Origin of the sequence: Arthrobacter sp. K5, assembly GCF_040448525.1 — a bacterium.
GTDB lineage: Bacteria > Actinomycetota > Actinomycetes > Actinomycetales > Micrococcaceae > Arthrobacter > Arthrobacter globiformis.
The window spans coordinates 2,973,186-3,028,413 of record NZ_CP159279.1 but is presented as its reverse complement, the minus strand read 5'-3'; the positions used below and the strand labels follow the sequence as shown (position 1 = coordinate 3,028,413).

59 protein-coding genes and 1 pseudogene (2 of these 60 only partly in view) are annotated in these 55,228 nt (G+C 66.4%); 34 read left to right on the top strand and 26 right to left on the bottom strand.

The window, feature by feature from the left end:
• On the bottom strand, window positions 1-1,614 hold the 5' portion of the coding sequence (gene murJ, locus ABRP34_RS13695) for a murein biosynthesis integral membrane protein MurJ (protein ID WP_353710594.1). Its footprint begins 501 nt before the window's first position; 1,614 of the gene's 2,115 nt are visible here — the first part of the coding sequence; it begins with the start codon at window positions 1,612-1,614; its stop codon lies off the left edge, out of view.
• A 72-nt stretch (window positions 1,615-1,686) separates the two neighbouring features.
• Window positions 1,687-2,187, bottom strand: a complete 501-nt coding sequence (locus ABRP34_RS13690; RefSeq protein WP_003800186.1) for an NUDIX hydrolase — start codon at window positions 2,185-2,187, stop codon at window positions 1,687-1,689.
• Between the two features lie 195 nt (window positions 2,188-2,382).
• On the opposite strand from ABRP34_RS13690, the gene ABRP34_RS13685 reads away from it, so the two are divergent.
• The 16 genes from ABRP34_RS13685 to ABRP34_RS13610 all read left to right on the top strand — a co-directional run bounded on the left by ABRP34_RS13685 (window position 2,383) and on the right by ABRP34_RS13610 (window position 22,994).
• Entirely contained in the window at window positions 2,383-3,903 is a 1,521-nt protein-coding gene (locus ABRP34_RS13685) for a CCA tRNA nucleotidyltransferase (RefSeq protein WP_003800184.1), read from the top strand.
• Window positions 3,900-4,481, top strand: coding sequence for a histidine phosphatase family protein (locus ABRP34_RS13680; RefSeq protein WP_003800182.1), 582 nt, complete (start codon window positions 3,900-3,902; stop codon window positions 4,479-4,481). The genes ABRP34_RS13685 and ABRP34_RS13680 overlap by 4 nt, the downstream gene beginning before the upstream one ends.
• Window positions 4,482-5,075: 594 nt before the next feature.
• Window positions 5,076-5,249, top strand: a complete 174-nt coding sequence (locus ABRP34_RS13675; RefSeq protein ID WP_353710593.1) for a hypothetical protein — start codon at window positions 5,076-5,078, stop codon at window positions 5,247-5,249.
• A 51-nt stretch (window positions 5,250-5,300) separates the two neighbouring features.
• A complete protein-coding gene (locus ABRP34_RS13670) occupies window positions 5,301-6,770 on the top strand; it encodes a glycosyltransferase 87 family protein (RefSeq protein ID WP_353710592.1) in 1,470 nt (489 codons plus the stop codon).
• Complete coding sequence (locus ABRP34_RS13665; RefSeq protein WP_353710591.1) at window positions 6,763-8,202, top strand: NAD(P)/FAD-dependent oxidoreductase; 1,440 nt, start codon at window positions 6,763-6,765, stop codon at window positions 8,200-8,202. Before ABRP34_RS13670 ends, ABRP34_RS13665 begins: the two co-directional genes overlap by 8 nt.
• Before the next feature lie 82 nt (window positions 8,203-8,284).
• The gene (locus ABRP34_RS13660) at window positions 8,285-10,273 is read left to right on the top strand and encodes a penicillin-binding transpeptidase domain-containing protein (RefSeq protein ID WP_353710590.1); all 1,989 of its coding nucleotides are present in this window, start codon (window positions 8,285-8,287) and stop codon (window positions 10,271-10,273) included.
• 124 nt (window positions 10,274-10,397) lie between these two features.
• Entirely contained in the window at window positions 10,398-12,080 is a 1,683-nt protein-coding gene (locus ABRP34_RS13655; protein WP_307098416.1) for an ATP-binding cassette domain-containing protein, read from the top strand.
• 42 nt (window positions 12,081-12,122) lie between these two features.
• Window positions 12,123-13,319, top strand: coding sequence for an MFS transporter (locus ABRP34_RS13650; RefSeq protein ID WP_353710589.1), 1,197 nt, complete (start codon window positions 12,123-12,125; stop codon window positions 13,317-13,319).
• Between the two features lie 56 nt (window positions 13,320-13,375).
• Window positions 13,376-14,878: a phosphatase PAP2 family protein gene (locus ABRP34_RS13645; RefSeq protein WP_353710588.1), complete on the top strand. Its 1,503-nt coding sequence runs from the start codon at window positions 13,376-13,378 to the stop codon at window positions 14,876-14,878.
• 146 nt (window positions 14,879-15,024) lie between these two features.
• Window positions 15,025-15,969: an ATP-binding cassette domain-containing protein gene (locus ABRP34_RS13640; RefSeq protein WP_353710587.1), complete on the top strand. Its 945-nt coding sequence runs from the start codon at window positions 15,025-15,027 to the stop codon at window positions 15,967-15,969.
• A 4-nt stretch (window positions 15,970-15,973) separates the two neighbouring features.
• On the top strand, window positions 15,974-16,852 hold the full coding sequence (locus ABRP34_RS13635) for an ABC transporter permease (protein ID WP_353710586.1): 879 nt from the start codon (window positions 15,974-15,976) through the stop codon (window positions 16,850-16,852).
• Between the two features lie 19 nt (window positions 16,853-16,871).
• Window positions 16,872-18,164: a sensor histidine kinase gene (locus tag ABRP34_RS13630; protein WP_353710585.1), complete on the top strand. Its 1,293-nt coding sequence runs from the start codon at window positions 16,872-16,874 to the stop codon at window positions 18,162-18,164.
• Window positions 18,165-18,214: 50 nt separating this feature from the next.
• A complete protein-coding gene (locus ABRP34_RS13625; protein WP_353710584.1) occupies window positions 18,215-18,943 on the top strand; it encodes a response regulator transcription factor in 729 nt (242 codons plus the stop codon).
• 84 nt (window positions 18,944-19,027) lie between these two features.
• Window positions 19,028-19,954 (top strand): intradiol ring-cleavage dioxygenase, encoded by a 927-nt coding sequence (locus ABRP34_RS13620; protein ID WP_353710583.1) that lies wholly within the window; start codon window positions 19,028-19,030, stop codon window positions 19,952-19,954.
• Between the two features lie 21 nt (window positions 19,955-19,975).
• The gene (locus ABRP34_RS13615) at window positions 19,976-21,325 is read left to right on the top strand and encodes a M18 family aminopeptidase (RefSeq protein ID WP_353710582.1); all 1,350 of its coding nucleotides are present in this window, start codon (window positions 19,976-19,978) and stop codon (window positions 21,323-21,325) included.
• 238 nt (window positions 21,326-21,563) lie between these two features.
• A complete protein-coding gene (locus ABRP34_RS13610; RefSeq protein WP_353710581.1) occupies window positions 21,564-22,994 on the top strand; it encodes an amino acid permease in 1,431 nt (476 codons plus the stop codon).
• An 88-nt stretch (window positions 22,995-23,082) separates the two neighbouring features.
• Here the strand turns inward: ABRP34_RS13610 and ABRP34_RS13605 are convergent, their stop codons facing one another.
• Window positions 23,083-23,418 carry a YnfA family protein gene (locus ABRP34_RS13605; RefSeq protein WP_003800150.1) on the bottom strand — a complete coding sequence of 112 codons (336 nt, stop codon included), beginning with the start codon at window positions 23,416-23,418 and terminating at the stop codon, window positions 23,083-23,085.
• Window positions 23,419-23,726: 308 nt separating this feature from the next.
• Here ABRP34_RS13605 and rpsF point away from each other — a divergent pair, with 308 nt between their 5' ends.
• The 4 genes from rpsF to rplI all read left to right on the top strand — a co-directional run bounded on the left by rpsF (window position 23,727) and on the right by rplI (window position 25,509).
• Window positions 23,727-24,032, top strand: a complete 306-nt coding sequence (gene rpsF, locus ABRP34_RS13600) for a 30S ribosomal protein S6 (protein ID WP_003800148.1) — start codon at window positions 23,727-23,729, stop codon at window positions 24,030-24,032.
• A gap of 55 nt (window positions 24,033-24,087) precedes the next feature.
• The gene (locus tag ABRP34_RS13595; RefSeq protein ID WP_003800146.1) at window positions 24,088-24,669 is read left to right on the top strand and encodes a single-stranded DNA-binding protein; all 582 of its coding nucleotides are present in this window, start codon (window positions 24,088-24,090) and stop codon (window positions 24,667-24,669) included.
• Window positions 24,670-24,798: 129 nt separating this feature from the next.
• Window positions 24,799-25,038 (top strand): 30S ribosomal protein S18, encoded by a 240-nt coding sequence (gene rpsR / locus ABRP34_RS13590; protein WP_003800144.1) that lies wholly within the window; start codon window positions 24,799-24,801, stop codon window positions 25,036-25,038.
• A gap of 18 nt (window positions 25,039-25,056) precedes the next feature.
• Entirely contained in the window at window positions 25,057-25,509 is a 453-nt protein-coding gene (rplI, locus tag ABRP34_RS13585; protein WP_003800120.1) for a 50S ribosomal protein L9, read from the top strand.
• A gap of 120 nt (window positions 25,510-25,629) precedes the next feature.
• On the opposite strand, the gene ABRP34_RS13580 is transcribed toward rplI, so the two are convergent.
• Window positions 25,630-26,052, bottom strand: coding sequence for a DUF1801 domain-containing protein (locus ABRP34_RS13580; protein WP_353710580.1), 423 nt, complete (start codon window positions 26,050-26,052; stop codon window positions 25,630-25,632).
• Between the two features lie 108 nt (window positions 26,053-26,160).
• Between ABRP34_RS13580 and ABRP34_RS13575 the strand changes: the two genes are divergently transcribed.
• The gene (locus tag ABRP34_RS13575; protein ID WP_353710579.1) at window positions 26,161-26,796 is read left to right on the top strand and encodes an FMN reductase; all 636 of its coding nucleotides are present in this window, start codon (window positions 26,161-26,163) and stop codon (window positions 26,794-26,796) included.
• A 60-nt stretch (window positions 26,797-26,856) separates the two neighbouring features.
• Window positions 26,857-27,171 carry a zf-TFIIB domain-containing protein gene (locus ABRP34_RS13570; RefSeq protein ID WP_353710578.1) on the top strand — a complete coding sequence of 105 codons (315 nt, stop codon included), beginning with the start codon at window positions 26,857-26,859 and terminating at the stop codon, window positions 27,169-27,171.
• Window positions 27,172-27,209: 38 nt separating this feature from the next.
• Here ABRP34_RS13570 and ABRP34_RS13565 read toward each other — a convergent pair whose 3' ends face one another.
• Both ABRP34_RS13565 and ABRP34_RS13560 read right to left on the bottom strand, forming a co-directional pair.
• The gene (locus ABRP34_RS13565) at window positions 27,210-27,776 is read right to left on the bottom strand and encodes a hypothetical protein (protein ID WP_353710577.1); all 567 of its coding nucleotides are present in this window, start codon (window positions 27,774-27,776) and stop codon (window positions 27,210-27,212) included.
• 2 nt (window positions 27,777-27,778) lie between these two features.
• Complete coding sequence (locus ABRP34_RS13560) at window positions 27,779-28,165, bottom strand: hypothetical protein (RefSeq protein ID WP_353710576.1); 387 nt, start codon at window positions 28,163-28,165, stop codon at window positions 27,779-27,781.
• 801 nt (window positions 28,166-28,966) lie between these two features.
• Between ABRP34_RS13560 and dnaB the strand changes: the two genes are divergently transcribed.
• Entirely contained in the window at window positions 28,967-30,352 is a 1,386-nt protein-coding gene (gene dnaB / locus ABRP34_RS13555) for a replicative DNA helicase (RefSeq protein WP_003800110.1), read from the top strand.
• A gap of 97 nt (window positions 30,353-30,449) precedes the next feature.
• Here dnaB and ABRP34_RS13550 read toward each other — a convergent pair whose 3' ends face one another.
• Complete coding sequence (locus ABRP34_RS13550) at window positions 30,450-31,424, bottom strand: acyl-CoA thioesterase (protein WP_003800107.1); 975 nt, start codon at window positions 31,422-31,424, stop codon at window positions 30,450-30,452.
• Window positions 31,425-31,723: 299 nt separating this feature from the next.
• On the opposite strand from ABRP34_RS13550, the gene aztD reads away from it, so the two are divergent.
• Window positions 31,724-32,968, top strand: coding sequence for a zinc metallochaperone AztD (gene aztD / locus ABRP34_RS13545; RefSeq protein WP_353710575.1), 1,245 nt, complete (start codon window positions 31,724-31,726; stop codon window positions 32,966-32,968).
• 158 nt (window positions 32,969-33,126) lie between these two features.
• Here the strand turns inward: aztD and ABRP34_RS13540 are convergent, their stop codons facing one another.
• Window positions 33,127-33,561: a DoxX family protein gene (locus ABRP34_RS13540; RefSeq protein ID WP_003800103.1), complete on the bottom strand. Its 435-nt coding sequence runs from the start codon at window positions 33,559-33,561 to the stop codon at window positions 33,127-33,129.
• Between the two features lie 158 nt (window positions 33,562-33,719).
• Between ABRP34_RS13540 and ABRP34_RS13535 the strand changes: the two genes are divergently transcribed.
• The 3 genes from ABRP34_RS13535 (at window position 33,720) to ABRP34_RS13525 (ending at window position 36,253) form a co-directional block, all read left to right on the top strand.
• Window positions 33,720-35,072: an MATE family efflux transporter gene (locus ABRP34_RS13535; protein ID WP_353710574.1), complete on the top strand. Its 1,353-nt coding sequence runs from the start codon at window positions 33,720-33,722 to the stop codon at window positions 35,070-35,072.
• Between the two features lie 48 nt (window positions 35,073-35,120).
• Window positions 35,121-35,714, top strand: coding sequence for a hypothetical protein (locus ABRP34_RS13530; RefSeq protein WP_353710573.1), 594 nt, complete (start codon window positions 35,121-35,123; stop codon window positions 35,712-35,714).
• 113 nt (window positions 35,715-35,827) lie between these two features.
• Window positions 35,828-36,253 (top strand): hypothetical protein, encoded by a 426-nt coding sequence (locus ABRP34_RS13525; RefSeq protein WP_003800098.1) that lies wholly within the window; start codon window positions 35,828-35,830, stop codon window positions 36,251-36,253.
• Window positions 36,254-36,303: 50 nt separating this feature from the next.
• On the opposite strand, the gene ABRP34_RS13520 is transcribed toward ABRP34_RS13525, so the two are convergent.
• Window positions 36,304-36,849 carry a CGNR zinc finger domain-containing protein gene (locus ABRP34_RS13520; RefSeq protein ID WP_353710572.1) on the bottom strand — a complete coding sequence of 182 codons (546 nt, stop codon included), beginning with the start codon at window positions 36,847-36,849 and terminating at the stop codon, window positions 36,304-36,306.
• 221 nt (window positions 36,850-37,070) lie between these two features.
• On the opposite strand from ABRP34_RS13520, the gene ABRP34_RS13515 reads away from it, so the two are divergent.
• Complete coding sequence (locus tag ABRP34_RS13515) at window positions 37,071-38,036, top strand: DMT family transporter (RefSeq protein ID WP_353713361.1); 966 nt, start codon at window positions 37,071-37,073, stop codon at window positions 38,034-38,036.
• Window positions 38,037-38,140: 104 nt separating this feature from the next.
• On the opposite strand, the gene ABRP34_RS13510 is transcribed toward ABRP34_RS13515, so the two are convergent.
• A complete protein-coding gene (locus ABRP34_RS13510; RefSeq protein ID WP_307098374.1) occupies window positions 38,141-38,404 on the bottom strand; it encodes a hypothetical protein in 264 nt (87 codons plus the stop codon).
• A gap of 213 nt (window positions 38,405-38,617) precedes the next feature.
• Between ABRP34_RS13510 and ABRP34_RS13505 the strand changes: the two genes are divergently transcribed.
• The gene (locus ABRP34_RS13505; RefSeq protein WP_003799989.1) at window positions 38,618-38,890 is read left to right on the top strand and encodes a DUF2277 domain-containing protein; all 273 of its coding nucleotides are present in this window, start codon (window positions 38,618-38,620) and stop codon (window positions 38,888-38,890) included.
• Between the two features lie 68 nt (window positions 38,891-38,958).
• Here the strand turns inward: ABRP34_RS13505 and ABRP34_RS13500 are convergent, their stop codons facing one another.
• The 4 genes from ABRP34_RS13500 to ABRP34_RS13485 form a co-directional block, all read right to left on the bottom strand.
• Window positions 38,959-41,373: a heavy metal translocating P-type ATPase gene (locus tag ABRP34_RS13500; protein ID WP_353710571.1), complete on the bottom strand. Its 2,415-nt coding sequence runs from the start codon at window positions 41,371-41,373 to the stop codon at window positions 38,959-38,961.
• Between the two features lie 57 nt (window positions 41,374-41,430).
• Window positions 41,431-41,661, bottom strand: a complete 231-nt coding sequence (locus ABRP34_RS13495) for a heavy-metal-associated domain-containing protein (protein WP_003799993.1) — start codon at window positions 41,659-41,661, stop codon at window positions 41,431-41,433.
• Between the two features lie 59 nt (window positions 41,662-41,720).
• Window positions 41,721-42,050 (bottom strand): metal-sensitive transcriptional regulator, encoded by a 330-nt coding sequence (locus tag ABRP34_RS13490; protein WP_353713360.1) that lies wholly within the window; start codon window positions 42,048-42,050, stop codon window positions 41,721-41,723.
• Between the two features lie 319 nt (window positions 42,051-42,369).
• Complete coding sequence (locus tag ABRP34_RS13485; RefSeq protein ID WP_353710570.1) at window positions 42,370-42,876, bottom strand: universal stress protein; 507 nt, start codon at window positions 42,874-42,876, stop codon at window positions 42,370-42,372.
• A 177-nt stretch (window positions 42,877-43,053) separates the two neighbouring features.
• Here ABRP34_RS13485 and ABRP34_RS13480 point away from each other — a divergent pair, with 177 nt between their 5' ends.
• Entirely contained in the window at window positions 43,054-43,254 is a 201-nt protein-coding gene (locus ABRP34_RS13480) for a hypothetical protein (RefSeq protein WP_003799999.1), read from the top strand.
• Window positions 43,255-43,306: 52 nt separating this feature from the next.
• Here ABRP34_RS13480 and ABRP34_RS13475 read toward each other — a convergent pair whose 3' ends face one another.
• The gene (locus ABRP34_RS13475; RefSeq protein WP_353710569.1) at window positions 43,307-44,590 is read right to left on the bottom strand and encodes a Y-family DNA polymerase; all 1,284 of its coding nucleotides are present in this window, start codon (window positions 44,588-44,590) and stop codon (window positions 43,307-43,309) included.
• Window positions 44,583-45,014 (bottom strand): translesion error-prone DNA polymerase V autoproteolytic subunit, encoded by a 432-nt coding sequence (gene umuD / locus ABRP34_RS13470; protein ID WP_003800003.1) that lies wholly within the window; start codon window positions 45,012-45,014, stop codon window positions 44,583-44,585. The genes ABRP34_RS13475 and umuD overlap by 8 nt, the downstream gene beginning before the upstream one ends.
• A 102-nt stretch (window positions 45,015-45,116) precedes the next feature.
• Between umuD and ABRP34_RS13465 the strand changes: the two genes are divergently transcribed.
• From ABRP34_RS13465 to ABRP34_RS13450, 4 genes are all read left to right on the top strand, one after another.
• The gene (locus ABRP34_RS13465; protein WP_353710568.1) at window positions 45,117-45,344 is read left to right on the top strand and encodes a hypothetical protein; all 228 of its coding nucleotides are present in this window, start codon (window positions 45,117-45,119) and stop codon (window positions 45,342-45,344) included.
• 120 nt (window positions 45,345-45,464) lie between these two features.
• Entirely contained in the window at window positions 45,465-45,749 is a 285-nt protein-coding gene (locus ABRP34_RS13460; RefSeq protein ID WP_043418156.1) for a hypothetical protein, read from the top strand.
• A gap of 75 nt (window positions 45,750-45,824) precedes the next feature.
• Complete coding sequence (locus tag ABRP34_RS13455) at window positions 45,825-46,955, top strand: exo-alpha-sialidase (RefSeq protein WP_353710567.1); 1,131 nt, start codon at window positions 45,825-45,827, stop codon at window positions 46,953-46,955.
• Between the two features lie 9 nt (window positions 46,956-46,964).
• A complete protein-coding gene (locus ABRP34_RS13450; protein ID WP_003800011.1) occupies window positions 46,965-47,252 on the top strand; it encodes a MoaD/ThiS family protein in 288 nt (95 codons plus the stop codon).
• Window positions 47,253-47,257: 5 nt separating this feature from the next.
• On the opposite strand, the gene ABRP34_RS13445 is transcribed toward ABRP34_RS13450, so the two are convergent.
• From ABRP34_RS13445 to ABRP34_RS13400, 10 genes and pseudogenes are all read right to left on the bottom strand, one after another.
• Window positions 47,258-47,494 (bottom strand): hypothetical protein, encoded by a 237-nt coding sequence (locus tag ABRP34_RS13445; protein ID WP_306920070.1) that lies wholly within the window; start codon window positions 47,492-47,494, stop codon window positions 47,258-47,260.
• 172 nt (window positions 47,495-47,666) lie between these two features.
• Window positions 47,667-48,521, bottom strand: a complete 855-nt coding sequence (locus tag ABRP34_RS13440) for a fumarylacetoacetate hydrolase family protein (RefSeq protein WP_353710566.1) — start codon at window positions 48,519-48,521, stop codon at window positions 47,667-47,669.
• 84 nt (window positions 48,522-48,605) lie between these two features.
• Window positions 48,606-49,391: a 2-hydroxypenta-2,4-dienoate hydratase gene (locus ABRP34_RS13435; protein WP_353710565.1), complete on the bottom strand. Its 786-nt coding sequence runs from the start codon at window positions 49,389-49,391 to the stop codon at window positions 48,606-48,608.
• Window positions 49,392-49,482: 91 nt separating this feature from the next.
• Window positions 49,483-51,066 carry an aldehyde dehydrogenase (NADP(+)) gene (locus ABRP34_RS13430; protein ID WP_353710564.1) on the bottom strand — a complete coding sequence of 528 codons (1,584 nt, stop codon included), beginning with the start codon at window positions 51,064-51,066 and terminating at the stop codon, window positions 49,483-49,485.
• A gap of 61 nt (window positions 51,067-51,127) precedes the next feature.
• Window positions 51,128-51,544: an ester cyclase gene (locus ABRP34_RS13425; RefSeq protein WP_353710563.1), complete on the bottom strand. Its 417-nt coding sequence runs from the start codon at window positions 51,542-51,544 to the stop codon at window positions 51,128-51,130.
• Window positions 51,541-52,092 carry a flavin reductase family protein gene (locus tag ABRP34_RS13420; RefSeq protein ID WP_353710562.1) on the bottom strand — a complete coding sequence of 184 codons (552 nt, stop codon included), beginning with the start codon at window positions 52,090-52,092 and terminating at the stop codon, window positions 51,541-51,543. Before ABRP34_RS13420 ends, ABRP34_RS13425 begins: the two co-directional genes overlap by 4 nt.
• Before the next feature lie 41 nt (window positions 52,093-52,133).
• Entirely contained in the window at window positions 52,134-52,649 is a 516-nt protein-coding gene (locus ABRP34_RS13415; protein ID WP_353710561.1) for a flavin reductase family protein, read from the bottom strand.
• Complete coding sequence (locus ABRP34_RS13410; RefSeq protein WP_353713359.1) at window positions 52,646-53,896, bottom strand: NAD(P)/FAD-dependent oxidoreductase; 1,251 nt, start codon at window positions 53,894-53,896, stop codon at window positions 52,646-52,648. Before ABRP34_RS13410 ends, ABRP34_RS13415 begins: the two co-directional genes overlap by 4 nt.
• Window positions 53,885-53,998, bottom strand: a pseudogene (locus tag ABRP34_RS13405) (FAD-binding protein); the annotation flags it as partial. The pseudogene ABRP34_RS13405 and the gene ABRP34_RS13410, both read right to left, overlap by 12 nt.
• On the bottom strand, window positions 53,995-55,228 hold the 3' portion of the coding sequence (locus tag ABRP34_RS13400; RefSeq protein WP_353710560.1) for an LLM class flavin-dependent oxidoreductase. 164 nt of this gene lie beyond the right edge of the window; 1,234 of the gene's 1,398 nt are visible here — the last part of the coding sequence; its start codon lies beyond the right edge, outside the window; it ends in the stop codon at window positions 53,995-53,997. The gene ABRP34_RS13400 and the pseudogene ABRP34_RS13405, both read right to left, overlap by 4 nt.

Sequence of the window (55,228 nt, the reverse complement as noted above, 5' to 3'; positions counted from 1 at the left end):
GCTCCAGGCGAAGCCGACCGGGCTGTAGCTGCCCATGAGCCACAGCGCCCCCGCACCGGCAACGGCTGAGCCGAGTGCCGCATAGCCCATGCGGATGTACGAGTTGATGATCCGCGGACCGTCCAGGTGTCCCAGCAGCCGGCGGAGGAAGATGGCGGAGACGACCACCGAGAGGATGTTCCCTCCGGTGTACAGGACGGCGATGGCGAAAATGATCTGGTCGAACGGGAGGAACTGGATGAAGAACGCGGCCACAACATTAACCACGGCCAGCACCAGCTGGATGTAGAACGGCGTGCGTGCGTCCTCGTTGGCGTAAAAGACCCGGGACATCATGAAGTTGGCGCTCATGAACGGGGTGCTGAGCGCCAGAATGGTGAGGGTCTGCGCCAGCAGGATGCCGTCCGTGGGGCGCCCGCCGGAGAAAAACATGCCCAGCGGACCCGCCAGGGCGAAAAGCGCCAAAGCTCCAAAAACAGTAGCCACGGCCATGGTCCGCAGGCCGTGGGACAGGGCTTCGCGGAGTTGTGCGCGGTTCCCATCCTGGGAGGCCCGCGTCATCCGGTTGAACAGCACGGTGGCCAGGGAGAGCGCGATGATCGAGTGCGGCAGCAGGTACAGCTGGCTGGCCACCTCGAGCACGGCGTTGCCGGGCAGCAAGGCGGCGGCGCCGTCGTCGCCCGCTTTCTCGAGGCGAAGCCGCTCGGTACCGGGAATGGTGGCGATGCGCATGACATAAAGGAACGCCAACTGCCCGACGGCGGCCGTCAGGAGCGTCCACACGCTCAGTCTTGCAGCGTGGCCGAGTCCCACGCCGCGCCAGCCGAACCGCGGACGCAGCCCCAGCTTCAGCCGGAAGACGGGAATCAGCAGAATGGCGGTCTGGGCAACCACGCCGATCGTGGAGAAACCAGCGACAAAAAACGTCTGCGACGCGCCCCAGTTGTCCAGTGAATGCGGATTTGCTTCGTTGGCGCCGAAGATCCAGATGAACATGCCGAGGCCCGCGATGGCCACGATGTTGTTCAAAATGGGCGCCCACATGGCAGGTCCGAACGCGCCATTGGCATTGAGGACCTGGGTGAGCAGGGCATACAGGCCGTAGAAGAAAATCTGCGGCAGGCACCAGAAGGCGAAGGCAACGGCCAGCGACTTTTGCTGCGGCGAGTAGCCCTGCGTGGTGAGTTCAATGACGGCGGGAGCAAACAGCGTGACGAGCAGGGTCAGGGACATCAGCACCAGGACGGCCAGCGTGAGCAGCCGGCTGATGTAGTCCGCTCCCCTGTCGGGGGCCTTGCTCGCTTTGATGATCTGGGGCACCAGCACGGCATTGAACACGCCGCCGGCCACCAGCAAGAAGATGAGGTTGGGCAGGTTGTTGGCGTTGATGAAAGTGTCAGTGACGGTGGAGCCCAGGCCGAGGGCGGCGCCGAGCATCCAGGTCTTGCCGAACCCCAGGAAACGCGAAACGAGGGTTCCTGCTGCCATGATGGCGCTGGAACGCGCCTCGCCGGGCTGCGCGGCACTGGAGGCTGCCTCGCTGGCGGGCGTCACACCTGGCGGTGTTTCGTCCGGCTGCGGGGGCTGGTCGGAGGACGGACTGGCTGCTGACATCGTCTTCATCGTCTCACCCGGGTGCTGATATTGCGGCACACAAAGGGGTATCCGGCGGACATTGCCGGACGGTCAGAGGTGCTCGGGAAGGACTTCGCGTGCCAGGTCGGCGATGCGGCGTTCGTTGGGGAACGAAAGCTTGCGGGCAAGCTCGTGGATGGGAACCCAGGCAACATCAACCGCTTCCTTGTCAGGATCGTTTTCGATGGTGAGTTCACCGCCGGTGGCGCGCAGCAGGTAGTGGTGCACTGTTTTGTGGACGCGGTGCCCGCTGACGGTAAACCAGTAATCGATGCTGCCCAGCGGGGCAAGGATGTCACCGTCGATACCGGTTTCCTCGGCAATCTCACGGACCGCGGCTTCCTCGTTGTTCTCCCGGCCTTCAGGATGACCCTTCGGCAGGCACCACTCCAGCCGTCCGCCCCTGTTAAGGCGGGCAATAATCGCAACCCTCAGTTCGTCGTCGGACGTGTCCACCACGACGCCGCCGGCCGAGACCTCCTCAACGGTGGGGAGCGAGGCCGGGGCCGAGTGCGGTGCAGGCGCGACGTGGGCACCGATTGCCGACGGCAACGGTGGGTTCGTCCTCCTGCCGGGAGCGCTCGGTACTGGATGGGCCATGGAGTCCACTCTAACGACTCTTGCCCCGCCGTGATGACCGGGACATGGCTTGCAGGTGGACTGCATGTAACGGGCTTCGCCGGCGCCGTCGCACAATGACGTGATTTGGTGCGGTGGGGCTTGGTTTTCTGACAAGCTTAAGTAACTATGGCGCACGCACATCAAAAGACTGATCTTCACACCGTTGACTTCCAGGTGGACCCGGTGGTCCTGGAGCTCGGTCAGCGGTTCGTGGATGCCGGTCATGAGCTGTCGCTCGTCGGCGGCCCGGTCCGGGACCTCTTCCTGGGCCGCACCTCCCCCGACCTCGATTTCACGACGGACGCGACGCCGGACCAGACCGTGGCGCTGATCAAGAAGTGGGCGGACAACTTCTGGGAGATAGGCCGCGCCTTCGGAACGATCGGCATGCGCAAGGCCGGCTTCCAGATTGAAATCACCACCTACCGTGCCGAAGCGTACGACCCCGAGTCCCGGAAGCCCGTCGTGGCCTTCGGTTCCTCCCTCACCGATGACCTGCTGCGCCGCGACTTCACCATCAACGCCATGGCCCTGCGGCTGCCCTCGATGGAACTGGTGGATCCCTTCGGCGGAGTCCGCGACCTGCACGCCTCCGTGCTGGCCACGCCGGGCGCTCCCGAGGCGTCTTTTTCCGACGATCCGCTGCGGATGATGCGGGCAGCGAGATTTGCCTCCCAGCTGGGCGTGGCTGTGCGGGACGACGTCCGGGTTGCCATGACCCGGATGGCCGAGCGAATCAGCATCATCTCGGCTGAACGCGTCCGTGATGAGCTGGTCAAACTCGTCTGCGGGCGGCACCCCCGTGTGGGCATCGATCTGCTGGTGGACACCGGCCTGGCGGAGTTCGTGCTGCCCGAGGTGTCCGCGCTCAGGCTGGAATCTGACGAGCACCACCGACACAAGGACGTCTACCAGCACTCCCTCCAGGTCCTCGAGCAGGCGGCCGCCCTGGAGACAGATTCCGACGGCGCCGTCCCCGGCCCGGACTTTGTCCTGCGGTTTGCGGCACTGATGCACGACGTCGGGAAGCCGGCTACGCGCCGGTTCGAACCGGGGGGTGCGGTCAGCTTCCGCCACCACGACATGGTGGGGGCCAAACTGACGACGAAGAGGATGAAGACCCTGCGCTTCGACAACGACACCATAAAGGCCGTGGCCCGCCTCGTGGAACTGCACATGCGCTTTTACGGCTACGGCGACGCCGGCTGGACGGATTCCGCTGTGCGCCGCTACGTCACCGACGCAGGTCCCCTGCTGGAACGCTTGCACCGCCTGACCCGCTCCGACGTCACCACGCGCAACCAGCGCAAGGCCGACCGGCTGTCCTTCGCCTACGACGACCTCGAATCCCGGATTGCGGCCCTCCGCGAACAGGAATCCCTGGACGCGGTCCGCCCGGACCTCAACGGCGCCGAGATCATGGCCCTGCTGGACCTCAAACCCGGACCCGTGGTGGGCAGGGCCTACAAGTTCCTGCTGGAGGAACGGATGGAAAACGGGCCACTCGATCCTGCCGACGCCGAGTCCCGGCTGCGGGCCTGGTGGGCTGGGCAGCCTGAAGCCGATGCAGCCAACGCTTCCGTTTCTCCCGAGTCTCCTGCTTCTCCCGCCGACGTCGAATCTTCCCCAACCGAGGAGTCCAAGTGAACGCCGCCAACCTCGCCCGCCCCCAGCTCTGGATCCTGCGGCACGGCGAAACCGAATGGTCCAAGAGCGGCCAGTACACCGGACTGACGGACCTTCCCCTGACGGTGGAGGGCGAGCAGCAGGCAGTCGAGGCGCGCAGGATCCTGGACACCGTGGATTTCGACCTGGTCCTGACCTCTCCGCTGCGCCGTGCCCGGCGGACCGCGGAACTCGCCGGTTTCCCCGATGCCGTCCACGAGCCGCTGGCGGTGGAATGGGACTACGGCGACTATGAGGGCATCAGCTCCGACCTGATCCGCAAGGACAACCCGGACTACCTCATCTGGACGCACGGTGTTCCCAACGGCGAGAAGCTTCACGATGTCGCCGCCCGGGCGGACAAGATCGTGGCCCGGGTGCTGGAGTCCGGGCTGGACAACGTCCTGATCGTGGCCCATGGCCATTTTTCCCGCATCCTTACAGCACGCTGGCTCGAACTCGAACCTGAAGAGGGCCGGCACTTCATCCTGGGAACAGCCAAAGTGTGCACCCTGGGCTGGGACAAAAGGACGCCCGCCATTGTCCGTTGGGGTCTGTAAAAGCACCTTTTCGGATTTATTTTCCAGAAAATTCTGGAATCGAGTAGTCAGCTGTGCTTTTTCTGGTGTACTTTTATTCCTGACCCCACAGCGATCTGCCAGGGTCATGGCGCGCGTTGTACCGGCCCGTTATCCCGTGCAGCGGCAGAGCAGAAAAGGAGGTTGGGAAAATGATTACTTTGACTAGCGGATGGAAGATGACCATCATCGCGTTTCCGGCCTTCGCTGCTGACCTGCGCCCTCTTCACGGACTCGCCCGAGCCTAATTCTGATTCTCCAGCCCTTCTCCCGCGCATAACGCGGGCGAGCAGGCGGGGCATCGGCAGGTTCTGCCCCTTTCGCAGAACCCTGACCCCGGCGGCCTGATGTAGCGGAACCACGCGGTTGCGCAGCTCCCCCATAATTCGGAACCCTGCTTCCTGTTGGGGGTGCCGTGCTGCCGTTGCCGGGGCCAATTGCCGCTTTTGCGGATTCCATTTCCTTCCCTTCCAGGGTATTTCTTTGCCTTTTTACGGCCGTTTCTTTGCGTGCGCGAATGACACTAATTGCCGTGCCCGGATTCTTTTGTCATTTCCTGAAAGGAGGTGAAGAACCATGCTCCGCAAACTCCAGGAGATCCTTTCAAACCGCGATTCCAGCGGTGAGGCCGGCCCTTCCGGCCGCGATTCCGCACCGGCCCAGCAGCCACAGTTCGATGGCTCGCTGCTGGACCGGAAACGGGAGGACGTCTACGCGCTCATGCATCAGCAGATGAGCAGCCTGCGCTGAGCCTTTTATGCAGGGCCTTTTAATCAGGGACCCACCGGTAAGCTCGAAACCATGCAGGAGACACAGCCGCCGCCCGATCGAAAGCTCGCGCGCCTGGTGGTGCCGAGCCGCAGCGACCGGCTCCTGCGGAACTTCACCGAGCTCATCGGCGGGCCCCTGGGCCAGCGGTCCGCGCCGGGGGTGGTCGCGCCCGGCTTCTTCACAGTGGAACGCGTGCTGATCATCCTGACCGTGCTCGCCGCCCTCGCTGCCATCACCATCAAGGACTACTGCCGGGTGAACGGCTGGGAGACGCCGTCGCAGTTCTATGCGACCTGCTACTCGGATTTCCCTGAGCTGTTCCGCAACCGTGGCCTGGGCGACGGGGCCTTTCCGTTCTTCACGCCGGGTGCCCTCTTCGAGTATCCGGTCCTGATGGGTCTGATTGCCGGCATCACGGCCCGCCTGGTGCCCGGCGACGGAGTCACGGACGCCCGGATCCTCGGCTACTTTGACGTCAACGCGACCCTGATCGCAGCCGTCTGGATCATCACCGTGCTGGCCACTGCACGCATGACCCGGCGCCGGCCCTGGGATGCGGCCATGGTGGCCCTGGCGCCCGGCATCGTTCTCGCCGGAGTGATCAACTGGGACATGTGGGCCGTGGCCATGCTGGCCCTCGGCATGTATTTCCTGTCCCGGAAGCGGCTGATCCTGGCCGGGGTCCTGATCGGGCTGGGGACTGCCACCAAGCTCTACCCCCTCCTGGTCTTCGGCGCCATCTTCCTGCTGGCCCTGCGTACAGGCAAGATCCGTGCCTTCCTGGTCCTGGCGGCCTCCGCTGCCGCAGCGTGGCTCGCCGTCAACCTGCCCATTGCCGCGCGGGACCCGGCCGGCTGGAAGTACTTCTTCGAGTTCACGCAGGACCGCCCCGCCGGCTACAGCTCGCCCTGGTTCGCCTACAACCTGGTGGCCGGGCGCGTACGCTGGACGCTTCTCACCCCGGAGGCCATCAACACGCTCGCCCTGAACGTGTTCCTGCTGGCGTGTGTCCTCATTGCGGTGCTGGCTCTGACCGCTCCCCGGCGGCCGCGGATTGCGCAGCTGACCTTCCTGATCGTGGCGGCCTTCATCCTCACCAACAAGGTCTACTCTCCCCAGTTTGTCCTGTGGCTCGTGCCGCTGCTGGCACTCGCCCGGCCGAAGTGGCGCGATTTCCTGATCTGGCAGGGCATCGAGGGGCTGCACTGGGCGGCCATCTGGATGTATCTTGGCCAAGTGACCAGCGGCGGCGTCTCACAGCACAACATCGACATGCCGTACTACGTCCTGGCCGTCGCCGCCCATATGCTTGCAACTGCATATTTAATGTTGCGGGTCGCGTGGCACATCTGGGACCCCCGCTACGATCCCATCCGGCGCCATGCCATGGACGATCCTCATGGCGGTCCCTTCAACAACGTGCCGGACAGGCTGCGGATCGACCTGTTCCGCCCCTCTGCTTCCCTGCTCCCGTGGCGAACGGTCGCCCGGAATGCCTGACGTCGCCGTCGTTGGTTCCGGACCCAACGGACTCGCCGCCGCCGTCGTCATGGCGCGGGCGGGGCTCAAGGTGCACGTGTACGAGGCCGCGGACCAGCTCGGCGGTGGATCCCGGACGTCCCAGGTCATCGAGGAAGGGCACTGGCACGACATCTGCTCGGCCGTGCACCCCATGGCGCTGGCCTCGCCCTTCTTCCGGGCATTCGAGCTGGAGCAGCGGGTGGACCTGCAGCTTCCGCCGGTACAGTTCGGCTCCCCGTTGGATGGTGGCCGGTCGGCCCTGGCCTACCGGTCGCTCGACCGGACCACCGACGAGCTGGGCCGGGACGGCCGCGCCTACCGCCGGCTCCTCGCCCCACTGGTGCGGCGCATCGACGGTGTTGTGCAAACCACGTCCGACCAGCTGCTGCGGGTTCCCGGCGACCCGCTGGCCGCAGCCATCCTGGGACTGCGGACCTTTGAGCAGGGCTCGCCCCTGTGGAACCTGCGCTTCCGGGAGGACAGGGCGCCCGCGCTGATCAGCGGAGTGGCAGCCCACGTCGTGGGGCGCCTGCCGTCACTCTCCGGGGCGGGAGCCGGCCTGTTGCTCAACGCGTTGGCGCACAGCGGGGGCTGGCCGATTCCAGTGGGAGGATCGTCCGCGATCGCCGACGCGATGGCCAAGGACATCGAAGCGCACGGCGGCGTACTGCAGACAGGGTTCCGCGTCACGTCGCTGGCGGAGCTGGAACCGGCGAAGGCAGTGCTGCTGGACGTTGCGCCTCCTGCCCTTGCACGCATCGCCGGCAGCCGCCTGCCCGCCTCCTACCGCCGCGCGCTGGAGTCCTTCCGGTTCGGCAACGGCGCGTGCAAAGTGGATTTCATCCTGTCCGGTCCCGTGCCGTGGACCGCTGCAGGACTGGCAGAGGCCGGAACGGTGCACGTGGGCGGCACGCGCGGGGAAATGGCGGAGGCGGAGCACGCCGTGTCCCGGGGCCGGCACCCGGAGCGGCCCTACGTCCTGGTTTCGCAGCCGTCCGTGGTCGATCCCGGCCGGGCGCCGAAGGGCAGACACATCCTCTGGACCTACTGCCATGTGCCGTCCGGGTCCACGGTGGACATGGGCGAGGCCGTCATGAACCAGCTGGAGCGCTTTGCGCCAGGGTTCCGTGACCTCGTACTGCGGCACAAGGTCACGACCGCGGCCGAACTGGCCGCCTACAACGAAAACTACATCGGCGGCGACTTCAGCGCCGGACTTCTGGATCCCCGGGGCCTGATCCAGCGGCCTGTGGTCTCGCCCGTTCCATGGCGCACTCCCGCACGCGGCGTCTACCTGTGCTCCTCCTCGACGCCGCCCGGACCCGGTGTCACCGGCATGCCCGGATTCCGCGCCGCCAAATATGCTCTCAACGACATGTTCGGGTTGGACGTGCCGGCACTCGGACTCTAGCCGAGCGGGCCGGGTAGCGGCGTTGCTGGGGCACGGCTGTGTTGTGGCTCGCTGCCCGCATCCGCCGGGGGATAATAACGCCGTGGGGAACACTAAAAAACTTTCACTTGTCCTTGCCGGTCTCATACTCAGCGGCTCACTGGTGGCCTGCGACGACGGCCGCGGCGGTGCGGAAGCCGCAGCAAAGCAGCTGGCCTCCGCCGTCGCCGGCCTGGACCTCCGCCCGGTCGCCTTCGATGGGCGTGATTCGACGGTGGCCAACGACCAGCTCAACCAGGTCTTCAAGGCGCTGGCGCCGGCCAAGCCCTCCGTCGAAACGGGCGAGCTGACGCTCGAGGGCGACACTGCCCGGATCCCGCTGAACTACAGCTGGAAGATTTCCACCGGCGAGTGGAAGTACACCGTCGAGGCCGACTTGCGGAAATCCGGCGACAAGTGGCTTACCGTCTGGTCGCCCGGACTGCTCGTCCCAAATCTGGCCGAAGGCGAGATCCTCAGCAAGGCCACGCAGTCGTCCCCGCGGGCCGACATCCTCGGTGCCGGCAACCAGAAGCTCGTGACGCTGCGGCCGGTGGTCAACGTGGGCATCGACAAACCGCAGCTGGGCGGCGCCGATGCCGCCGATGCCGCCACCAGGCTCGCCAGGCTCGTGGGCGTGGATCCCGCGGCCTACGTGCAGCAGGTGGAGGCGTCCGGTGCTGAGGCATTCGTTCCCGCCATCACCCTGCGCAACACCAGCGACCGTGCCGTGACCGACGCCGAGATCGAGGCCATCCCGGGTGGCCGGGCCATCCCGGCCGAACTGCCGCTGGCACCGACGCGGAACTTCGCCCGGGCCGTCCTTGGCACCGTTGGCGAAGCCAGCGCCGAGCAGATTGAAAAGTCCAACGGCACCCTGACCGCCGGCGACGTCATCGGCACGGGCGGACTCCAGCAGCAGTACGATGCACAGCTCCGTGGAACAGACGGCACCGTGGTCCGCGTGCAGCGCGCCGATCTGACCCGGGAAGAGATCCAGGCCGCGCCCACCGACCCGCGGCGCACCGTCTTTGAGGTGCAGGCAGTTCCCGGCACGCCGTTGCAGACCACCCTCGACACGAAGCTGCAGCAGCTTGCCGAGGACACCCTTGCCGACGTCAAGCCTGCGTCAGCCATCGTGGCGCTCCGGCCGTCCACCGGGGCGGTCCTGGCCGCCGCGTCGGGTCCCGGAAGCAACGGCTACAACACGGCGATGCTCGGCCAGTACGCGCCGGGATCCACGTTCAAGGTGGTGGACTCCCTCGCCATGCTCCGCAACGGGTTCACCCCCGATTCCACCGTTGAATGCACGCCTACGCTCACCGTCGACGGCCGGAAGTTCAAGAACGCCGAGGGCTATCCGAAGGACTCCCTGGGATCCGTGACCCTGCGTGACGCCTTCGCCCACTCCTGCAACACCGCCTTCATTGCCGCCCGGGACAAGGTCACCCAGGCCCAGCTGGAGTCGGCCGCCACGTCCCTCGGAGTGGCCGTGGAGGCGCCGAAGCTTGGCGCCGAGGCGTTCCTTGGCTCCGTTCCCGGTGAGGCCGAGGGCACCGAGCACGCGGCAGCCATGATCGGCCAGGGCAGGGTGCTGATGTCCCCGCTCTCCGCCGCCGTGATGGCAGGCTCGGTGGCGAAGGGCGCCCCCGTGTCCCCGGTCCTGGTGGAGGAGAGCGCTCCGTCCGCGTCGGCATCGGCCACTCCCACGCCGACACCGGAAGGTTCCGCCCCGTCGTCGACCGTCACAGCGGAAGCCCCCGCAAAGACCGCCCAGACCCCTGTGACCAAGGCGGAAGCAGCCGCCCTCGCGGACATGATGCGTGCCGTAGTGACCTCGGGCCACGCCGGATTCCTGGCCGAGGTCCCCGGTGAACCCGTGGGTGCCAAGACGGGAACCGCCGAGTTCGGCAACGCCAACCCGCCCAAGACCCACGCGTGGATCATCGCCGTGCACGGGGACCTGGCCGTGGCCGTATTCGTCGAGGACGGCGGGCTTGGCGCCACGACTTCCGGCCCGCTCCTGAAGAAATTCCTGACCGCCGCTGGCTGACACCCGCGCACCTCCCACCCCCGCCTCCCTCGGAGTTCTTATCGACTTGTCGCGACTCCTGGGCGCATTTGGGCACGATATCTGTGCAAAAACTCCGGCGGGCGGGGCGTGGGAGAATTGCCCGGTGGCCCATATTGACGTTTCCGGCATCGACTACTTCCTCTCCGACGGCAGCCAGCTGCTCAACGGGGTGACCTTCAAGGTCCCGGACGGCACCAAGACGGCGCTCATCGGACCCAACGGAACAGGCAAAACCACCCTCTTCCGGATCATCGCCGGAGACCTCACTCCGGACGAAGGCGTGATCGGCCGGTCCGGAAACATGGGCATCATGCGGCAGTTCGTGGGGCAGGTCCGTGACGACTCCACGGTCCGCGACCTTTTGCTGTCCGCCGCACCTCCGGCACTGGCGGATGCCGCCCGCGCCGTGGATGAGGCTGAGCTGGCCATGATGGAGCACGACGACGAGCCCACCCAGATGCGGTACGCCCAGGCAATCGTCGACTGGGGAGACGCCGGCGGGTACGACGTCGAGACCGTCTGGGACGAGGTCTGCATGGCCGCGCTGGGACTGCCTTTTGACCGCGCCCAGCACCGCCGCGCGTCCACGCTGTCCGGCGGCGAGCAGAAACGGCTGGTGCTGGAGGCGCTCTTTGCCGGTCCCGACGAGCTGCTGCTCCTCGATGAACCAGACAACTACCTCGACGTCCCGGGCAAGCGCTGGCTCGAGGACAAGCTCAACGAATCGAAGAAGACCGTCTTCTTCATCAGCCACGACCGGGAGCTGCTGAACAACGCCGCCGGCCGCATCGTCACGCTCGAGCCGGGCATCAACGGGGCCGGCGCCTGGATCCACGGCGGCGGCTTCGGGTCGTATGTCGAGGCCCGGGCGGACCGGAACGCCCGCTTCGAGGAGCTTCGCAAGCGCTGGGACGAGGAGCACGCGAAGCTCAAGGAACTCGTCAACATGTACAAGAACAAGGCCGCCTTCCGCTCCGACATGGCAAACCGCTACCACGCAGCCCAGACCCGGCTGGCCAAATTCCTCGAGGCCGGACCGCCGGAAGCCCTGCCCATCGAGCAGAACGTGCAGATGCGGCTCAAAGGCGGCCGCACCGCCAAACGGGCCGTCGTGGCCGAAAAGCTGGAACTGACCGGTCTCATGAAGCCCTTCTCCACCGAGATCTGGTTCGGGGACCGTGTGGGCGTGCTGGGCTCCAACGGCTCCGGCAAGTCGCACTTCCTGCGGCTGCTCGCCACCGGAGGCACTGATCCGGAGCGGGAGCACCTTCCGGTCTCCGACGTCGAAATTGCCGAGGTGCCCCACGAAGGCACCGTGAAACTGGGCGCCCGTATCCGGCCGGGGTTCTTTGCGCAGACGCACGTCCGGCCCGACCTCATGAACCGCACGCTGCTGGACATCCTGCACCGCGGCGACGAACACCGTTCCGGCCTGGGCCGGGAGGCCGCTGCCGGAGCTCTCGACGGCTACGGGCTCGCGGGGCAGTCGGAACAGAAGTACGAGTCGCTGTCCGGCGGACAGCAGGCACGGTTCCAGATCCTGCTGCTGCAGCTGTCCGGTGCCACGCTGCTGCTGCTGGATGAGCCCACCGACAACCTCGACCTGCACTCGGCCGAGGCCCTGGAACGGGCCATCGACCACTTCGAGGGCACGGTCCTCGCCGTCACGCACGACCGCTGGTTCGCCCGCACCTTCGACCGCTTCCTGGTCTTCGGCTCCGACGGCAAGGTGTACGAGTCGGCGGAGCCGGTCTGGGACGAGAAGCGGGTGGAACGCGCCCGCTGACGGGTTCGACAGGCTCAAGCTGCGCGGCACTAGAGTTGACGAATGACTTCAACCCAGCAGCTTGCCGGCCGGCAGGTTTCCGCCGCCGCCTTGGCCACGTTCATCATCTTCGGCGCCAACGGCCTGGTCTTTGCGAGCTGGGCGGCCCGCATTCCGGCTGTGACGGAGATCCTCGGGATCTCGTCCGGGCAGATGGGAACCCTGCTGCTGTGCACCGCCGTCGGGTCGCTGATCGCGCTTCCCACCGCCGGGCACGTCATCAGCCGGATCGGCACCGCCAACACCGTCCGGGCGAGCGGCCTGCTGGCCGCGCTGGCGGGTGTAGGCATCGCAGTGTCGCTGCTCGCTGAGTCGGTTCCCGGCACCGCTGCATCCCTCTTCTTTTTCGGCATCGGCATCGGGCTGTGGGACGTGTCCCAGAACGTTGAGGGAGCCGACGTCGAGCACCGGCTCCGCAAGACGGTGATGCCCAAGTTCCACGCTGCCTTCAGTGGCGGTGCCTTCGTAGGGGCCCTGATCGGGGCTGGCCTGTCGGGAATCGGCGTGGGTTTGCCGCAGCACCTGCTGGTCATCGCCGCCTCAGTGGCGGTGCTGACAATCGTGGTCCCCCGGTACTTCCTCCCCCACACCGCACCGGAGCGGCCCGCCGACGGTGAAGCCAAGACGGTCCGCGGACCTTCGGCATGGCGGGACGGCCGCACCCTGCTGATCGGCGTCGTGGTTCTCGGCGCCACGCTGACCGAGGGCGCAGGCAACGACTGGATCGCCAAGGCGTCCGTGGACGGGCTGGGAACCTCCGAATCGACCGGCGCACTGCTCTTCGCGCTCTTCGTCCTGGCCATGACCACGATGCGCTTCTTCGGCGGCACCGTCATTGACAGGTACGGCCGGGTGGCAGTGCTCCGGGGCAGCATGGCAGCCGCCGCCGCAGGCCTGGCACTGTTCGTGTTTGCCGGAAACCTGTGGCTGGCTGCCGTTGGAGCAGCGCTGTGGGGAGTGGGGGCGGCCCTGGCCTTTCCCATGGGGATGTCGGCAGCCGCAGACGATCCCCGGCACGCAGCGGCAAGGGTCTCGGTGGTTTCCACCATCGGCTATGTCGCCTTCCTGGCCGGTCCGCCGCTGCTCGGCTACCTGGGGGACCTGACCGGAATCCATATGGCACTGCTGGCCATCGGTGTGCCCATCCTGGTCGCCCTGATGCTCGCGGGTGCCGCCACGCCGCTTCCCGCCAGGGAATGACCCGCCTGGAACAGAAGCCGGGAGCACACCGCTGTACCGGGCGGTAGGGTGGGGAAATGCGACGAATGCTGCACCGGGGGCCAGGCTGGATTGCCGCCCTCGACCGCACGTTGATGCGGACCGTTTCCGGCTTCCCGGGCGGGCACCACGACACGTTTTTCCGCCGGCTCTCGGCCTCGGCCAACAAGGGAAAGCTGTGGTTTGGCGTGGCTGCCGTGGCTGCCGCCATCCCGGGGCGCACCAGGCGCGCAGCACTCCACGGCCTGCTGGCCCAGGGCGTCGCCTCAGCAGTGACGAACCTCGTTTTCAAGACCCTGCTGCCCCGCGCGCGGCCGCTCCCTGAGCATTTGCCGGTGTTCCGCTTCGTCCATCCGCAGCCCACCAGTTCATCCATGCCGTCCGGCCACTCCGCCTCGGCGGTCGCATTCGCCCTGGGCACTGGAATGGTCCAGCCGGTGCTCGGAGCGGTCGTCGCTCCTGTTGCCGCCGGCGTTGCATACTCCAGAGTGCATACAGGCGCCCACTGGCCCTCGGATGTGCTCTTCGGTTCGGCAATCGGTGCCGGCGCAGCCCTCGTGACGAGGAAGTGGTGGCCTGTTCGGCCGCCCATGCCTCCCACGTCGAGGCGGCGGGTGCAGGTGGCCCCGCTCCCGCAGGGCGAGGGCCTGAGCATTGCCGTGAACACGCTGGGTGGGTCGTTCACCGAGGAAACCGCCGCCGCCCTCAAGGAAGTATTCCCACTGGCACATATAACGCTCATTGCACTGGAGGACGATGTTGCCCAGCGGGTGGAAGAGGCAGCCACCCGGCCTGGCACCCGCGCTCTGGGTGTCTGGGGCGGGGACGGAACAGTGGGCACCGCGGCGGCGGCCGCCATCGACCATGATCTTCCCTTGCTGGTGCTGGCCGGCGGAACGCTCAACCACTTCGCCCGGGACGCCGGCACGCCCTCCGTGGTCGAAGCGGTGGCCGCAGCTGAACGCGGCGAAGCGGCCCTGGCGGACGTCGGCGTCGTGGCCGTTGAACGCGGTCTCGCGGACGATCCCGAACAGGTGGAGCTGACGATGCTCAACACCGCGAGCATCGGGCTGTACCCGAACCTGGTGCGACGCCGCGAACAGTTGCAGCCCGCCTTGGGGAAGCCGCTCGCCGGGGTTGTGGCCATGTTCCGGACATTCGCCGTGGAGAAGCCGATAACGCTGATCGTCAATGGCGTCCGCCACCGGCTGTGGATCATGTATCTGGGCCGCGGCCGCTACTTCCCTCGGGACCATGCTCCGCTCTTCCGGCCGGTGCTGGACGACGGCGTCCTGGACGTCAGGATGATGACCGCTGACGAGTCTTTCGCCCGCCTCCGCATGCTTTGGTCGGTGCTGACCGGCACGGTGGCGACGTCCAGGATCACCCACCTCACCGAAGCCACCCGTGTCCGCGTGGAGTGCGGCACCGCCCCCATGGTGCTGGCGGTGGACGGCGAAGCCATGCCAGGCGTCCGGGCCGTCGAGTTCACCCTGAAACGTGCCGCCCTGCGCTATTACTCACCGGCGGACGGCAACTGACGCGTCGCTCATCCCACCGGATGACACCCGGTACCCTGATTCGCCCCTGAATCATCCCTGAGACCGGCGAATTCGGCAGCCGACGTGGGTAGCGTGGAACGTGCACACCAGACAGCACGCCCGTAGCTACGCAAAGGAAAGCTTCCATGATTGAGGCAGAAGGCCTGACAAAAGTCTACGGCGACAAAACCGCCGTCGGCGGTGTCAGTTTCACCGTCCAAGCCGGCCAGGTCACCGGCTTCCTTGGACCCAACGGGGCCGGCAAGTCGACCACCATGCGCATGATCATGGGCCTGGACACCCCGACGGCGGGGACGGTCACCGTCAACGGTGTCCCGTTCGCCCGGCACACGGCACCGCTGCGCGAAATCGGGGCGCTGCTGGACGCCAAGGCCGTCCACACAAGCCGCTCCGCGTACAACCACCTGCTGGCCATGGCCGCCACGCACAGCATCCCGCGGAAGCGGGTGCACGAGGTCATCGACATGACCGGTCTGGCCGACGTGGCCCGGAAAAAGGTCAAGGGGTTCTCCCTTGGCATGGGCCAGCGGCTGGGCATCGCCGCCGCGCTGCTCGGCGATCCGCAGACCATCATCCTGGACGAACCCGTCAACGGGCTCGATCCGGAAGGCGTGGTCTGGGTGCGGAACCTGGTGAAGTACCTGGCTTCCGAGGGGCGCACGGTGTTCCTCTCCAGCCACCTCATGAGTGAGATGGCCCTGACCGCCGACCATCTGATCGTGATCGGCCGCGGGAAGATCATTGCCGACGCACCCATCAAGGACATCATCACGGGCAAGGGCCAGAGCCGGACCCGGGTCCGCTCCGACCAGCCCGACCGGCTCATGCACGTTCTCGCCGGAACAGGTGTCTCGGTGGAGCTGCAGGACCACGAACTACTCGAGGTCACGGGCCTGGACCCCCGGCAGATCGCCCGCAGCGCCCTGGACAACCACGTCCTGATCTACGAACTCACCCCGCTCCAGGCCAGCCTCGAAGAGGCCTACATGGAGCTGACCAAGGACGAGGTCGAATACCACTCGCTGATCACCACGGGAGCCCCGGTTTCCGCCCAGTCCGGAGGCAACTGACGCCATGAGCACATCGACTTCCACCCAGCCGGCCGCCGGTCCCGGCCGCGCGGCCCATCGCAACGCTGCAAACCCGGGACCGGGTCCAAGCTTCTTCCGGGTCCTGAATTCGGAATTCATCAAGTTCCGCACGCTCCTGTCCACACTGATCCTGCTTGTTTCGACGGCCATCGTCATGGTTGGCTTCGGCGCCCTGTCCGCCTGGGGAACAGGCCAGTTCGCGGACCAGGCCAGCTCCGATCCCGAGGCGGCGGCGGCCATCGCGGCACAGGGCGGCGACCTTGCCGTCACGGTCCCCACCTCGGGCGTCGCCTTTGCACAGCTGATTCTGGGCTCACTGGGCGTCCTGCTCATGAGTTCCGAGTTCACCACCGGCATGGCCCGCTCGACGTTCGCGGCGGTGCCCAAGCGGCTCCCCGCGTTCATTGCCAAGCTCGTGGTGGTGATCCTCAGCGCCTTCGTCGTGACGGCCGTGTCCACCTACATTGCCGGCCTGGTGGCGGTGCCGATCCTGGACAACTTCGATCTCAAGCTCGACCTCGCCAGCTCGCAGTCGGTCAAGCTGCTCCTCGTCACCAGTGTGTACGTGGCAGCGGTGGCCGCAATCGGCACGGCACTCGGCACGATGCTGCGGAATTCAGCCGGGGGCATCATGGCCCTCGTTGGCCTGTTCTTTGTGGCCCCGATTGCGTTCCAGCTCATCCCGGGCGACTTCTTCGAAGAGGCCCGCAAGTACCTCCCCGGAAACACGATCAACCCGCTGACCGCCGTGGAGCACGTCCCCGACACGCTGGAGGTGTGGCAGGCGGCCCTGGTGCTGGGCGGCTGGGTGGTGGTGCCAGTGGTCCTGGCCATGGTCCTGCTGAAGAAACGGGACGTCTAGCCGCACCCAGGTCCTGCCCATGATTGATGCTGTCTCGGTGAAGGACGCGCCAGCCACGCCGGCTGACGCGTCCTTCGCCGAGCTTGCTGCCCGACGGCGGGGCCTGCTCCGGCGCTACCTGCACCGGCGTCCGCGGGTAATGGACGCCGTGGTCGCCGCCTGCTATGCGGTGCTGGTGGTGCCCACCGTGATCGACGCCGCCACTACGGGCAGGTGGGCCGCGGTCGCGCTGCTCGCGGCCGTCGCCCTGTCCCTCTTCCTGCGGCGCCGGCGCCCGGTGGCCGTGGTGGTGTTCGTCGCGGCGGCCGAGGTTGGCGTGAGTCTGCTTCATCCGTGGGGATCCAATGTGTCGGCAGGGCTGTGGTTCTCGCTGTACGCGGTGGCTGTGGTCCACACGCGCCGCTTTGCCCTGGTCACGATGGCCGTGGCCACAGCGCCACTGGCGCTGCTGTACTTCCTGGCCGCCGTGGGACCGCTGGAGCGGGAACTGCCCAAGCACGCCGCCTCGCCGGAGGAGTTCCACCTGGTGACCAGCATCGCGGCCGGCACCAGCATCGCGTTCTCCAACATCATCGCCACCGGAATCGGCATTTCCGTCCGGCAGCGGCGGGAGCACGAGCAGGAAATCGCGGCGTGGGCCGCGCAGGCCGCACGCCTGGGCTCAGTCAACGAACGCAACAGGATCGCCCGTGAGATGCACGACGTCGTTGCCCACTCGCTGACCGTGATGGTCGCCCTGTCCGACGGCGCCGCCGTCGTGGTCCGCAGGGATCCGGAACGCGCCGCGGAGGTCCTCGCGGAACTGTCCAGGACCGGGCGCACCGCGCTGGCGGACATGCGCCGGGTCCTCGGCGTCCTGCGGGATGACGCCTCCGCCGGCCGGGCGCCCCGTGAGCCGCTCGCGGACGGCGCAAGCCTCGGGAAGCTGCTGGACGGCTTCCGGACCGCAGGCCTTCCCGTCCATTACTCGCATACGGGTCCGGCGCTGCCGGAGGAGGTGGCTCTCCAGCTGACCGTGTACCGGATCGTGCAGGAATCGCTGACCAACGTGCTGCGCTACGGCCGCGCACTGAGCCGGGTGGACGTACTGGTGGTGCGCGACGATTCCACCGTCACCATAGAAGTGCACGACGACGGCCGGGGCACCGTTGAGGCCGCCACTTCCGGCGGGACAGGACAGGGCCTGGCCGGGATGAAGGAACGGGCCCGGATCTACGGCGGTACGGTGGAGGCAGGCCCGGCCGCCGGCGGCGGCTGGCGCGTGCAGGCCGTCCTGGCACTGAACGGCCGGACACAGGACGGCGCACGCTGACCGGCGGGATGCGGGACGGCAACTTGGAAAACGGCAAAATGGGGGAATAAATGAATGAGTCCGGACACCTCCGGGTCCTGCTGGCGGATGACCAGCCGCTGCTGCGGATGGGGTTCCGGCTCATCCTGGAGGGTGAGGACGGACTTGAGGTGGTGGGCGAGGCCTCCGATGGGGCCGAGGCAGTCCGCCAGGTGGGCCACCTCGATCCCGACGTCGTGCTCATGGATGTCCGGATGCCTACGCTCGACGGGATCGAGGCCACCCGGGCCATCACCAGTTCAGGTTCGCGTGCCAGGATCGTCATCCTGACCACCTTCGACCTGGACGAGTACGCCTTCGCCGGCCTGCAGGCCGGCGCCTCGGCCTTCCTGCTCAAGGATGTGGCACCCGCCGAACTGGTCCAGGCCGTGCGGGTGGTGGCGAGCGGCGACGCCGTAGTGGCGCCCCGGGTGACCCAGCGGCTTCTAGAGACGTACGTCCGCGGGGCAGAACCCGTTTCCGCGTTGAATGGTCCAGCCGAGGCGTCCCCGCCAGCCACGGCACCTGCTCCCCGCGACCCGCTGCTGGAGGACCTCACTCCGCGCGAAACCGAGATGCTGGAAGCGATGTCCGAGGGGCTTTCCAATGCGGAGATCGCGCACCGCTATTTCCTGTCGGAGGCCACCGTGAAGACACATGTCCGGCGGATCCTGACCAAGCTGCACCTCCGTGACCGCGTCCAGGCCGTGGTGTACGCCTACGAAACCGGCCTGGTGACCCCGAGCAACCCGGACTACTGAACGGGCAATTACGGAAACAGGCTCCACAGCTTGCACACAGCCGGGCCCTATGCACGCCATAGCAGGCTGGAGTTGGATGATGCCATGACAACTCCACGCACACCCGAAGGGCAGCAGCCCCGGCACGAGCCGCATCCCAGCCATGACCGCGGGCTCGAGTTCGATCTGTCCACGCTGATGTCCCGACGCTCGCTGGGAATGTTCCTCGGCGCCGGCACGGCGGCCGCGCTGGCGGCTTGCACGCCCGGCGGGTCATCGTCGGCACCCTCAGGATCGCCGTCGACGGCTTCCGCTGCCGCAACCGCTACCGCCACCACAACGGCGACGGCGCCGTCCGGCTCGGCTACCTCGACCCCCACCGTCACCCGGGCGATCGCCGAATGCGGCGTCGAGATCCCGCAGGAGACCGCCGGTCCGTATCCGGGCGACGGCTCCAACGGGCCTAACGTCCTGGAAGCCTCCGGGGTGGTCCGGCAGGACATCACCTCAAGTTTCGGCACGTCCACCACGACGGCGGACGGCGTACCACTGACCGTCACACTGACCCTGCTCGACAACTCCAACGGCTGCGTCCCGCTGGCCGGTGCGGCCGTCTACGCCTGGCACTGCGACAAGGAGGGACGGTACTCGCTCTACGATTCGGGGCTGGAGAACGAGAACTTCCTGCGGGGCGTGCAGGAGGCGGACGCCAACGGCCAGGTCACCTTCAAGACCATCTACCCGGGCGCCTACAACGGCCGCTGGCCGCATATCCACTTCGAAGTGTTCGAGTCCATGAACAACGCCACGGCGGCAGGGCAGGTCCTTGCTGTCTCGCAGCTAGCCATGACCGACGCTGCCTGCAGGGAGGTCTACGCCTCTGCGGGCTACGAAACCAGCGCCCGGAATTTCCCCAACACAACCCTGCAGTCAGACAACGTGTTCGGCGAAGACGGCGGCATCTACCAGCTGGCCACCATGTCGGGTTCCGTGTCCGGCGGCTACACGGCAGGGCTCAACGTCACCATCTAGGGCAACGCTAGACTCGGAGCCATGCCTCTCCATTCCTCCGCCGCAGAGCACATCCGGGACCTGGGCGACTATGTCAGCGCCTCGCCGTCGAGCTTCCACGCCGCCCACGAGGGCGCCCGGCGCCTGGCGGAGGCCGGCTTCACCGGCCTGGACGAGCTGCAGCCCTGGGAGGCCACGGCAGGCAAGTTCTACGTTGTCCGGGACGGTGCGCTCATCGCATGGGTCACGCCCGAAGGTGCCGGACCCACCACCGGCTTCAACATCCTGGGCGCCCACACGGATTCGCCGTCGTTCAAGCTCAAGCCCAAGCCGACCACGGGCCGTTTCGGGTGGCTCCAGGCGGGCGTGGAGGTCTACGGCGGTCCGCTGCTGAACTCGTGGCTGGACCGGGAACTGCAGCTGGCCGGGCGCCTCGTGATGCTCGACGGCACGCAGCACCTGACCACCACCGGTCCGTTGCTGCGCTTTCCGCAGCTGGCCATCCATCTTGACCGGGCCGTGAACGAAGGCCTCACCCTCGACAAACAGCAGCACATGAACCCGGTGTTCGGGCTCGGCGATCCTAACGGGGAGGACCTGCTGGCGGTGCTGGCCGAACGGGTGTCCGGCGGGGGCAATCCTGTTGGCGGCACGCCTGTTGATCCGGCCCAGATCGGCGGGTACGACGTCGTCATCGCGGACACGCAGCCGGCTGCGGTCTTCGGGGTCAGGAGTGAATTCTTCGCCTCCGGGCGGCTGGACAACCTGTCCGCCACGCACGCCGGGATTACGGCGCTGATCGCCCACGCTGACGCTTCCGACGGCGGCCCGGAGGCTTCCGGGAGAACCGCACCGATTGCTGTGCTCGCCGCCTTCGACCACGAGGAAATCGGTTCCGCGTCCCGGTCCGGGGCGTGCGGGCCGGTCCTGGAAGACATTCTTGTCCGGATCTCGGACGGGCTGGGCGCCTCGGCGAGCCAGCGGCGGCAGGCGTTCGCGGCGTCGCTCTGTGTTTCTGCCGACGCCGGCCACGCCGTCCACCCCAACTATGCCGAACGCCACGACCCCGTCAACCGTCCTGTCCTCAACGGCGGACCGCTGCTCAAGATCAACGCCAACCAGCGGTACGCCACCGACGCAGCAGGGGCTGCACTCTGGGCGCGGCTGTGCGGTGAGGCCGGCGTTCCCTTCCAGGAGTTTGTCTCCAACAACGTGATGCCGTGCGGTTCCACGATCGGCCCGCTGACGGCCACCCGGCTGGGCATCAGGACCGTGGATGTGGGTGTTCCCCTGCTGTCGATGCACTCGGCCCGGGAGCTCTGCGGCGTGGAGGATCCGCACCGCCTGGCCCGTGTGACTGAGCTGTTCTTTGGGACGCGCCCTCGGCTCTAGCCGGGGCGAACGAACATTTCAGCCCCGTTACAAAATTGCTTTGCAGGCAACATTAGTTGCATTGTGATTCCTCAGCTTGGGAGAGTGCCTGTTTTGTAGTGCCGTAAACTGTGTCTTTGCACAGCCCGGACCTGCCCCCGGCTCCCTTAGTGTGAAACGCACAGTGTGGTCCCCGGCACAGACTCTGCCGCCCGGCCACCGCCCCAAAACCTGCAATCAAAACGAGGATGGCGCAGCCATGCACGCTGACCAACAACTGTCGAAATCCCTAAAACCCCGGCACCTGTCGATGATCGCCATTGCGGGCGTCATCGGCGCCGGCCTCTTCGTCGGCTCCGGCGCGGCCATCCAGCAGGCCGGTCCCGGCATCCTGCTGGCCTACATGGCCGCAGGCATCGTGGTCATTCTGGTCATGCGGATGCTTGGCGAGATGGCGGCCGCTAACCCCGAAACCGGTTCCTTCTCCACCTACGCGGACAAAGCACTGGGCCGCTGGGCGGGCTTCAGCATCGGCTGGCTCTACGCGTGGTTCTGGATCATCGTGCTGGGCATCGAGGCGACCGCCGGCGCGGCGATTATGCACCGCTGGGTGCCCGGCATCGACCAGTGGGTCTGGGCCCTGGTGCTCATGGTCCTGCTCACGCTGACCAACCTGGGCTCGGTGAAGTCCTACGGGGAGTTCGAGTTCTGGTTCGCCTCCATCAAGGTCACGGCCATCATCCTGTTCCTCCTCTTCGGTGTGGCGGCGATCCTCGGCCTGGTTCCGGGCGTTCCGGCGCCTGGCCTGAGCAACCTGACGGGCAACGGCGGCTTCCTCCCCAACGGGCCGGGAGCCGTCCTGGCCGGAATCCTCGTGGTGGTCTTCGCGTTCTTCGGGGCTGAGATCGCCACCATCGCAGCCGGTGAATCCGAAAACCCGGTTGAAGCGGTCAAGAAGGCCGTGAAGTCCACCGTCTGGCGAATCCTCGTCTTCTACATCGGCTCCATCGCGATCGTTGTCACGCTCTTGCCCTGGAACTCCGCCAACGTTGCCAAGAGCCCCTACGTCGCAGTCATTGAGCTCTTTGGTATTCCCGGTGCGGGCACCATCATGGACGTCGTGGTGCTGACCTCTGTGCTGTCCTGCCTGAACTCGGGCCTCTACACGGCCAGCCGCATGCTGTTCTCGCTCTCGCAGCGCGGGGACGCCCCGAAGTCCTGGACCCGCATCTCCAAGCGCGGCGTGCCGGCCGCTGCAGTGTTGGCATCGACCGTGGTCGGATTCATCACCGTGGGACTGAACTACATCGCCCCGGACACGGTATTCCTGTTCCTGGTGAACACCTCCGGCGCCATCGCGCTCTTTGTCTGGCTGGTCATTGCAGCGTCGCAGCTGGTGCTGCGCCGCCGGATGGGAGCGGCGGCCAAGGACCTGACGCTCAAGATGTGGTTCTTCCCCTACCTCACCTGGCTGGCGATCGGCAGCATCGTGGCGCTCATCATCGGCATGGTCATCCTGGATACCACCCGCGAGTCGCTCCTGCTCTCCGTTGCCCTGGCCGTCGTGGTGGTCGGTATCGGTGTGTGGCGCTACCGCAAGGGCGGTCCGGGCCGGGCTGAGGTGCCGGCCACCTCCGAAACGTCCCCCGAAACCGCGGAAGCAGGCGTCGGGTCCGGCCCGGCGTCGTAAACCGGCGCCGCATCTCAAACCGTTTTTCTGAAATCATCCGCCCGGTTGGCCGTCACGGCCGGACCGGGCGGATGATTTCATTTGGAGGTCAGCCCTGCCGTGGGGCGAACATGATCACGGCGACGCCAACGAGGCAGACGGTGGCACCGATGAGGTCCCAGCGGTCGGGCCGGAACCCGTCAAGAAGCATGCCCCAGGCCAAGGACCCGACGATGAAGACCCCGCCGTACGCCGCGAGGACACGGCCAAAGTGCGCGTCCGGCTGGAAAGCGGCCACGAAGCCGTACAGCCCCAGCGCCACAATTCCGAGTCCGGCCCACCACCACGCCTTGTCCTCCCGCACGGCCTGCCAGATCAGCCATGCTCCGCCGATCTCCGCAACCGCAGCCAGGGTGAAGAGGAGCACGGATTTCAGAATCGTCATGGCTCCAGTATCCCGGGCCGGGAGTTGTCCGCAGCCCGGGCCATATGACTGGCGCCGGCGCCGGGGTCAGTCGGGCGGCCGGCTTCCTGCGTGTTTTCCACATAGGCGGCCCGCCGCTTCCGGCTCGCCATCGCGGCCACTAGCCTTGGAGCTGTCCGAATCGCAGAATTCCGTCCCGATGCACTAAGATAGTGAAGTCTGTGCTGCGCCCTGGTCCATTTTTGGACGCGGGCCTGCACGGCACCGCAAATGAACCTCCTGTTACGGAAATACCGTAACCGCTTAGCCCAAAGGAGGTGGGTTCACATATGCGTCCTTACGAATTGATGGTAATCATCGACCCCGAGGTCGAAGAGCGTACCGTAGAGCCGTCGCTTCAGAAGTTCCTGAACGTCATCACCAACGATGGTGGAACCATCGAAAAGGTTGACATCTGGGGCCGTCGCCGTCTGGCTTACGACATCAAGAAGAAGTCCGAAGGTATCTACGCCGTGGTGAACTTCACCGCGACGCCGGCTACCGCCAAGGAACTTGACCGCCAGCTGGGTCTCAACGAGACCATCATGCGCACCAAGATCATCCGCCCCGAAGAGCAGAAGGTTGTTGCTGAGTAATTTCAGCTCACAGCTTTCATTCTTTACACCGCAGGAACGAACAAGGAGGCAGTAGATGGCAGGCGAAACCACTATTACGGTCATCGGTAATCTGACCAATGACCCCGAGCTGAGGTTCACACCGTCAGGTTCGGCAGTAGCGAACTTCACCATCGCGTCCACGCCTCGCACCTTCGACCGCCAGTCCAATGAGTGGAAGGACGGGGAAACCCTGTTCCTCCGCGCTTCGGTTTGGCGCGAGGCAGCAGAGAACGTCGCCGAGTCCCTCACCAAGGGCACCCGCGTGATTGTTTCCGGCCGCCTGAAGAGCCGTTCCTACGAAACAAAAGAAGGCGAGAAGCGCACCGTTATCGAGCTCGAAGTCGACGAAATCGGCCCGAGCCTGCGTTACGCCAATGCCAAAGTCAACCGCACCCAGCGCTCCGGCGGCCAGGGCGGTTTCGGCGGCGGCAACAGCGGCGGATTCGGTGGCGGTGGATTCGGTGGCGGCCAGGGTGGAAACCAGGGCGGCAACACCGGAGGAAACTGGGGCGGCAACCAGCCCGCAGCAGCGCAGGATGACCCATGGGCCACGCCCGGAGTCAGCAATGCGGGCGGCGGCTGGGGCAACGGCCCGGATTCCGAACCTCCCTTCTAACAACAAAACAAAGGCCCGGCGCAGCATCCGCCAAGGCGTTCCACGCGGGACGTTTTGTACATGTCGCGATCGGACCACCACCATCCCGTGGATCACGATTCACGGGCTCCCTAGAATAGGAGCTCCACGATGGCTAAGGCTGAACTCCGTAAGCCCAAACCAAAGTCCAACCCCTTGAAGGCCGCTGACATCACTGTCATCGACTACAAGGACGTAGCATTGCTGCGCAAGTTCATCTCCGACCGCGGAAAGATCCGCGCCCGTCGCGTCACTGGCGTCACGGTGCAGGAGCAGCGCAAGATCGCCCAGGCAATCAAGAACGCCCGCGAAGTTGCTCTGCTGCCCTACTCCGGCGCTGGCCGGGGCTAAGGAAAGGGATTAACTAACATGGCAAAGCTCATTCTGACCCACGAAGTAACCGGTCTCGGTGCTGCTGGCGACGTTGTCGAGGTCAAGGACGGTTACGCACGTAACTTCCTGCTGCCCCGCGGTTTCGCTCTGACCTGGTCCAAGGGTGGCGAGAAGCAGGTTGAGTCCATCAAGGCTGCCCGCGTTGCCCGCGAGCACGCTTCCCTGGAAGACGCTCAGAAGCAGGCTGCTGCACTCTCCGCCAAGCCGGTCAAGCTCGTTGTCAAGGCTGGCGAGTCCGGACGCCTGTTCGGCACCGTCAAGCAGGGCGACGTAGCCGACGCTGTTGAGGCCGCTGGCCTCGGCCGCATCGACAAGCGCAAGGTTGAACTGCCGGCACACATCAAGTCGGTTGGTTCCTACCAGGCCAACGTTCGTCTGCACGACGACGTTGCCGCTGTGATCGAACTCGACGTAGTCGCAGGCAAGTAGGAGATCCGGCTTTTGCCGGTCCACTCCGCAGTCCTGAACTGCTGACGGCCCCCGCCGTCGGATTCCTCCGGGAAGCCGACGGCGGGGGCTTCGTCGTTCCTGCGGGTCTCGTCCTGCTTCCTACCGGCTGTGCAGGACTGTGGTCCCATAGCGGTAGCCGATGCTGATCAGCTCGGCCAGCACGGCCTCATCGATGTCGGACAGCTTGTTGATGTAGAGGCAGCCGGCACCCGTCTTGTGCCTTCCCAGACGCTCGCGGAGCGCAGCCGACTCCGGCGCATTCGTTAGCCCATACAGTGACAGGCTGGCTTTGCGGGGAGAAAACCCCACTGCTGCAGTGTCCCCTTCGCGCCCGGTGGCGTATTTATAGTGCACCGTTCCGAATCCGACGATCGTAGGACCCCACATCTCCGGTTCCTGGCCCGTCAGTTCCGCCATGAGGGCGCGAAGGCGTAGGCCGTCCTGCCGGCGCACCGGATGCTCCAGAGCCGCGAGGAAGTCGTCCGCCGAAACCCCTGTCACCTGTGTCTTGTTATCCGCCATGGACGCAGTGTACTGGGCCGTCTACGGGGCAGCGGAATAAAGGCAATCCCTCCCGGGTTGAGCTAGTAGATGCAAATGCATATATAGAGCCATCCAGAGGAGACCGCCATGGAGACCCGCCGCATTACCGTTCTGTCCGCCGGCCTGGGAGTGCCTTCGTCGACCCGCCTGCTGGCCGACCAGCTGGCCGCAGCCGCGACACGGGAGCTGGCAGCCGCCGGCTACGAGGTGACCACCGACGTCGTGGAACTGCGTGAACTGGCCGTGGACATCGCCAACAACTTCGTCACGGGTTTTGCCCCGCCCCGGCTGGCAGAGGTCATCGCCGGCGTCGAGTCCTCCGACGGCATCATCGCGGTCTCACCGGTGTTCAGCGCGTCCTACAGCGGGCTATTCAAGTCCTTCATTGACGTGCTCGACCCCAAGTCGCTGGACGGCAAGGCGGCCCTCCTGGGGGCCACCGGCGGAACGGACCGCCACCAGATGGTGCTCGACCACGCCATGCGCCCGCTGTTCAGCTACCTGCGCACGCGGACGGCCGCCACGGCCGTCTTCGCCGGCCCCCAGGACTGGGGAAACACGGACGACGGCGGAACCCCCCTTTCGGCGCGGATCGAACGGGCGGCGGCAGAGTTCAGCAGCCTCCTGGAGGGCGACCAGCCGGGCCGCAGGCCGGCCCTGCTGGAGTCGCTGCCCTTTGAACAGCTGCTGGCCGGGATCTCGGCGGGCGGCAACGCGAACTAATCGCGGTACCCGCTCGTTGTGCCGGGCATGAAATGTCCCATTGATTCTTCAGACCTGGTCATGAGCGAACGCAGCGGGGTCGAAATCGACTACTGCCCTCAGTGCCGGGGTGTGTGGCTGGACCGCGGCGAACTGGACAAGATCATCGACCGGGTCAACGCGGGGGCGACGGCGGCACCTCCGGCGCCCGCTCCCCCTGCGCCGGTGTCGCCCGCGCCCGGCATGGTTCCTCCGCCGCTGTACCGCAACGTGGAACCGCGGCGTGACCAGCCGCGCTACGACGACCGCAGCTACGGCAAGGGATACGACCGCGACCATGACCGCCGCCGCCACAAGAAGAAGGAAGGCTGGCTGGGGGACCTGTTCGACTTCTAGGCGGCTGCCGCTACGTGCCCGCGGGCGCCCGACCGCTGCTAGTCGTCCAGCAGGGCGATGAATTCGCGCGCCTGCTTCATGGTGATGTCTGAGTGCCGGGTCAGCGCGGTGGCGGCTGCTTCGACGTTGCCGCTCTTGGCAAGCGTGCGGATGCGGCCGTAGATCTCGTCATTGAGCATGTTGCTGCTGACCTCCCGGGTGACATCGCCTTTGCTGGCAATGGCCCGGTACCGGTACGGGAACCGCTGAGGCGGCTCGTCGTCGTCTTCGGGTTCGCTGGGTACCTGGGCCGGTAAGCGGAAGGGCTGCGGATGGGCTGCCAGCGCGGCCACTGCGTCCCGCGATGCGCGCAAGCCCTGTCCTGACACCTCGTAGTACAGCTTGATCGCCGCCATGGCCTGGCCCTGGGCGATGAGCGCATACAGGCGCCTGTGTTCGTCCTCGGACAGCTTGGCTGCGGCTTCCTTTGCGAGCTCCGCGGACTCCGCCGGCGGCTTGGCTGGCTCACTGACCGTGCGCCGGCGGCGGCTGAACGCACGAGCCGCGAGGGCCACGGCGACAGCCACGGCCACGAGGATCAGGAAGGGGATCACGAGCGATTCCATGGTTACAGCCGATCTACATATTGCTTGGCGGTCAAAAGGTTTGAATGGGTGGCCTGGCGCAAAAGCCGGATGGCCTGGAGCTTCTGCCCGTTGCGCACCAATGTCTGCAGCTGCAGCGCCAGCTGCGGGTTCAGCATTGTCCCGGGCCCAAGCGCTGCAGGATACGAGCCGTGCGGGTAGTCAGGAAGGTGGCCGGGATCGTGGCCGGCATGGCCCGGCGGCGGCGCCTGACGATGGTCGTGCTGCTGGATCTGCTGCTGCCGGTTCTGGCTTGGCAGGGCTGCCGCCTCTATGCGTGCCCGGGCCGTCATGGCCGCCTGAACCTGGGCTGCGTAATGGGCCTGGGAACGCCGGGCCAGATCCAGCTGGTAGCGGTCCGCGTCGGACATGCCCCCATCCCGCGGCTTCAATGCCGTTGCGAGAGCCCAGAGGACTGCGGCGAGGACAAGGGCAGGAACCAAGACTGTCAGAACGTCGCCCATACCTAGAGCTTAACGCCAGATCAGCGTTATCCACAGCATATGCCCGGCTGCGCATGGTGCTGCCCTCCTGTGATGACCCTCGATCGGAAGGTTCGTCCAGGCGCCATGCATGCGTGGACGGCCCCCGACATATGCCGGTGATCAGTATCACAAAGTGGGAATACAGGCCGCGAAAACTCCCACCGGAGGCAGACTTACCGGCCGGTATCCCCAGACAACGGTTAAGGCTGTGGATGAAGGTTGGCGCAAATTTTAAATTTGTCCACAGGAAAATCTGAACGTTTCCGCAGGTCAGGCGGCATATATGCCGAAAAGAAATTTACTATCCACAGCTTCCCCCACAGGCTGTGCACAAGCAGCAGTCTGTTGTTCACACGTTATCCACAGAGGTGCGAAACTGCCGGCTTTGTGAGTGGCCACCCGGGCGCTAACGTAGCGGAGACACCCCATTCGGGTGAGTTTTCCCTGCCGGCCTGAAGACCGGAGCCGGCGAACAGCCGGGCTCCGGGAGATTAGTGCTGCCCTGTGGAAAACCTGTGGATGAGGCGTCGCCTGGGTCAACGGCCAGGACCGAAAAATGTCAGGGCCTGCTGGTGTAGTTGCACCAGCCCGGGCAGCAGATCCTTGCTGCGCGGCCCACCCACGGCACACGGCACACGCGCCGCAGTCCTCCTGCACGGACTGCGGACACATTGGAGGACGGCAGCTTTGTCAGTTACGCACCTGGACTCAATCGAAGGTACCCGCGAATCCGAAGGCAGCCGTAAACCTCCCCAGGATATCCCCGCCGAACAGTCCGTCCTGGGCGGCATGATGCTCTCCAAGGACGCCATTGCGGACGTGGTTGAGATCCTGCGCGGGCAAGACTTCTACCGCCCTGCCCACGAAACCATCTACGAGGCGGTCATTGACCTCTATGGCCGCGGAGAACCCGCGGATGCCGTCACGGTGTCCGATGAGCTGACCAAACGCGGCGAAATCAACCGGATCGGCGGACCGGCCTACCTCCATGAGCTCATTCAGACGGTACCCACGGCCGCGAACGCAGGCTACTACGCCGAGATCGTGGCGGAGCGCGCCGTGCTCCGGCGGCTGGTCAATGCCGGCACCAAGATCGTGCAGCTCGGCTACGGGCAGGACGGCGAGGTCGAAGACCTGGTCAACCAGGCCCAGGCGGAGGTCTACGCGGTGGCCGAGCGCCGCACGGCGGAAGACTACGTCGTCCTGAAGGACGTCATGGAGTCCACGGTGGATGAGATCGAAGCCTCCGGCCACCGCGGCGAGGGCATGGTGGGCGTCCCCACCGGCTTCTACGAGCTGGACGAGCTGACGCACGGGCTGCACCCGGGCCAGATGATCGTCATTGCCGCCCGGCCTGCCGTGGGTAAGTCCACCTTCGCACTGGACTTTGCCCGCTCGGCAGCCATCAAGAACAACCTGAGCACAGTGATGTTCTCCCTCGAAATGGGCCGCAACGAGATCGCCATGCGTCTCCTGTCGGCCGAGGCCACCATCGGCCTGCAGGACCTTCGCAAGGGCACCATCAAGGACGAGCAGTGGTCCAAGATTGCCACCACCATGGGGCGCATGAATGATGCCCCGCTGTTCATTGACGACAGCCCCAACATGTCCCTCATGGAGATCCGGGCCAAGTGCCGCCGCCTCAAGCAGCAGCACGACCTCAAACTCGTCATCCTTGACTACCTGCAGCTCATGAGTTCGGGCAAGAAAGTGGAGTCCCGCCAGCAGGAAGTCTCCGAGTTCTCCCGTGCGCTGAAGCTGCTCGCCAAGGAACTCCAGGTCCCTGTCATCGCGCTGTCGCAGCTGAACCGTGGATCTGAGCAGCGCCAGGACAAGCGCCCCATGGTCTCGGACCTGCGTGAGTCGGGGTCCATCGAGCAGGACGCCGACATGGTGATTCTGCTGCACCGCGAGGACGTCTACGACAAGGAGTCCCCGCGGGCCGGTGAAGCAGACATCCTCGTGGCCAAACACCGTAACGGCCCTACCAAGGACATCGTGGTCGCCTTCCAGGGCCATTACTCGCGGTTCGCCAACATGGCTGGGGACGCCGGCGGGGGCGGCGGCTTCTAGGCTGCGGCGGCCTCGGCCTGGCGTTCCGCGGGAGCGATGTCCAAGGGGTCAGTGTCCGCGCGAGCAGTGTCCGAGGGGGCAGCGCAGGCCGCCGGTGCTAGTGCCGTTGCGACTGCAGCAGGTGGTTGGGCAGCCTGTTTCCCGGGGCTGCTGCCCTGATTTCCAGGAGTTCCCGGGCATGGGCGTGAAGCCGCTTGTCCTCCTCGGACACGGGGGTCCATGCAGGGATGGGGACCGAGGTGCCCTCGGCGTCGCGGGCGACCATCACGGTGAGACAGTAGGTGGTCAGGTTCAGTTCGCGGCCCTTGGGGTCCCCGGACCGGACATGTACGGCAACGTGCATGCCCTTGGTGCCCGTGTAGACCAGCCGCGCCTCCACCTCCACCACGTGGCCGATCAGCAGCGGCCGGTAGAAGCGCACGCCGCCGGAGAAGACGGCCACCGTGTCCCGGCCGCAGTAGCGTGAGGCGCAAACATATGCGGCTTCGTCGATCCATTTCATGACGATGCCGCCATGGACTTTTCCGCCCCAGTTAACGTCGGTGGGCGCTGCCATGAACCGCAGCACGACGCGCTCGGCGGTCCCGGCATCTGTATATTCCTGCGCGCTCATGGCTTCGACGATCTGCTCGCGGATCCCGATCCGGGCCAGGGCGTGGTCCCGCTGTTCCAGTTCCTCCGCCGTTACCGGCTCGAACTGCTTAACCGGGACGGGCTTCCCGTCCTCGCCAACCGCCACAAAGATCACCATGCACTGGCTGCGCATGGTGGCCGGCCCGCCCTTGGGGTCCCCGGAGGAAACCACCGTTCGGATATGCATGGAGGAGCGGCCGGTGAAGACGATGGTGGCCGTGACCTCAACCATGTCGCCGATGTTCACCGGGTCGGCAAAGTGGATGTTCCCCACGTAGGCGGTGACACAGTAGGACTTGGCCCAGCCGACGGCGGCGGCATATGCCGCCTTGTCCACCCACTCGAGCACCGTGCCGGCGTCGACGGATCCGCTGTGGCCCACGTCCATGGGGGCGGCAAGGAAGCGGAGGGTCACTGAGTTGGCGGCAGTCTCGCTCATGGTCGCAGTTTACTGACCGCCTTCCTTTGGTCAGATCCGGGGCTTCACAATCGTGTTCATCGATGCCATAAGACGCCCGCGCGATGAATCCCGTGCCCTGAATTCCCCGTCACGCAAGAGCCGGAGTCGCCGGATCACTAATAATAATGATTATCATTAGTGTCATGTTGACGAGACGATTCAATTCTCCTGCCCCGCGCAGCACCCGCCGCCGCGCAGAGAGCCCATATTCAGGGCTGTCCACCAAGCCATTCGTGGCGGCTTTCAAAAGGCCCCTCGCAGCGCCGCTGGTAGTGCCCGTGGCCGCTGCCTGCGGAGTTGTCCTGCTGCTGGCAGGCTGCGCCATTGGCCCCGCGCAGAGTACCGCCGAGAGTTCCGGCAGCACCTCCCCGCACGGAGGGACCGCGGAACCGGCCGAGCTTCGCGCCCCTGAGCCGCGACTGGTGTACACCTACGCCGGCGGCGTCGGAGTGCTGGACGCGGCAACCCTTCAGCCCGCCGGGGACGTTGTAATGGACGGCTACACCCGGATCAGCCCTGCGGGGGACGGCCGCCACGTCCTGGTGGCGGCGGACGACTCGTTCCGCGTTCTCGATGCCGGCACCTGGACCGAGCAGCATGGCGACCATGGCCATTCCTATGCCGCCGAGCCAACACTGACGGATCACGCGTTCGGGGCCAGCAAGCCGGGCCATGTGGTGCGGCACGCGGGAAGGACCGTCCTGTTCAGTGACGGGTCCGGCAAGGTGGAGTCCTTTGAATCGGCCGCCCTTGGAACGCTGGCGGATGACGGGCTTCCGGAGACGGCGACCTACACAGCGCCCGAGGCCCACCACGGCGTGGCTGTGGAACTGGATGACGGGAAGCTGCTGGTGACAGTGGGGGACGAGGATGCCCGCAACGCCGTGGCCCTCCTGGGGCAGGCCGCGGGCCAGGACCGCAGGGAGATCCTCCGGAGCCCGGACTGCCCGGGCGTCCACGGTGAGGCAGTGGCCGGCGACAGCACCGTGATCTTCGGATGCGAGGACGGGATGCTGGTATTCAAGGACGGCAAGTTCGCCAAGGTCGCCAGCCCGGACACCTATGGCAGGATGGGCAACCAGGCCGGCTCGCCGGCGTCGCCTGTGGTGCTGGGGGACTACAAGGTGGACAAGGAAGCGGTATTGGAGCGGCCCACCAGGATTTCACTGGTGAACACCGACACCAAGGCCCTGAAGCTGGTGGAACTCAGGACGAGCTATTCCTTCCGGTCGCTGGGGCGCGGGCCGGCCGGGGAGGCACTGGTCCTTGGCACCGACGGCGCGCTGCATGTTCTCAACCCGCTGACCGGCGCCACCGAGTCCACGATTCCCGTCGTGCCGGCCTGGCAGGAGCCCGAGGCGTGGCAGGACCCGCGGCCCACCCTGTACGTCCAGGGCTCCATGGCCTATGTAACCGAACCGGCCACCCGGAAACTGCACGCCGTTGACCTGAAGGCGGGAAAGACTGTCCGCACAGCAACGCTGGCCCACACGCCCGATGAACTGACGGGCGTCACCGGCTGAACAACAGACATGGCTGAGCTGACAGCAGCCGGCCGAAACCACGGAATGACATTAAACGACGGCGGCCGCCCGCCGGGCGCCGAAGCGCCAGGCGAGCAGCCGCCGTCGTTGTTCCCGGACAATCACCGCCCTGGAACGGTGCTGCCTGTCCGGGGATGTTACGCGAGAACCTTGAGCTTTGAATCGCTGCGGCCGAACAGGGCTGCGTCCGCCGAGAGGCGGCCGGCTCCGGCAAGGGCGATGGCCGCTGCCCCGGCTGCAAGCAGGAGAACCAGCTCGTAGCCGCCGGTGGCGACGAAAACTCCGGCCGAGGCGTGGACCAGAAAGAGGGCGCCGAGCATGTCCAGGGCGAGAAGGGCGGCGAAGACGCGGGTCAGCACGCCGAGGATGAGGGCGATGCCGCCCACCAGTTCCAGCGTGGCGACGACCGGGGCGGCGACCTCAGCGGCCGGGACCCCCATCTTGGCGAAGGATGCCTGCGTGCCGGCGATGGTGAATTCGTTGAACTTCTGCCAGCCGTGCGCGGCGAAGAGGAATCCCGCGATCACTCGCAGGATCGTCAGGGCTGTGGTGGTCTGGGTGGACTGGTTCATGGAGATTCTCACCGTTCGGATCGATTGGGGGTTTGTCTCTTTTACGCATGCAGTCCGGAGCGCGTCCGGTGATGCTTCCATTCCACTCTCCCGAAATTTTGTTGAAGTGTCAACTAATGTGTCGTGGTTATCTTTTCTGCGCCAGCTAGGCTGAATCCGTGCCACAATCGCCTTCCGCCGCCGTTTCCACCCCCAAACCCGAGAGCCACGGCCGTGAAATCCTCCGGCTGGCCGTTCCAGCCTTTGGCGCGCTGATCGCCGAACCGCTCTTTCTGCTTGCCGATTCGGCCATCGTGGGGCACCTGGGCGTGGCCCAGCTGGCCGGCGTCGGACTGGCCTCGGCGGTGCTGCACACCGCGGTGGGGCTGATGGTTTTCCTGGCCTACTCCACCACCCCGGCCGTGGCGCGGGCGGTAGGGGACGGCCAGCTGGGCAGGGCGCTGGCCGCCGGGCGCGACGGCGTCTGGCTCGCCCTCCTGCTCGGGACCACGCTGGCGCTGGCAGGGTTCCTCGCCGCGGAGCCGCTGATCGGGCTCATGGGGCCGAGCCCGGAAATCCGCACATTCGCCGTCGACTATCTGCGCTGGTCCATGCCCGGGCTGGTCGCGATGCTGCTCATCTTCGCGGGCACGGGCGTGCTGAGGGGACTGCAGGACACCCGGACGCCGTTGGTAGTGGCCACGGCGGGCTTCGCCCTAAATATCGTCCTGAACCTGGTGCTGGTGTACGGACTCGGGCTGTCCGTGGTCGGGTCTGCAATGGGAACCAGCATCGCGCAGTGGGCGATGGCCGCAGTGTACCTGGTGATGGTGCAGCGCAACGCCAGTCATTACGGGGTCAGCCTGCTGCCCGACTGGCATGGGATCCGGGCCATGACCAAGGTGGGCTCCTGGCTCATGCTGCGGACCCTCAGCTTGCGCACTGCCATCCTTGCCACTGTTCTCGTGGTGACGGCCCAGGGAGCGGTGAACCTGGCCGCCCACCAGCTGGCCATGACGGTCTTCACCTTCCTTGCCTTCGCACTGGACGCACTGGCCATCGCCGCGCAGGCGCTGATCGGAAAGGAGTTGGGCGCCTCCAACCCCGGCAAAGCCCGGATCCTGACCCGGACCATGATCCGCTGGGGCACCGGCTTCGGTGTGGTCACCGGCGTGCTCCTCGCCCTGGCTGCCCCGTTCGCCGGCGCTCTCTTCACGCCCGACGCCGGCGTCCAGTCGGTGCTGACAGCGGCCCTGTGGGTTCTGGCCGCGGGCCAGCCCCTCGCCGGTTACGTGTTCGTCCTCGACGGGGTGCTGATCGGGGCCGGCGACGCGAAGTATCTGGCGATTGCCGGCGTCGTAAATCTCGCGGTGTACCTTCCGCTGCTGCTGGTGGTGCCGCTGGCCGGGGCCGACGGCGCTGCGGCGCTGGTTTGGGTGTGGGTGGCCTTTTCGCTGGGCTACATGTGCGCCCGGGCCGTGACCCTGGGACTGCGGGCCAGGACGGACCGCTGGATGGTGCTCGGCTCCTAGCCTGCGGCCCGGATTCGCGGGCACAGGCCGGCGCACTAAACTGGGGCAGTGACTTCCCCCGTTAACCCTGCTGAATCCGATGTGCCTGCCCCCTCGGCGGAGCTGTGGAAACCCGCCCTGCTGCGGGCTGCCGCCGCGCTGGCGTTCGGCGCCGTGACCGTGTTCTGGGCGGCCCCTTCGGTGGCCGGAATGTCGCTGACGGGCGGGGTGTATCTGCTGGCCACGGGCCTGATCCTGCTGTGGGGCATTCCGATGACCGGTTTCCGGCGGGAAGCGCCCGCCGGCCGCCTGCTGTCCGCTGCGGGTGCGGCCCTGACCGGTGCCGGCGTGGCCCTGCTGTTCCTGCAGGGCAGCCTGCTGTTCGCCGTGATTGGCGCTGTGGGGCTGGCCGTGGCGTCGGCGGCCGAGCTGTGGCTGGGCATTACGCTGCGCGGACGGCATGTCCTGGCCCGCGACTGGCTGGCCTCCGGAGTCATCGGGCTGGGCACGGCCGGCACCCTGCCGTTCTTTGTGGGCCTTGGTCCCCACGCGCTGCTGGGTGTTGCCGGCGGCGGGGCCATAATCTCGGGCGTGCTCTGGATCCTGGCAGGCCTCTCGCTCCGGCACGATGCGCGGGCGGACGCGCCAAAGGCCGTAAACTAGTACCAGGGCTTCTACTCGTTGTAGAACAGCCTTCGACACCCAGTACCCCTTCAGCACCAGCACACATCACAGCGGGCAGGCCGCATCGCGCCGCCCGCACGGGAGGAATCACCTTGGCACACCAGAAACCAGGAGAACCGCGAAACCTGCGGACCTCGGTGAAGGGACCCCTGATGTTCTCCGCCTTCTGGGCTGTGGTGGCGTTCTTCGCAGTTCTGATTTTTGCTTCCGGCGGCAGCGCCCGGTCGCCGCGGTTCGACCTGGCCTTCACCGCCGCCGGCATCGCCTTCATTGTCACCCTCGTCATCGCCGCGATGCTGTCCATGAGCTACAAGGACAATGCCGCCCACCTGGGGAAAGGCTCCGGGGTGAACCTGAGCTCGGCCCGGAAGCCCTCGCAGGGACACGGCGGCCACGGGGCCCAGGGAACCTCAAGCGGGGGAACCTCAAGCGGGGGAACCCAGCGCCGCCCGGATGCCCCGGGTTCGGCGGGTTCGGCCGCAACCGGCGAATCCGGGCCCGACGGCGGAACCTCCTAACGCCTAACCGCCAGCCGCCGCCTGCGCGGCATACTCTCTGCTCGCGCTGACTACTCTCCGCTGGCGCGCCGTGCCCGGTACGCCGCCACGTGCGCTCGGTTGGCGCAGTTCCCGGTGTCACAGTACCGCTTGGACCGGTTCCGGCTGAGGTCGAGCACCGCAGCGTCGCAGTCATCGGCCGCGCACACGAGCATGCGGTCCATCTCCTTGCTGCGGATCACGTCCACCAGCGCCATGGCTGCTTCGGTGCCCATCCTGTCCGCCAGCGGGGCATCGTGCGTCGTGGCGTGCAGGTGCCAGTCCCACTGGTCGTGCTTGAGGAGCTGGGGGAGTGCCTGGGCCTCGCGCAGGAGACGGTTCACGCCAGCCACGGCCGTGTCCTCATCCGCCGTCCACAGGGCTGCCAGTTCCGTCCGCAGTGCGTGGATGCTGGACAGCTCGGCGGTGTCGCGGGTGCGGAAACCGGTAAAGCCATCCTGCCGCAGGAACTCGTCCAGATCTTCCACTGTGGCCAGGTGTTCCTCGCCGTTGGCGGCCGAGTTGATGAGGTTCACTACGAAGCGCAGCGCGAGTTCCGTGTCAGGGGCAAAGACCATCTTGACTCCTTACAATGCGGGGGCATAGTGTCAGGACCAATACCCCACTTTACTCCTGACGGGAGGCATCCGTGCCCGCATCGAACAACCGCACCAAAACGGCGCTAACCTCAACGGCTCCCGCTTCGGTGGAGGCGCCGGCCCCAGTGCCGGCCCAGGCTCCCGCCCCTGCTCAGGACGCCGCCCCCGGCCGGGCGGCCACGGCCAAAGCCTCCGGCTTCCTGGCGTCAGGACTGGGTGTCGCCCTCTTTTCCTCCGCGATCTTCGGGCTTTCGGGCTCCTTCGCCAAGGCACTGCTGGAAACCGGCTGGACGCCCGGGGCAGCCGTGACTGCCCGGCTGACGGGGGCCGCGCTCATCCTCGCAATCCCCGCGGTTCCGGCGCTCCGGGGCCGGTGGCACCAGCTGCGGTCGAACTGGCTAACCATTGTCCTGTTTGGCCTGATCGGCGTCGCAGGCTGCCAGCTGTTCTACTTCAACGCCGTGGCCCGGCTGTCTGTTGGCGTGGCACTGCTGCTCGAATACCTCGGCCCGGTACTGATTGTGCTGTGGCTCTGGGCGGCCAGCCGGAAGCGGCCGCGCCCCCTCACCATCGCAGGGACGCTGCTGTCCCTGGGCGGGCTGGTCCTCGTCCTGGACCTCACGGGTGCCGTGCAGGTCGACGCCGTCGGCGTGCTTTGGGGCCTTGCCGCGGCTGTCTGCCTTGCCATCTATTTCTTCCTCACGGCCAAGGAAAACGACACCCTGCCGCCCATCGTGCTCGCGTCGGGCGGGCTTCTGATGGGTGCCGCTGTCATGTGGCTGATGGCGGCCACCGGCCTCCTGCCCATGGCCATGAGTACGGCCGATACCAACCTCGGCCCATGGACCACGCCGTGGTGGGTTCCGCTGGGCGGCCTTGTGGTGCTTGCAACCGTCCTGGCCTACGTCTCGGGGATCGTGGCTGCACGCGCACTCGGCACCAAGGTGGCCTCGTTCGTGTCCCTCACCGAGGTGCTGTTTGCCGTGATCTGGGCCTGGCTGCTGCTTGGCGAACTGCCCGGCGCCATCCAGCTCGCGGGCGGAATGCTGATCGTGGGCGGCGTGCTGTGCGTCCGGCTGGATGAGCTCCGCGGAGCCAAATCTGGGGGACCCGCAGCGGTGACTGGACCGCTCGACCACGCGAACGACGTCGAGCCCGTCCCCTAAGTCTTCAATGGCGGGGACCTCATTGACGGACCGTCAGTGACGCACCGCTTAAATGCCGGAGGGCCGGACGCATGGTGCGTCCGGCCCTCCGGTGCGTTCCCGGCTTAGCGGGAGGCTTCCTCCTGCTGGGAAGCGTTGCGGCTGGCCTGCTTGCCGGCCTCGTCCAGCGCCTGCGCCACCTTGGCAAGGGCTGCTGCGTGCTGGCCGTGCCACTCGCTGCGGAACTTGTCGGCGTCCGGGCCCTTCCAGTCGGTGCCCTCGAGCACCTTGGTCAGCAGGGACTTCTGCTTCTCGATTTCGTTCGAACCAGCCTGAAGCTTGGTGCCCAAGTTCTTCAGCTGCGCAATGTCTGCACCCCAAATAGCCATTAAATATCTCCTTCAATCAACGGACCCGATCCAGTCGGCATCCCCAGCGGCCTCCGGCTCGTCCGGAAGATCCATTGCCTAAAAACTATCCTCCGGCCCAAAAGAGTGTCGATGGGCAGCGCTCCCCATGGAGTCATCCCCACAGGCAGAAGCCCCGCCAGAAGCGGGCACGGAAGGGTCGATCCTCGGCGCTCCAGAGCCTAGCATGGGGGTATGTGCCGGAATATCCGTACCCTTCACAACTACGAACCCCACGCCACGTCCGAGGAGGTACACGCCGCGGCGCTGCAGTACGTCCGCAAAATCAGCGGCAGCACCAGGCCCTCCAAGGCCAATGAAGAGGCGTTCGAGCGTGCCGTGCACGAGATAGCGCACGTGACCCAGCATCTGCTCGAATCCCTTGTGACGCACGCTCCGGCCAAGGACCGCGACGAGGAAGCGGCCAAGGCGAAGGCACGGGCGGCCGTCCGCTTCGGGGCGGCCTAGGCGCTGGTCCGCCGGCCCAAGTGAGTAGCAGCTGAGGGCGTTCCCAGCGCTGGGAACGCCCTGTGCTGCTACCTGGCTGGGTGCTGCCTGCCGAAGCGGCGCAGCCTCAGCGAGTTGGCCACCACCAGCACCGAACTCGCCGCCATGGCCACACCGGCCACCATGGGATTGAGCAGGCCGAGGGCCGCCACCGGAATGCCCACCGCGTTGTAGAAGAAGGCCCAGAACAGGTTGGTCTTGATGGTGGCCAGCGTGCGCCGGGACAGCTCGATTGCGGTGGCCACCTGCCCGAGGTCGTTGCCCATCACGGTCAGGTCGGCGGCTTCGATCGCCACATCCGTGCCCGAGCCCATCGCGATGCCGAGGTCCGCCTGCGCCAGGGCCGCGGCGTCGTTCACACCGTCGCCGGCCATGGCCACCGTCGCACCGCCGGCCTGCAGCCGGCGGACAGCTTCCACCTTGCCTTCGGGCAGCACGCCGGCGAAGACATCGTCCGCGTCGATCCCGACGGCGGCAGCCACCTGGGCTGCGACCGCGGCGTTGTCGCCCGTGAGCAGCATGGGCCGCAGGCCCAAGGCTTTAAGCCGTGCGACAGCCGCCTTTGATCCCGCCTTGACCGTGTCCCGCAGCTCGATGATGCCGGCAGCCTCGCCGTCCACGGCCACCCAGATTGCCGTGGCACCGGACTCTTCAGCGGCGCGGAGCGCCTGGCCCTGCGCCGGCGTGGGCTCAACGCCGTTGTCCCGCAGCCAACCGGTGCGCCCGGCAGCCACGAGCCGTCCTTCAACGGTTCCCACCACTCCGCCGCCCGGGGCCGAATGGAAGCGGACGACGGCGGGCAGGCCCGCGCCGTCGTCCGCTTCACTGCCGCCATGGCTGGTGTGCGACCGGGGGCTCGTTGCGGGCACAGCGGACCGTGCGGCAGCAGCGATCGCGGCGGCGATCGGATGCTCCGACGCCGACTCGACCGCACCGGCCAGCCGCAGGACTTCCGCCTCGCTGAACGGGGCGAACGCCGCGGTTGCGATGACGGACAGCTGGCCGCTGGTGACGGTTCCGGTCTTGTCCAGCAGGATGGTGTCCACCGTGCGGGTGTCTTCCAGGACCTGCGGACCCTTGATGAGGATGCCCAGTTGAGCGCCGCGGCCCGTGCCGGTCAGGAGGCCCACGGGGGTAGCCAGGCCAAGGGCGCAGGGGCACGCGATGACCAGCACGGCAACCGCCGCCGTGAAGGCCGCGCGAAGCTCCGGTCCCGTGATGTCCGGCCCGGCGGCGAGCAGCCAGCCGGCGAACGTGAGGACGGCGATGGCCAGGACCACCGGCACGAATACCGCGCTGATCCGGTCAGCAAGCCGGGCGATGGGCGCCTTTCCGGTCTGCGCCTGGGACACGAGCCGCCCCATCTGGGCCAGGGTGGTTTCGGCACCGACGCGCGTGGCCCGGACCAGCACCCGCCCGGACGTATTGATGGTGGCACCGGTGACAAGGCTGCCCGGACCGACGTCCACCGGAACCGATTCGCCGGTGACCAGGGATGCGTCCACTGCCGAGGCGCCGTCCACCACCACGCCGTCGGTGGCGATCTTCTCACCGGGGCGGACCACTATCAGGTCACCGACCGCAAGCCGGCTTGCCGGGATCTTTACCTCGGTGCCGTCCTGGAGGATGGTGGCGTCCTTGGCGCCCAGGTTCAGGAGGGCGCGCAGGGCGTCCCCGGCCTTCGACTTGGCGTTCGCCTCCAGGAACCGGCCCAGCAGGAGGAATGTGGTGACCACGCTGGCCACCTCGAAGTACAGGCCGCCGGAACCCGCACCCATCTGCTCCATGCCGGGATGTTCGGTCAGGCGGGGGTTGGCGAGGAGCTGCCAGGCGGAAAACAGGTAGGCGGCGGTGACACCGAGCGACACCAGGGTGTCCATGGTGGAGGCGAAGTGGCGGGCGTTGATGGCGGCAGCCCGGTGGAACGGCCACGCCGCCCAGCTGACCACGGGCAGCGCCAGGGCGCCCACCACCCAGCCCCAGTTGGCGAACTGGAGGGCGGGGACCATCGAGATCAGGAACACCGGCACGGTCAGGACGGCCGCGACGAGCAGGCGCGGCTTCAGTTCGGATGCCGTGCCGCCGTGGTTCATGTGATCTTCGTGCTGTTCCGGGGCTCCGCCGTGCGCCGGTCCGCCGTGCTCCGCGTGCTGGGTCGCTGCGGCGTCGTGCCGGGCGCTCTCTTCCGGGTCTTGGTGGAGTGGCCTCCGGATCCTCGCCTTGTACCCGGCTGAGGCTACTTGGTCGGTGATCTGCTGGTCCGTGATGCCTGCCGGGACTGATACGTGGGCCGTTTCCAGGGGGAGGTTGACCGTGGCCTGGACGCCGTCGAGCTTGGCGAGCTTCTTTTCCACCCTGTTCACGCACGACGCGCAGGTCATGCCCTCGACGTCGAGTTCGATCACCCGGCGGGCGGAACCTGCGGAAAGGTGTTCGGTGCGCATGACTGGTCCTTCGGTGGTGGTGCTCTGGTGGTGCCCGGTGCGAATGGGAGGCCGGGGTTAGGCCTCGTTGGCCACCACAAGGTAGCCCGCCTCGGCCACTGCCTCGCCGATTTCCGAGGGGGAGAGCTTCTGTGTGGAGGTGATGGTGACAGTCGAAACACCGCCGGCATTGAGGTCGATGTCGATCTCCTCGACGCCCGCCAGGGCCTCGAGTTCCTCGCTGACGGCGGACACGCAGTGCCCGCAGGTCATTCCGGAGACGTGGACTTTTGTGGAGATGGTGCTCATTGCTGACTCCTCGCTGGTGAGCTGACTGGGTTGGCCAGTTGTGTGGTTGGTGGTTGCCGCTAGCGCAGCAGGCGCCCGATGGCACCCGCCGCCTCCTTGACCTTGACGTCGATGGCTTCAGCCCGCAGATCCGGATCAGGTTCAGAGACCGCCCCGACAACGCAGTGGCCGATGTGTTCTTCCACCAGGCCCAGGCTGACGGCGTGCAGGGCCTTAGTCACGGCCGCGACCTGCGTCAGGATGTCGATGCAGTACTTGTCTTCCTCGACCATCCGGGCAATTCCCCGGACCTGTCCCTCGATCCGGCGGAGCCGGCGAAGGTACGCCTCCTTGTCCGCCGTGTAGCCGTGCTGCAGGGGTTCAGTAACAGCTTCTTCGCTGGGCGCCATGGGCGTCCGTTCCTCGGAAGTCTCCATGCGTCCAAAGTTATACCCCTAGGGGGTATCCGTCAAGGAGGGTTCGGCAGTCAGCGGCGGCGGGGAAGGGAAGGGTGCGAAAGGAGGCTGACGCGCGGAAGACTTCGGGCAACAAAAAAGCTCCGGAGCGCGTTATTGGGGGATACGCACTCCGGAGCAGTCTTCGGGCGGGCTCTGGATCAGCCTGCCTGATTAGCTTACTTGCCGGTAGCCAAGTTGGCCACCGCCGCGAATAACTACTTTCGCTTTATTTTCGCCGGCCGCATAAAGCCGGCGACGAAGCCGCCATCCGCTATTCCGCCCGGTCCTGATGCGCTGCCATCCGGAAGGGCACCACCAGCACAGGCCGGCTCTGGTGGTGGGTGAGCCAGGCGGCCACGGAACCGTTCAGGAGTTCCGTTACGCGGTGCCCGAACCCGCGTTCCGGCGTACCCACAATGATCATCGGAGCATTGACTTCGGACGCCAGCCTGCCCAGGGCGCGGGCGGGGTCTCCGGCCAGCGTACGCAAGGTCCATGCCGGTCCGCCGCCCTGGATGGCCGACGCGATGACCGACTTCAGTTCCGTGGTTACGGAACGGATGTCGTCGTCGTCCCTGTCCGGATGCAGGGAAAGGCGGTGTGCGGAGCGCGCCGGATCCCACTCAACGAGATAGCTTGCCTCATCCACATAAGCGCAGAGCAAGGGGGCCGACAGCTTTTGGGCCAGGCCGACGGCGGTTTTGAGGACCTCCGGATGCTGGCCGGGAACCACGCCCATAAGGAGGGGAAGCGGGCCGCTGAAGTGCTCTGCATCCATAAGTCAATTGTGTGCCCGCGGCGTCAGGAAAGACCAGAGCCAGTCCGGCCTTCGCCCCAGCTCAGCGGCTGTTTTCAATCCAGCGGTGCGGCTGCTGCCCGTGGGGACGGGTGTCGATTTTCCCTTGAATACTGACCGCCGCGAGCCTAGCGTGGAGACGTAGAAAGGCGGCATCCCATGCAGATTTTCATGTGGTGGCTTGATCTGGACCTGAAAAGCAAGGAGTGGCTTCGCGAGAATCTGCGGGCCGGCGACGTTCCGCTGTTCGTGATGCAGGGGATCGCCGAAGCGGGAGGTCCGCACCCGGACACCCCGCAGGCAGTCCTCACCGAAGCCGAGTGGGATTTCATCGAGACACAGTCTGAGTTTGTGGACTGAGGAGTTCGTGGACTGACGGGTTCGCGGACGCGCGGGCCGGTCAGTTCGCGCGTCAGTTCGCGCGCGCCACCGGTAACTCGTCCCAGTGCGTGGTGTAGCGCGGTGAACGCATTCCACGCTTCATGCTCCAGTCCAGACCGCTCCTCAGTCCCGCGAACCCGAGCCCGATCGTACCCCTGCCGTACTTCCGGCTGATTTGCTCAACGAGCGGGCCGATCCCGCGTTCCTCGTGCGGGTTGGTGAAAGGCTCCAGGGGCTGCTGATTGCCGGACGGCCGCAAGTCGGTGACCATGATGCCGGCCCGCGCGTATTTGACGCCGTCCTGGATCGCGGGAAGCAGGGCGTGGGCCGCACGGGTGAGCAGTACCGGGTCTGAGGTAGGCATGGGCAGCGGAACGCACACCGAGGGAAACGACTTGTCCTTCGGGTTGTAATGGGACGTGCCGGCGAACGCGGTGAGGACTCTGGTCTGAAGGTGGTGCCGGGCCAGCCGGGCACTCGCCTGCTGGGCGTAGACGCTCAGGACCTGGCGAAATTCGGGGACTGACGTCAGGGGAGTGGAAAACGAGCGGGAGAAGATGAGCTGGTCCCGCCCAACGCGTTCCTCCTCGAGCGGCAGGCAGGATGTTCCGCGCAGTTCCAGCACAGTGCGCATCAGCACCACCGAAAAGCGGTCGCGCACCATCACCGGATCGGCCCGGCTGAGCTCCAGGATGGAGCAGATCCCCATGGCGTTCAGCCGTCTTTCCAGCCGGCCCGCCACGCCCCAGACCTCCGAGACCGGCAGCCGGGCCATGAGCAGTTCACGTGACTCCGGATCCATCGACTCCCAGCGGCACACCCCTCCAAGCGCGGGATTGTTCTTGGCCCACCGGTTGGCGAGTTTGGCCAGCGTCTTCGTGGCGGCGATGCCGACGCACACGGGCACCCCGACGTTGCGCTGGACCGCGGTCCTGATGGTCCGGCCGAGACCCACCACCTGGTCGGGGCTGCCCTTGATGCCCAGGAAGGCCTCGTCGATGCTGTACACCTCGAGCCAGGCCGAATAGCGTCCCAGCAGTTCCATGACCCGGGCGCTGATGTCGCCGTACAGTTCATAGTTGCTGGACCGGGCAACGAGGCCCCACTCCTTGGCCCGCGGGGCGATTTTGAACCACGGTTCGCCCGTGCTTATCCCCAGGGCCTTTGCCTCCGGACTGCGGGTCACGGCGCAGCCGTCGTTGTTGGAGAGCACAACCAGGGGTTTTCCTTCGAGCGAGGGGTCGAAGGCGCGCTCCGCGCTGGCGTAGAAGCAGTTCACGTCCACCAGTGCTATCTGCTGCCGCGCCTCAGACATGGTGCAGGCACCTCGTGGCCACGCCCCAGATGGTGAGGTCGGCCAGAGCGGGGACGCTGATGTCCGGATACAGAGGGTTGGCCGCCTGGAGCACCACGCCGGCCGCGGTAATCTTCAGGCGCTTGACGGTGAGCTCGCCGTCCAGCACTGCCACGACCACGGATCCGTCCCGCGGTTCCAGTGCACGGTTGACGATCAGTTCGTCGCCGTCACTGATGCCGGCCTGTTCCATGGAATCACCGGACACCCGCACGATGTAGGTGCTGGTGATGTCCTTGATCAGGTGCTCGTTCAGGTCGATCCGCCCGTCAAAGTAGTCCTGCGCGGGGGACGGGAAGCCCGCCGCCACAGCCACGGGAGAGATCAGCACCAGCCGCAGGGACAGTCCCGCCTCTATCACGCGGGGACCAATGATCACGCCCACAACACACCCTTTTTCGAATATATGTTCGATAGCTCAGTGTAGTCCCCGGGGCTGACAAATTGTATTCCCCACCTGCGCCCCTACGTGGGATCAGGCACGCACGTGCTGCCCTTCCTGAACGGTATGGCGCATACCGAGCGGCTGGACCAGGAATTCCCCGGCCGGGTGCTTGGCGGCCTGGTGAAGATCGTCGCCACCATGGACGGCGATTCGGTTCGTCAGTTGACTGATCTGACCACGGGTGACGGTGGGCGCGCTCAGCGGGCCGACGTTCCAGAACTTGACCTGACCCTCATCCAGCTCAGAGCGAACCAGCCGACACGCTGTTAGGGCGCAGTAGCGCCTGCGGTAGCGGTTGTGTTCATCACACGTTCGTCGTGCCGTCTCCGTCGCAGCGGGTCTGCGTCGCATACTGGTCTCATGGGGATGCAAGGCGCAGGAGGATCAGTGGTGGAAACCTTGAAAAGGGTGGTGCGGAACGAGTACTTTCCGGCAGCAGCCGTGCTGGCGCTGGTGGTGCTCTTCTGGGTCGCGGGCCTGTTCGGCGGCCTGTCCCTGCTGAGCCGCAGCCAGCCCCCGATCGCCACGCTCACCTGGCTGCTGTTCGTTTACGCCGCCGCCGTCCTTACCCCACTGGCCGGAATCCTGGCCGCCGCCGATCTGCTCCGCCGGTGGTGGCGGAACCGCGCTGCCGCGAAGGCCGGCAGCGCAAAAGCCGCGAAGACCGGGTCCTAGGGCCGGCCCCCGCGAGTTCTCCTGGTTTATCAGCGGGGGCCAAAACCATTGCAGCCCCTCCGGCCGAGTGGTTGCATGGGGTGCATGAATGCCTCAGAGAGTTTCGTTTTAGCCATCGGGACCAAAAAAGGCCTCTGGCTGGCCACCAGCCAGGACCGGAAGCAGTGGTCCTTTTCCGGCCCGCACTTCCTGATGAGCGAGATACCGAGCATCGGAATCGACACACGGGACGGCCGCACACGCATCATGGTGGGGGTGCGGTCCGAGCACTGGGGCCCCTACGTTGCCCACTCTGATGACCTCGGCGCCAGCTGGACCGAGCCCGAGCAGGGCGCCATCAAGTTTCCGGAAGGCACCGGCGCCGCCGTGGAACGGATCTGGCAGATCTACCCCGACGCGGAATCCCGCCCCGGGGTGGTCTGGGCCGGCGCGGAGCCGATTTCGGTGTGGAAGTCGACCGACGGCGGTGAGCACTTCGAGCTTAACCGCGGTCTGTGGGACCACCCGCACCGCAGCGAGTGGGGTGCCGGTTATGGCGGCGCAGCCGCCCACTCGATTGTGGTCAACCCCGCCGGGGACAACGTGCACGTGGCCATGAGCACCGGAGGCGTGTACCGCTCGCTCGACGGCGGGACGTCCTGGGAGCCGCGGAACAAAGGCATCTCCGCCTACTTCATGCCCGATCCCAACCCGGAATTCGGCCAGTGCGTGCATAAAATCGCGGCGGATGCCGCCGTCGAAGGCCGGCTTTACGCGCAGAACCACCACGGCGTGTACCGCACCGATGACAACGCCGAGAACTGGGAGTCGATAGCGGAGGGCCTGCCGGCCGACTTCGGGTTCGTGATGCTGACGCACCCCAGGCGTGCAGGCACGGCCTGGGTTGTCCCCTTAAAGGCCGACGGCGAACGCATCCCGCCGGACGGAAAGCTCGCCGTGCACCGCACCGACGACGCCGGCGCCACCTGGAAGCGACTGGACTCCGGGCTGCCGCAGTCAGAATTCAATGCCGTGCTCCGTGACGCGGCCGGCGTGGATTCCGCTGAACCCGCCGGCGTGTACTTCGGAACGCGCGGGGGCGCTGTGTATGCCAGTGCCGACGAAGGTGAAACCTTTACGGAGGTGGCGTCCCACCTGCCGGATGTGTTGTGCGTCCGCGCTGCTGTTGTGGCCGGGGCCCCGGTTACTGTGGCAGCATCCGCATGAGGATGTGCGGTGGCTGAGATCAGCGTGGTCCTTCCCAGTGTCCTCCAGCCGCTCGCCGGCGGGCAGTCCGTACTGACTACACCCGCCGACGGGGCGGTGACTGTGGGGCGGTTGCTGGATTCCGTGACCGGGACTTACCCGGTGCTCGCCAGGCGGCTGCGGGACGAAACGGGTGCCCTCCGCCGCTACGTGAATATTTACGTGAACGGTGAGGAGGTCCGGCGTCTCCGTGGCCTGGATACGGAAGTTTCTGCCGGCCAGGAAGTGCTGATTATTCAGTCGGTGGCCGGCGGCTAGGTGGCTCAGGCGACGCGCCAAACGCTGCATTCATCGGTATTGATGGCCTTGCGCATGCCCGTGTGATGATCCATGATCCACACGACGCCGATGCCCGGGGCTGTCTCCTGGACGCTGCCGCGGCGGATGATGACGTCGTCATAGCTGGGGCCCACCGACAGGCGGGCCTCGATTTCGTCGCCGCGATGCAGCTGGTCCAGGGCACGGACCCGGGTGATGTGGGGTTTGGCTTCCTTCAACATGGCGTGGCCTCCTGAGCTGGAGCTGGTGCCTGCAATTGCCGGCACAACCAGTGTGGCGCGGCATTGTTGCGCAGGCATTTCCTGCCCGTTAGCGCCCGGTTAGTTTCCGGAGCCGTGACGGTTTCCGCACGCCATCGGTGGCCGAGGGCCTCCGGCCGGCGTGTGGGGAAGCCTAGGAGGAGGCCTGCATCCTGTGTCGCATTTCGCCGACGCCGCGCATGTACGTGACGAGTTCGTCTCCCGGGGCCAGGAATCGCTGGGGCACCCGGCCCACGCCCACTCCGGGAGGCGTGCCCGTGAAGATGACGTCTCCGGGGAACAGGGGCGTGACTTTGGAGAGGCGGGCGATGATCTGGGGAACGGGGAAAACCATGTCCGAGGTGTCGCCCTGCTGGACTTCCTCGCCGTTGATGGCGCAGCCCAGTTCGATGCTGTCCGGGTTCTCGAACCCGTCCGGTGTCACCAGCAGCGGACCAACCGGCCCGAAACCGGGGAAGGATTTGGCGAGGCTATATTGCGGCGCCGGCCCGGCCGACTGCATGGTGCGTTCGGACAGGTCCTGCCCGATGGTGATCCCTGCGACGTGACTCCATGCCTTGTTCGCGGGTATGTGCGAGCCGCCGCGGCCGATGACTGCCACGAGCTCGACCTCCCAGTCCACGGTCCCGGGCGGGAGGGTGACGGTTCCGTAGGGTCCGGCAAGGGAGCTGGCAAACTTTGTGAAGACGGTGAGGTCCTCGGGCACGGCGAGCGAGGCTTCGGCGGCATGGGCGGCGTAGTTGAGACCGATCGCGAAGACCTGGCGCGGCTCCGGTACCGGGTTGCCGAAGTCTTTGGGCGGGACATCGGCCAGGGGCTTTCCGGGGGAGCTTTCGCGGGTGCGGGCGTACTCGAGGAGTTCATCCCACCGTTGGTAGCACTCCTGGATCGAAGGACTGAAGCGGCCGCCCGACTCCTGCGAGAGGTCGATGACTTCATTGTTCGGCGTGACGAGTGTCAGCCGGTTCGCGATGTTGGCCAGGCGCACCGTTGGTCCTTTGGATGAATGGCTCGGTTGGGTCAGTTTGTGCCTGTGCGCCCCTGCCGGGGCGCACAGGTTCGAATTTTTTGGCTAGGGCGCTACATCGAATTCGATGGTTCCCCAGCCCTCGAAAGTCCCCGACCAGCGGCCGGCTTCACGCATGGGAACAGCCTGCAGGCAACTGCCGGGCAGGATGACCTGTCCGGGTTCGAACTCCACGTCGTAGTCCGACAGGCGGTTGACGAGCCAGGCCAGGGCAGCGATCTGGTTGCCCAGGATGTTGCCGGTAGTGCCGGAGATGACTTCCCGGTCGTTGAACCGCAGTACTCCGCGGGTATCCCGGAGGTTGAGGTCGGTGAGGCGGCGCGGCGTGCCGCCGAGGATGATCGCCCCGGTGGAGCCGTTGTCCGCCAGGGTGTCGGGAAGACCGATCGCCCAATTCTTGACCCGCGAGTCGATGATTTCGATGGCCGGCAGGGCATAGTCAATGGCGTTGATGACGTCGGCAATGGTGGTGTTCCGTCCGCCGAGGTGCCCCTTCAGGACGAAAGCGGGCTCGAGTTCCACGAAGGGCTCGATGAACGTGTCCAGCTTCAGGGTGGTGCCCTCGTAGGCGAAGCTGCTGGCCAGCAGGTGCCCGTAGTCTGGCTGGTCAAGGCCGAAGGCGTCCTGCATGACCTTGGCGATGTTGCCGAGCTTGTAGCCCACCAGGCGGTCACCGTTTTCGACGGCATGGCTGACGTTGATCTTCTGCACCTCGAACGCGGCATCGACGTCCAGGAACGGCCAGGTTTCAGTGGGGGCTGCGATCGGCTGGCCCTGCAGCCGGGAGGCCCGGAGGGAGCCGGCGATTTCTTCGAGCGCGGTGGTGGTCATGTGTGAAGTCCTTTGTCTGCCAGGTAGGTGGTACTCCGGCCCCGGACGGTGTCTGTTGCGGGAGCCTGTCCGGGGCCGGAAGTTTGGGATGCTACTGCGCGTGTTCGGGTTTGCCGTCGATGAGGCGGTTGATCTGCCAGGGGTTGGCATCCTGGAGGGGTGCGGGGCGGAGTTGGTCGGGGAAGTTTTGGTAGGCGACAGGGCGCAGGAAGCGGTCGATCGCGAGTGATCCGACAGAGGTGGTTTTGGCGTCGGAGGTGGCCGGGTAGGGGCCGCCGTGGACGACGGCGTGGCCGACTTCGACGCCGGTGGGCCAGCCGTTGATGATGATCCGGCCTACCTTGCGTTCGAGGGTGGGGATCAGCGGTGCGGCGGCGGGGTAGTCGTCCTCGGTGATGTGCAGGGACGCGGTGAGCTGTCCTTCGAGCTTGCCGGTGACCTCGATCAGGTCTTCGATGCCTTTGTAGCGGACCACGAGGGATGCGGCGCCGAAGACTTCTTCGTGCAGGACGGGGTTGGTGATGAAGACGTCCAGGTCGGCGGTGAAGACCGTCGGTGCCGGGGAGTTTTCGCCCGGGCCTTCGGTGCCGCGGCCGAGGAGTTTGACGTCGGCGGCTGCCTGGAGTGCGTCGTGTCCGTGCTGCCAGGCGGTGGCGATGCCGCCGCTGAGCATGGTCTGGCCGGACAGTTCGGTGACGGCGTTGGTGACGGCGGCGGTGAAGCGGTTGCCGGCGTCGCCTTCCGGGACGAAGACCAGTCCAGGGGAGGTGCACAGCTGTCCGGAGCTGCCGGTGACGGATCCGACGTACTGCCGGGCGAGGGTCTGGACGTCGCCTTCGAGGGCGCCGGGGAAGACGTACACGGGGTTGATCGAGGACATTTCGGCGTAGACCGGGATCGGTTCGGGGCGTGCGGCTGCGGTGCGCATGAGGGCGGTGCCGCCGGCGCGGGAACCGGTGAAGCCGACGGCTTTGATGGCGGGGTCGGCCACGAGGGCCTGGCCGATGCTGGCGCCGGAGCCGTAGACGAGGGAGAAGACGCCGGGGTGCAGGCCGAGGTCGGTGACGGCCTTGGTGATGGCCTGTCCGACGAGTTCGGCGGTTCCGGGGTGGGCGTTGTGTGCCTTGACGATCACGGGGCAGCCGGCCGCGAACGCCGAGGCAGTGTCGCCGCCGGCGACGGAGAACGCGAGCGGGAAGTTGCTGGCACCGAACACGGCCACGGGGCCGAGCGGGATCTGGCGCTGGCGGATGTCGGCGCGGGGCAGGGGTGTGCGGTCCGGGATCGCCGGGTCGATGCGGACCCCGCGGAAGTCGCCGTGGCGGACGACGTCGGCGAAGAGCCGCAGCTGGCCGGTAGTCCGGGCACGTTCGCCGCGCAGCCGGTCCAGGCCAAGCCCGGTTTCGATCGAGGTCCGTTCGATGAGGTCGTCGCCGATGGCCTCGATGTTCTCCGCGATTGCTTCCAGGAACCGGGCGTGCTGTTCCGGTTCGAGGGTGCTGAAGGAATCGAAGGCATCGGCGGCCGCCTCGGTGGCCGTCTTGAGCTGCTGGTCGCTGATCAGGGTGTAGGCAGGTTCGAGCTGTTCGTTGGTGGCCGGGTTGATCCCGTGGGCCGTGCCGCTGGTGCCGGGGGTAGCTTCCCCGGCGATAAGGGAATGTCCTGCGAGAGTCATGTGTGGCGCCTCCTGGGGCGGTCGAAGATCAGAAGAGGTGGGCGTTCCGGCAGGGGCACGCCTAGGCGTTGCCTGCTCCCAAGTGCCAGATGCCGAGGGCGGAAAGCAGTTCGCGCGGGTCCCAGACCACCCATTCCTCGGCGAGCTTGTCGCCGTCGAAACGGAGGAAGGACGCGCCGGTCACGGCGATGCTGCGTCCGGTGGCGGGGACATCCATGAATTCGCCGGTGTGGGTGCCTGTGGTTTGCCAGTGGACGGCCACCTTGGTGCCGTCCTCCACGATCTCCAGGATTTCGGTGCTGGAATCCGGGAACGCGGTGTGCATCGCTTCGATGGTCTTCCGAAGGCTGGCGTAGTCCTCGGTGCCGGACTTGGAGCGGCGGACGTAACCGGGGGCGAGGAGCTGCTCGAACGCGGCCAGATCTCCGTCGCCCCAAGCGCCGTTCCATGCCTTGAGAATGGTGTCGCGGCGGCTCATGATGCGCTCCTTGCAGGTTCCGTGGCGGGGATTTCGATGGGCAGGTACTGGCCGAACTTTCCGCCCCTGAACAGCAGGGCATCGCCGGTTCCCTCGCTCATGTTCGTCACGGAACCGACCACCATGTAGTGGTCGCCGACGACGACCTCGGCCGTCACGACGCAGTCGATGTAGGCTGAGGCACCGGCCAGGTGCGGGGTTCCGAGGGGGCCGGGGGCGCAGGGCAGGCCCTCGAACTTCTCAGGTCCCTTCCGGGACAGCGACCGGCAGATGCTGATCTGGTCGTCGGAAAGGATGTTGGCGGTGAATCTCTGCAGTTTGCGCAGTTTCGGCCAGCTGGAGGAGGACTTGTCCACGCAAAACATGACCAGGGGCGGCTCCAGTGACAGGGACTGGAAGGTGCCGACGACGAGGCCGAGCTTCTCGTCGTCGTCGTTGATGCCGGTGATGGCCGTGACACCGGTGGGCAGCTTGCCCAGGATCTGGCGGTACAGGGTGGGGGTGATGTCGCTGTCCGGAGTTTTCTCGGGACTTGGGGTGATATCCATATCAGTCTTCCTTGATCAGATGGATTGGATCGGGCGAAGGATCAGGCATTTTCGCGGAAGCTGCCGAAGCGACCGCCGTGGAAGATGAGCGGGGCGGAAGCCCCCTCAGCGGGCGTCATGTCCAGCACGCTGGCGATGACGACGACGTGGTCTCCGGCGGTGAACTGCTGTTCGATCCGGCAATCGAACCAGGCGAGCGATCCGTGGAGGTGGGGGGTGCCCCATGCGGATTCGGACCAGCCCACGTTGCCGAGCTTGTCCTCGCCTTTCGCGGAGAGGGCACGGCACACCTGCTGCTGGTCCTCGGCGAGGAGGCTGACGCTGAAGGTCCCGGCGTCGGCGATCCTGGGCCAGCTCGTGGAGGAGTGCATCACGCTGAAGGTCACCAGTGCCGGCTCCATGGACAGCGAGGCGAACGTTCCCACGATCATGCCATTCTGGGTGCCGGTGACCGGGTCTGTGGAGCAGATCGCGGCAACCCCGGTGGGCAGGTGCCGCATGACGGCGCGGTAGGTGTCGGAATCGATCCGACGGGCTTCCAGGACGGGGGCGGTCATGCGCTCTCCTCCCGTACGGCGGCCTTGAGTTCAGCGTGGATGTTGCGGCCGGTGCGCAGGCCGGATTCGATGGCGCCGTCGAAGAAGCCGGCCCAGATGTTCGCGGTGTCGCTGCTGGCGAAGTGCAGTGCGCCTTCGCTGGCCTGCTGTGCGGCGTGGTACTTGGTGAGCTGGCCGGGGCGCTGGATCTGCCAGGTTTCCTCGGCGTAGGGGTCCTCGCCCCACTTATGCCCGGTGACCTCGAGGACTTCGAGGTCGTCGCGCCAGACTTTGATGGCTTCCTGGACCTGGTCCTTGTCGGTGACGTCGATGCGGTTCGCGTCGGCGCCGAAGCCGACCAGGACGGCGTCGTCTTCTCCGACGAACTCGGTGCGGATCACGGAGAGCGGCTTGTCCTGGGCGGAGTAGGCGAAGAACGGCTTGATGGGCCCCTTGACCCGGATCCACGCCTTGACACCCTGGGACGCAGTCTTCTCCCGGCTCGGGGCGAGCTTGCCCTCGGACAGGGCGGGCTGGACGTCGAGCTTATGCAGGATGTTCTGTGACAGGGTGATGACCGCCTTTTTGGCCTGGATTTCCTGGCCGTCGCCGTAGGCGATGGTGGCGCCGTCGCTGTTGTGGCGAACGCTGGCCACCGGGGCGTTGAGGCGAATGTCGGCGGTGCTGTCCTGGGCAATGGCATTGACCAGCCCGTCGTTGCCGTTCTTCAGGCGGTAGATGGCGGAGGCCTCGTGCATCAGGTGCCAGTGGCCGGAGGACCCGGCGGTCCAGCGCAGCGCGTTGACGTAGGCGCACTGGTCCAGGGGTGCGTTGAAGTGGCCCACCCAGGCTGCTTCGTTGGCGTTCCGCTCGTCCTCGGAGAGGTCCAGCTTGTCCAGGATTTCCTGCAGGTTGTACTGATCCACCTCGGCCAGGCTCTCCACGGTCAGCGGTGCATCCGGGCGGGGCAGCCACTTCATGGTGTCTTCCAGCAGCCGGGTCATGCCCGGGTCGATCAGCTTCATGAAGTCGTCCAGGTTGCCGCGGCGGACTTCGTTGCCGGCCAGCCAGTAGGTTTCCTCCGAGCGGGGGCCGCGGGAGACCTCCAGGCCGTAGCGGGTGACCTCGGCCCAGACGTGGGGCTGGGTCCAGTGCAGCCAGTTGCCGCCGAGCTCCAGGTTCTGGCCCAGCCGGCGCTCGGTGTACACGCGGCCGCCAAGACGGTCGCGGGCTTCCAGGACGACCACGCTGTGGCCGCGGTTGCTCAGTTCACGGGCTGTGGTCAGGCCGGCAAGACCGGCACCGATGACGACGACGTCAGTCTGTTCAGTCATTGAAGTATCCTTCGTTGTTTCCGTCGTGATGCTTAGTTGCTGGCCAGGGTGAGCCGGGCCGTGCGGTGCCCCGTTGCAGGGTGGCCGTCCAGGGTGTGCTTCTGGCCGAAGAGCTTTTCGCGCAGGGTTACCGGATCCTGGTCCGGGCCGGGAGCCGGGGCGATCAGGCCCTGTGCGCGCAGTTCCGGCAGGGCGAGTTCGATGAAGTCTTCCCAGCTCCCGGGCTTGGTGATGTAGCTGAGGTTGACGCCGTCGACGTCGGCTTCATCCCGCCAGCGGCGCAGCTCAGCGGCCACAGTTTCCGGGGAGCCGACAATGGTGGAGCCGGTGCCGCCGACCGCGAGGAACTCTGCGATCTGGCGCGGGGTCCAGTCCCGGTCCGGGTCGGCTTTGGAGAACATGTCCACCATGGACTGGCCAGCCTTCGTTCCGACGGACCGCAGGGGGGTGTCCAGCTCGTACTCGGACATGTCGATGCCGGTCCAGCCGCTGAAGCGGGCCAGGATTCCGTCGATGGGTGCGTTCTCCACGGCCTTGCGGTACTTGGCCTGGGCTTCCTCATCGGTGGGGGCGACGACGACCGTGAGGAGGATGACCACCCTGACGTCCCGGGGGTCGCGGCCGGCGTCCGCCACTGCCTGGCGGAGCTTGGCCACCGTGCGCTTGGCGCCCTCCACGGAGGTGCTCTGGATGAAGACTGCCTCGGCGTGCTTGCCGCCGAACTCCATGCCCCTGGCGGAAGAACCGGCCTGGAACAGGACTGGGGTGCGCTGCGGGGAAGGCTCGCACAGGTGGAATCCGGGCACGGTGAAGTGCTTGCCGGAATGGTCGATCTGATGCACCTTGGTGGGATCGATGTACGTTGCCGATTCAACGTCCCGGACCACGGCGTCCTCCTCGAAGGAGCTCTCCCAGAGCTTGTAGACGACGTCCATGTACTCGTCGGCCATGTCGTAGCGCTCGGCCGGGGTGAGCTGCTGTTCCTTGCCGAGGTTGCGGGCGGCGGCCTCGGAGTAGGAGGTCACGATGTTCCAGCCCACCCGGCCGGACGTGAGGTGGTCCAGGCTGCTGTACTTGCGCGCCAGCAGGTAGGGCGGCTCGTAGGTTGCCGAGCAGGTCACGCCGAACGTGAGGTGCTTGGTCACGGCGGCCATGCCGCTGATCAGCACGGTCGGGTCGTTGATCGGGAACTGTGCGGCGTCGCGCAGGGCTGCATCCCCGTTTCCGCCGTAGACGTCGTGGTAACCGACATTGTCGGCGAAGAAA

Coding starts and splice junctions, on each gene's coding strand:
- ABRP34_RS13685 (WP_003800184.1), top strand. CDS start 2,383: ATGGCGCACGCACATCAAAAGACTGATCTTCACACCGTTGACTTCCAG.
- ABRP34_RS13675 (WP_353710593.1), top strand. CDS start 5,076: ATGCTCCGCAAACTCCAGGAGATCCTTTCAAACCGCGATTCCAGCGGT.
- ABRP34_RS13670 (WP_353710592.1), top strand. CDS start 5,301: ATGCAGGAGACACAGCCGCCGCCCGATCGAAAGCTCGCGCGCCTGGTG.
- ABRP34_RS13665 (WP_353710591.1), top strand. CDS start 6,763: ATGCCTGACGTCGCCGTCGTTGGTTCCGGACCCAACGGACTCGCCGCC.
- ABRP34_RS13650 (WP_353710589.1), top strand. CDS start 12,123: ATGACTTCAACCCAGCAGCTTGCCGGCCGGCAGGTTTCCGCCGCCGCC.
- ABRP34_RS13645 (WP_353710588.1), top strand. CDS start 13,376: ATGCGACGAATGCTGCACCGGGGGCCAGGCTGGATTGCCGCCCTCGAC.
- ABRP34_RS13640 (WP_353710587.1), top strand. CDS start 15,025: ATGATTGAGGCAGAAGGCCTGACAAAAGTCTACGGCGACAAAACCGCC.
- ABRP34_RS13635 (WP_353710586.1), top strand. CDS start 15,974: ATGAGCACATCGACTTCCACCCAGCCGGCCGCCGGTCCCGGCCGCGCG.
- ABRP34_RS13630 (WP_353710585.1), top strand. CDS start 16,872: ATGATTGATGCTGTCTCGGTGAAGGACGCGCCAGCCACGCCGGCTGAC.
- ABRP34_RS13625 (WP_353710584.1), top strand. CDS start 18,215: ATGAATGAGTCCGGACACCTCCGGGTCCTGCTGGCGGATGACCAGCCG.
- ABRP34_RS13620 (WP_353710583.1), top strand. CDS start 19,028: ATGACAACTCCACGCACACCCGAAGGGCAGCAGCCCCGGCACGAGCCG.
- ABRP34_RS13615 (WP_353710582.1), top strand. CDS start 19,976: ATGCCTCTCCATTCCTCCGCCGCAGAGCACATCCGGGACCTGGGCGAC.
- ABRP34_RS13610 (WP_353710581.1), top strand. CDS start 21,564: ATGCACGCTGACCAACAACTGTCGAAATCCCTAAAACCCCGGCACCTG.
- ABRP34_RS13605 (WP_003800150.1), bottom strand. CDS start 23,418: ATGACGATTCTGAAATCCGTGCTCCTCTTCACCCTGGCTGCGGTTGCG.
- rpsF (WP_003800148.1), top strand. CDS start 23,727: ATGCGTCCTTACGAATTGATGGTAATCATCGACCCCGAGGTCGAAGAG.
- ABRP34_RS13595 (WP_003800146.1), top strand. CDS start 24,088: ATGGCAGGCGAAACCACTATTACGGTCATCGGTAATCTGACCAATGAC.
- rpsR (WP_003800144.1), top strand. CDS start 24,799: ATGGCTAAGGCTGAACTCCGTAAGCCCAAACCAAAGTCCAACCCCTTG.
- rplI (WP_003800120.1), top strand. CDS start 25,057: ATGGCAAAGCTCATTCTGACCCACGAAGTAACCGGTCTCGGTGCTGCT.
- ABRP34_RS13580 (WP_353710580.1), bottom strand. CDS start 26,052: ATGGCGGATAACAAGACACAGGTGACAGGGGTTTCGGCGGACGACTTC.
- ABRP34_RS13575 (WP_353710579.1), top strand. CDS start 26,161: ATGGAGACCCGCCGCATTACCGTTCTGTCCGCCGGCCTGGGAGTGCCT.
- ABRP34_RS13570 (WP_353710578.1), top strand. CDS start 26,857: ATGAGCGAACGCAGCGGGGTCGAAATCGACTACTGCCCTCAGTGCCGG.
- ABRP34_RS13565 (WP_353710577.1), bottom strand. CDS start 27,776: ATGGAATCGCTCGTGATCCCCTTCCTGATCCTCGTGGCCGTGGCTGTC.
- ABRP34_RS13560 (WP_353710576.1), bottom strand. CDS start 28,165: ATGTCCGACGCGGACCGCTACCAGCTGGATCTGGCCCGGCGTTCCCAG.
- ABRP34_RS13550 (WP_003800107.1), bottom strand. CDS start 31,424: ATGAGCGAGACTGCCGCCAACTCAGTGACCCTCCGCTTCCTTGCCGCC.
- ABRP34_RS13540 (WP_003800103.1), bottom strand. CDS start 33,561: ATGAACCAGTCCACCCAGACCACCACAGCCCTGACGATCCTGCGAGTG.
- ABRP34_RS13520 (WP_353710572.1), bottom strand. CDS start 36,849: ATGGTCTTTGCCCCTGACACGGAACTCGCGCTGCGCTTCGTAGTGAAC.
- ABRP34_RS13510 (WP_307098374.1), bottom strand. CDS start 38,404: ATGGCTATTTGGGGTGCAGACATTGCGCAGCTGAAGAACTTGGGCACC.
- ABRP34_RS13505 (WP_003799989.1), top strand. CDS start 38,618: ATGTGCCGGAATATCCGTACCCTTCACAACTACGAACCCCACGCCACG.
- ABRP34_RS13500 (WP_353710571.1), bottom strand. CDS start 41,373: ATGCGCACCGAACACCTTTCCGCAGGTTCCGCCCGCCGGGTGATCGAA.
- ABRP34_RS13495 (WP_003799993.1), bottom strand. CDS start 41,661: ATGAGCACCATCTCCACAAAAGTCCACGTCTCCGGAATGACCTGCGGG.
- ABRP34_RS13490 (WP_353713360.1), bottom strand. CDS start 42,050: ATGGCGCCCAGCGAAGAAGCTGTTACTGAACCCCTGCAGCACGGCTAC.
- ABRP34_RS13485 (WP_353710570.1), bottom strand. CDS start 42,876: ATGGATGCAGAGCACTTCAGCGGCCCGCTTCCCCTCCTTATGGGCGTG.
- ABRP34_RS13480 (WP_003799999.1), top strand. CDS start 43,054: ATGCAGATTTTCATGTGGTGGCTTGATCTGGACCTGAAAAGCAAGGAG.
- ABRP34_RS13475 (WP_353710569.1), bottom strand. CDS start 44,590: ATGTCTGAGGCGCGGCAGCAGATAGCACTGGTGGACGTGAACTGCTTC.
- ABRP34_RS13455 (WP_353710567.1), top strand. CDS start 45,825: ATGGGGTGCATGAATGCCTCAGAGAGTTTCGTTTTAGCCATCGGGACC.
- ABRP34_RS13445 (WP_306920070.1), bottom strand. CDS start 47,494: ATGTTGAAGGAAGCCAAACCCCACATCACCCGGGTCCGTGCCCTGGAC.
- ABRP34_RS13435 (WP_353710565.1), bottom strand. CDS start 49,391: ATGACCACCACCGCGCTCGAAGAAATCGCCGGCTCCCTCCGGGCCTCC.
- ABRP34_RS13430 (WP_353710564.1), bottom strand. CDS start 51,066: ATGACTCTCGCAGGACATTCCCTTATCGCCGGGGAAGCTACCCCCGGC.
- ABRP34_RS13425 (WP_353710563.1), bottom strand. CDS start 51,544: ATGAGCCGCCGCGACACCATTCTCAAGGCATGGAACGGCGCTTGGGGC.
- ABRP34_RS13420 (WP_353710562.1), bottom strand. CDS start 52,092: ATGGATATCACCCCAAGTCCCGAGAAAACTCCGGACAGCGACATCACC.
- ABRP34_RS13415 (WP_353710561.1), bottom strand. CDS start 52,649: ATGACCGCCCCCGTCCTGGAAGCCCGTCGGATCGATTCCGACACCTAC.